Below are 53,783 nucleotides of genomic sequence, written 5' to 3' on the forward strand. Positions count from 1 at the left end.
GTTCGCCGTGAAACTCTCTTCGCGCTGCGCGCTACGTTCAAACATCACGGCGAGTCAGATCACGAAGCAGTCCTGTCCTTCGGCAGGACTGCAACCCCGCAACCACCACGCCGCAGGCGCTGACATACGGGGAGTTGGCTCGGGCCTTCGCTTCGCTCGGCCCCGGTTTGAAGCCGAGCGGAGCGACGGCGCCGGCTGTCGGCTGTCGGCTGTTGGCCGTTGGCCGTTGGCCGTTGGCTGTTGGCTGTTGGCTGTTGGCTGTTGGCTGTTCCCCAGCCTCCCGCCTTCTGCCCACGCCTGCGTTGGGCGGGATGCGGGGTGGCAGCCCTGCCGAAGGACAGGGCTGCTTCGTCATCTGACTCGCCGTGATGTTTGAGTGAAGCGCGCAGCGCGTAACGAGTTTCACGGCGCACCCCGCATCCCGCCCAACGCAGGTCGCCCCGTAGCGAAGCGAAGGGGTCGTGGGCAGTGCGGGGCGCGCTTCTTTGCCTACTTTCTTATGGCCGGCACTCCGGTCGCGCGATAAGAAAGTAGGTCGGCCGCCGGGCCGAGACCCGGCCTCGAAAAGAAACCGCCCGGCAGGGACAAAAAACGGAACCCAAAGACCTACTCAGCCACCTGCCTCAACGTATCCATCACAGGCCTCCTCAACACCTCCCGCAACGCCCACCACCCCGCCATCCAGGCCAGCAAGGCCCCGGCAACAGCCCCCGCCAGCGGAGCCCACCAGGGCACGGTCCAGTTGAACTCGAACACCCAGCGCGCCAGGGCCCAGCCCACGGCACCGGCCGCGCAGCTGGCCAGGAAACCCGCCAGCAGGCCCACGCCGGCCAGCTCGGCGCGCTGCACCTGCGCCAGCAGCCGGGCCTGGGCACCGACGGCGCGCATGATGGCGTACTCGCGGGCGCGCTCCTCGCGCGTGGCGGTGACGGCGGCGAAGAGCACGACCAGGCCGGCTGCCAGGGTGAAGCCGAAGAGGAATTCCACCGCGCGTATCACCTGGTCCAGCACGCGCTGCACCTGGGCCAGCGTGGTGCTCAGGTCCACGTTGGTGATGTTGGGAAACTCGCGCACCAGGGCGTTGTCGAAGCCCGCCACGTCCGGCGCGCGGTAGGCGGCCAGGTAGCTGACGGCCACGTCGTCCAGGTGGTCCACGGGATAGATGACGAAGAAGTTGGCCCGCATCGATCCCCAGTCCACCTTGCGCAGGCTGGTGATGCGCGCCTCGCTGGGCACGCCGCCCACGTCGAAGCCCAGCGTGTCGCCGAGCTTGAGGCCCAGGGTCTCGGCAATGCCGTCCTCCACGCTGATCTCGCCCTTGGCGCCAGGCGTCCAGGTGCCCGCCGTGATCAGGTTGTGTGCGGGCGCCTGCGCCGTGGTGGAGAGGTTGAACTCCCGGTCCACCAGGCGCTTGGCACGGTCTTCGCTGAAGTCGTCGGGGCTGACCGGCTTGCCGTTGACGGTGACCAGACGCCCCCGGATCATGGGGAACCAGTCATAGGAGGTGACGCCAGCCTTGTCCAGCGCCGCGCGGAAACCGTCGGCCTGCTCGGGCTGCACGTTGATGACGAAGCGGTTGGGCGCATTGGCCGGCGTGGCCTGGCGCCAGCTGCCGATGAGGTCGGTGCGCAGCAGCACCAGCAGCATGAGCGCCAGCAGCCCCACGGCCAGGCTGCTGATCTGCACCACGGCATAGGCGGGGCGCGCGGCGATCTGGCGCGTGGCCAGCACCAGCCAGCGCGGCGCCGTGCTCTCGTGTACCAGGCGGCGCAGCACCTGCACGGCCAGCCAGCCCAGGGCCGCGAACAGCAGCACGGCCACGGCAAAGCCGCCCACGGCGATCAGGCCCAGCTTGATGTCGCGGCTGGCCGCCAGCAGCAAGGCCGCAAAGCCTGCCACGCCCACGGCCAGCACCACCACCGAGGCAGGCTTGAGCGCGCCCAGGTCGCGGCGCATGACGCGCAGCGGCGGCACGCGCGCCAGCTGCAGCACGGGCGGCAGGCCAAAGGCCAGCAGCAGGGTCAGCCCCATGCCCACGCCAAAGGCGGCAGGCCACAGGCCCGGTGCGGGCAAGGCGGTTTCCACCAGCCCGGCCAGCAGCAGCACGAAGACATGGTGGATGGCCCAGCCCAGCAGCACGCCCGCGGCGCTGGAGGCCAGGCCGACCAGCACGAACTCCACCGTGTAGGCGCCCGCGATGCGCCGCTGGCTCTGGCCCAGCACGCGCAGCATGGCCGAGGCGTCGAGGTGGCTGTTGGCAAAGCCGCGCGCAGCCAGGGCCACGGCCACGGCCGACAGCAGCGCCGCCAGCAGGGCGACCAGGCTCAGGAATTTCTCGGCGCGGTCCAGCGTCTGGCGCATCTCGGGGCGGCCGCTGTCCAGCGACTCCACGCGCACGCCATGCACGCCGGGCGCCTTGGCCTGCTGCTCGGCCCAGACGCGGTAGCGCTGCACGGCCGGCTCGGAGCCATCACCCGCGCCGGCCACGGCCAGGCGGTAGGTGATGCGGCTGGCCGGCTGCACCAGGCCTGTGGCGGCAAGGTCGGCGGAGGCGATCATCACGCGCGGCGCAAAGTTCATGAAGCCCGCACCCCGGTCAGGCTCGATGGAGATGATGCGCGCCACGCGCAGTTGGGCGTCGCCCAGCAGCAGCATGTCCCCCACGCCTATGCCCAGCGACTCCAGCAGCGGCGCATCGACCCAGGCCTCGCCCCGCGCCGGTATCTCGCGCGTGGCCCGGTCGGCCGCGCCGGGGGCATCGGCCACGCGCAGGCTGCCGCGCAGCGGATAGCCTTCGGGCACGCTCTTGAGCGCCACCAGGCGGCTCATGCCGCCTTGCGCGTCGCTGGCGCGCGCCATGGTCGGGAAGCTGGATGTCTCCAGGGCCTGCAGCCCTTCGGAGCGTGCGCGCTCGGCAAAGGCCGGCGCCGTGGGGTTGTCGCCGACCACGACCACGTCGCCGCCCAGCAGCTGGCGCGCATCGCGCTGCAGCCCCGCCTGCAGCCGGTCGGCAAAAAAGCCCACCGAACTGAGCGCGGCCACGGCCAGCATCACGGCGACGATCAACAGGCGCAACTCGCCCGCGCGCAGGTCGCGCCACAGGGTGCGCCAACCCAAGGTCCATGCAGAAGATCCATTCATGCCGCGCAGATTAGCGCAGGCGAAGATGGGCACCCGGGCGCCACGGCTATTGGCACGGCCGTTCAGAACGATTGGCCCAGCCGTTCAGAACATCAGCCGCAGGCCCAGGTCCAGCCCGAGCGCGCCGGCCGGCTGCATGCCGCCCGTGGTCAGGTAGCCGGGCTGGGGCAGGATGGCCGGGTTGCTGACCACCAGCGGCGTCACGCCCATCACGCCCGGGTTGTTGCGCCCGTTGCCCACGCTGATGCGCGACACCGTGGCGTACAGCGCCGTGCGTTTGGACAGCGGGTGCACATAGCCCAGGGCGAGCTTGTTCACCGAGGAATCGCCGTCGGCCAGGCCCTGGCCATTCCTGAACTGCACACGTGCATAGGAGGCGCGCAGCGCCCCCTGGCCCACGGGGATGTTCACGCCGGCCAGCACGCCCAGGTAGCGGTCGTTGATGGCGGCCAGCGTGCCGGCGTCGCGCCGCTCGTTGCGCACGCCGGACCATTCACCAAACAGCTTGACCGGGCCGAAGTCATAGGAGCCGCCCAGGTTCAGCGAGCGGATCTTTTCCGCGCCGGCGCCCGAGGTGCCCAGGGTGTTCTCGCCATAGCCCAGCGCCACATCGGCCGCCCCCATGGCCCAGCCGATGCGGGCACCCGCGTAGCGCCCCCGCTTCGAGCTGTTCTCGGGGAAGGCGTACATGGCCTGCCCGTAGACGCCGCCCAGGCCCGGCGGCAGGAAGTAGCCGATGGAGTTGCCTGCGCGCAGATAGGTGTCCGTGCCCGCCGACAGCCCGCCGCCCAGCAGGCCGCCCGTGGCCAGCGCGCGGGCGATGGCCAGGTTGCTGTTGACCACGGCGATCAGGTTGGTGCCCACGCCGTTGACGGTGAAGGGGTCGAAGGCCCAGTCGTTCAGAAACGAAGGCGTGTGATCGCGCCCCATGCGCAGCTCGCCCAGGCGGCCGGACAGGCTGATGGTGGCGCGCCGCCCGAAGTTGAGCGCGCCGCCGCCCGTGTCATTGGCCACCGGCGCCTCCAGCCACAGGCCGGCCATGAGGCCGCCGCCCAGGTCCTCGCTGGCGCGTATGCCGATGCGGCTGGCCAGGTTGCCCGAAGGCGACAGCGCCCAGGTGCTTTGCCGCGCCGAGCGCGCGGGGCCCGCGTCCCAGGAATCGCTGCGCACGCTGTAGCGGCTGATGCCGGCGTCCATCACGCCGAACAGCGTGACCGAGGTGGGCGCCTGGGCGGCGGCCGCGCCTGCCAGACACAGCAGGCCCAGCGCGTGCAGGCCGCAGGGATGGGGGTGAAGTCGGGGCATGGGGGTCTCCTGTTCATCGTGGGGGCTGGCGCGGTCCTGCGCCACGAATCGACTCTAGGAACGCCATCGCGCCGCTTCTTGGCAGTTCATGCCAACGGCTTTGCAATTCACGACATGCGCGGGTTGCCCTGGTCAGGGTTGCCATGGATTTGTCCCAACAAGGCAAATGCCTGTCCCCCAATGGCAAGTCCCGGGAACGCGGGCTTTCGATACTGGATGCCAGAACACGGAACAAGGAGACACGGATATGAGACTGCCCCACGCCATCGCCACGCTGCTCGCGGGCTGCGCCATCACCATCGCCATCGCCGGTACGGCCTGGAGCCGCCAGCCGCTCAGGCTCATCGTGCCCGCACCGCCGGGCGGCACCATGGACATCGTGGCGCGCGTCGTGGGCCAGCAGCTCGCGTCTGAAACAGGCCAGGCCGTGGTGATAGACAACCGCCCGGGCGCAGGCGGCCTGCTGGGCATGCAGACCCTGCTGCAGGCGCCCGCCGACGGGCAGACGCTGCTGGTGGGCGCAAGCAATCTGCTGGCCGAGATCCCCCATGTGATCAAGATGCCGTTCGATCCGCTCAAGGACCTGGTGCCCCTGGCCTCGCTGGCCCGCTCGGGCGTGGTGCTGGTGGCCGGGGCCAGCCAGCCCGCCCAGGACATGCAGGAGCTGCTCGCGCAGCTCAAGGCACGCAAAGGCCAGACCAGCTTTGCCAGCTACAGCCCCGGCACCGTGTCGCACTACGCCGGCCTGATCCTCAGCGACAAGGCGGGCCTGGACCTGCAGCACGTGGGCTACGCGGGCTCGCCGCCGGCCGTGCAGGCCCTGCTGGGCGGCCAGGTGGACGTCATGTTCGACGGCATGCTGACCTCGGTGCCCCTGATCAGGGCCGGCAAGCTGCGTGCCTACGCGTTTTCCGGCCCCCGGCGTTCGCGCCACCTGCCCCAGGTGCCGACCACCGCCGAACTCGGCTACCCCGAGCTGCAGTTTCGCGGCTGGGTGGGCCTGATCGTGCCGGCCCGCCTGCCGCCCGAAACCATGGAACGCCTGCGCGCCGCCATCGGGAAAGCGGCCAGCGCGCCGGCCGTGCAGCAAAAACTCTCCGACGTGGGGCTGGAGCCCGAGGTGCTCACCGACACCGCCGCGCTGCAGCGCGAGACACGCCAGATGTCCGAGCGCAACGCCGGCATCGTGAAGAAATACCAGATCACCGCGAACTGACTTCCAGGGAAACACCGACCATGCAGATCCGACAGATCACCCCCGCCATCGGCGCCGAAATCTCCGGCGTCCATCTCGGCGATGCCGCACGCGACGCCGCACTGTTCGCGGACATCCGCGCCGCGCTGCTGACCCATCGCGTGCTGTTCTTCCGGGACCAGGACATCACGCGCGCCGAACATGTGGCCTTTGCCAGCCGCTTCGGCCCACTGGAGGACCATCCCGTGGCAGGCAGCGATCCCGAGCACCCTGGCCTGGTGCGCATCTACCGCAGCGACGATCCGCACAGCTACGAAAACACCTGGCACTGCGATGGCCTGTGGCGCCCCAACCCGGCCATGGGCGCGGTGCTGCGCTGCATAGAGTGCCCGCCGATCGGCGGCGACACCATCTGGGTCAACATGGTCAAGGCCTACGAGGAGCTGCCCGAGAGCATCAAGCGCAGCATCGACGGCCTGCGCGCCAAGGCCGGCATAGAGCACAACTTCGGTGCCGTGATGGCGCCCGAGGCGCGCGCGCGGCTGGCCGGCGAGCACCCGCCCGTGGAGCATCCCGTGGTGCGCACCCACCCCGAGACCGGCGAGAAGCTGCTGTTCGTGGGCGCGGGCTTCAGCACCCACTTCGTCAACTACAGCACGCCCGAGAACGTGCGCCACGGCATAGACAAGGCGCCCGGCGCCGCGCTGCTGATGAACTACCTGATCAGCCGCGCCACGATTCCCGAATACCAGGTGCGCTGGTCCTGGAAGCCCGGCGACGTGGCCGTCTGGGACAACCGCAGCACCCAGCACTACGCGCTCAACGACTACTACCCGGCGCCCCGCCGCATGGAGCGCGCGGGCATCGTCGGCGACATCCCGCGCTGAGGCCCTGCACAGACTCTTTCCACACCCCCCCTCACCCCCACCCACCGGAGCGTCCCATGAATTTTCTCGATGGCCACCTGTTCCCCGAAAACCAGCAGCCCCTGATCATCACGGCGGCCCCCTATGCGCCGGGCTGGCTGCCCGGCGATTTCCCCGAAGACATTCCCGTGACCATGGACGAGCAGATCCAGAAGGCCGTGGACTGCTACAACGCCGGCGCCACCGTGCTGCACCTGCATGTGCGCGAGCTGGACGGCAAAGGCAGCAAGCGTTTGTCGAAGTTCAACGAGCTGATCGCCGGCGTGCGTGCGCGCGTGCCCGAGATGATCATCCAGGTGGGCGGATCGATCAGCTTTGCTCCCGAGACGGACGGCGCGGCCGCCAAGTGGCTGTCCGACGACACGCGCCACATGCTGGCCGAGCTGGAGCCCGTGCCCGACCAGGTCACGGTGACCGTCAATACCTCGCAGATGAACGTGACGGAGCAGGCCGAGGACGCGGACTTCAGGGGCACCTCGCGCGAGAATCCCGCCATCTTCGACGCCTACAAGGAGATGACCGTGCCCGCCCAGCCCGGCTGGGCCGAGGAGCACATCCGGCGCCTGTCCGCCGCCGGCATCCAGAGCGCCTTCCAGTGCTACAACATCAACAGCTTCGAGTCGGTGGAGCGGCTCATGCGCCGCGGCATCTACAAGGGCCCCCTGGTGATGAACTGGGTGGCGATCGGCGGCGGCATGGACGCGCCCAGCATCTACAGCCTGGCCCACTTCGTGCGCGCCGTGCCCGACGGCGCCGTGCTCACCGTGGAAAGCAATGTGCGCAACGTGCTGCCCGTGAACATGATGGGCATCGCCATGGGCCTGCACGTGCGCTGCGGCACCGAGGACTGCCTGTGGAACCAGTCGCGCAGCGCCAAGGCCAGCACGGTCTCCCAGATCGAACAGCTGGTACGCATCGCGCGCGAGTTCGGCCGCCCCATCGCCACGGCGCAACAGGCGCGCGCCATCAGCAAGATTGGCGTGTTCTACGACACCCCCGAAGAGACATTGGCGGCCAACGGCTTCGCGCCCAACCGCAACGGCGGCAACCAGGGATTTCTGCGCAAGACCGCCTGACGCACTAGGCCTCGCCAACCCGTCCCTGCCCCCGCCTGCGCCAGTCCGAGACGCTGGCGCCGAAAGCGGCCCGGAACCAGTGGCAAAAGCCGCTGGGCGCGGCAAACCCCAGCAGGCCCGCCACCTCGCCCAGGGGCTGGCCACCGTCTTGCAGATGGCGCAGCACCAGTTCCCTGCGGAGGGTGTCGAGCAGTGCCGAGAAAGTCTGCCCCTCCGCAAGCAGGCGGCGGTGCAGCGTGCGGCGGTCCATTCCCAGGTGGCGCGCCACCTGCTGGGCCGTGCAGCGGCCGCCCGGCAGCAATGCAATGATCAGCTCCCTGCAGGCCGCCTGCATGCCTTCGCCCCGGCTGCGCAGCGCCTGCTCCAGATGGCTTCGCGCAAAGCGCGCAACGCCCGAGCCCTGCGCCTGGCCGCATTCGCGCAGCAGTTGCAGATCCGCCAGGCGGCAGACCATGCCGTTGAAAGGCTGGTCAAACAAAGGGGTCACGCCGAAGAAGGCACGGTGGGCCGATGCATCGGCCGGTGCGCGGTGTACGAAGCTGACCTGCTGCGGGCGCCACTGGGCGCCGATCAGCTCGCGCAGCACGCGAAACATCACGCCCACCGCCAGCTCCATGGACTGGCGCATGGCCATGCCCGCGATGGGCACCAGGTCCTGGCGCACCAGCACCCCGGAGCCCGCGTCCTCGATGCGTACGAACATGCCCGCACTCAGCAGCTTGAGGTAGCGGCACAGGGTGTCCAGCGCCTGGCGCGGCGTGGGCTCTTGCTGCAGCACAAGGCTGATGGGGCCCAGGTGGGACAGGCTGCGCCGCGCCGCCAGGCGCAGCGCGAAATCCTGCGTTCCCGTGGTGCGCGCGGCCACCTCCAGCAGCTCGCGCACGGCATGGATGGGAATCAGCGTTTCCGGGTCGTCGAGCAGGCGCGCCGACAGTCCCGCCGCGCGCACAAGGACGGCGGGATCATGGCCCAGGCTTTTCACCAGGTCGGCATAGCCATGCAGGCTGGCACTGCGGATAAGGCCGCAGGTGACGGGCCTGCGGCCTGCGGCCACGGTGCCGAAGGCATGGAGCGCAGGGGTCTGCATGGCAGGTCCATTTCAGGGAATCAGCACCGTCGCGCCCGTGGTGCGGCGCGACTCCAGCGCCTGGTGCGCCTGGGCCGCATCGGCCAGCGCAAAGCTTTGCTGGGGCTCGCTGGCGATGCGCCCGGCCAGCACATGGTCGAACAGCTCGCGCGCCATCTCCAGCATGTGGGCGCGCGGCTGGATGTAGTGCACCATCGCGGGCCGCGTCATCCAGATCGATCCCTTGGAGGCCAGCAACTGGGAGTCCACCACCACCGAGCCCGACGAGGTGCCGTTGCTGATCAGCCGGCCGCGCGGCTGCAGGCAGTCCAGCGAATCCATGAGCGTGTCCTTGCCCACCGAGTCATAGACCACGGGCACGCCCTTGCCGCCCGTGATCTCCATCACGCGAGCGACGGTGTTCTCGCGCGAGGTCACGATGACGTGGGCGCAACCGTTGGCGCGCGCGGCGGCGGCCTTCTCGTCGGTGCTCACCGTGCCGATCATGGTCACGCCCAGGGCACGCGCCCACTGGCAGGCGATCAGCCCCACGCCTCCGGCCGCCGCGTGGTAGAGGATGGTTTCGCCCCCCTGCAGCGGATGGACCTGGCGGAACAGGTACTGCGCCGTCATGCCCTTCATCATCAGCGTGGCCGCAGTGCGGTCGCTGATGCCGTCGGGCAGCGGGATCAGCACATCGGCCGGCATCACGCGCACATCGCTGTAGGCGCCCTGCGGGCCCATCAGGTAGCCCACGCGGTCGCCGGGCCGCACTTCGGTCACGCCCTCCCCCACGGCCTCGACCACGCCCACGGCGTCCGAGCCCAGGCCGTTGGGCAGGGCCAGCGGATAGCGGCCCGTGCGGAAATAGATGTCGATGAAGTTGACGGCGATGAAGCTGTGGCGCACGCGCGCCTGGCCGGGTCCCGGCGCACCGGCCTCGGCATGCTCCAGCCTGAGCACCTCGGGGCCGCCGGTGGTATGAAAGCGTATGGCCTTTGCCATGGAGTCTCCTTGTGTAGCGCCTGGGTGGGGCGCCCTGCATCAGTTGAGCCGGATGTCGAAGTTCCGGACGATCTCGGCATTGCGCTCGAACTCGGCGCGCAGGTCGGTGGACATCTGCTCCAGCGAGCGATCGCCTTCGACGGGCTCGAAGCCCGTGCCCGCATAGCGTTCGCGCACGGCCTTGCGGGCGTTGACCCGGGCCAGCGCGCCGTGGATCTTCTCCAGCAGCGGGCGCGGCGTCTGCGCCGAGGCGAACACGCCGCTCCAGTTGCTGAAATCCACCTCGGGGTAGCCCAGCTCGGCCAGCGTGGGCACCTGCGGGTAGTCGGGCAGCCGGCTCTTGTAGGCCACGGCCAGCAGCCTGACCTTGCCGCCCGCGATCAGCGGCTTGGAGGTGACCGATCCGTCGAACATCAGCGGGATCTGGTTGCCCATGACCTGGGCCAGCGCGGGCGCCGAGCCCGGGAAGGCCACATGCTCCATGTCCAGGTGGGCCCTTCTGTTGAGGATGGCGCCCGCGTACTGCGAGGCCGTGCCCTGGCTGTACGAGGCGAACGACAGCGTGCCCGGGTGGGCCTTCACGTAGGCGATGGCCTCGGCCCCGTCGCGCGCGGGAAACTGCGGCGAGGCGATGAACAGCATCACCGAGCGCGCCATCTGCGCCACGGGCCGCACGTCCCTCATGGGGTCGAAGCCGACCTTGAGCACATGGGGCACCTCGGTGAGGATGTTGGTCACCGTCACCAGCAGCGTGCTGCCGTCGGCCGGCTGGGACAGCATGTGCTTGACGGCGATGGCGCCACCGGCACCGGGCCGGTTCTCGACGATGACGGGCTGGCGTATCTCCTGCGCCAGCTGGTCGCTGATGATGCGCGCGAACACATCGATGGTGCCGCCGGGCGGCGCCGGCACGATGAGCCGGACCGGCTTGTCGCCGAAGGCGTGGGCGCCACCGGCCAGCAGCGAGGCGGCCAGGGCGATGGCCGTCCAGGGGGGCATGCGTTGCATCATGGGCTCCCGGTTCAGGCGGCCTTGCGCAGAAATCCCTGCTGGGCGCCGTTGCGGTTGGGCGCGAAGCCATTGGCCGCCAGCGTCTCGTCCACGGTGCCGTAGAACTGGCCGATCCGGCAGATCTCCCGCGCCTGCTGCGCCGTGGCGATGGGGCGGCCGAACTCGCCTGCGATGCGCACCAGCTGCTCGATCTGCGCCACCGTGCCCATCTTGGCCGTGCGGCGCTGGTTCCAGAGGTTGTCCTCGGTACCGCAGCGCACATGCAGCCCCATGGCGATGCCCATCATGTTCACGGGCAGCACGTTGAGCACCGAGCTTTCCACGGTGAGCACGGCGCCATCGGGCACGGCGCGCACGAAGTTGGCCAGGCTGTAGATGCTGGGCGCGTCCATGCCGCCGCCGATCGCCACCCAGTTCATCACCAGCGGGCCCTTGTAGATGCCGCGGCGCATGAGCCGCTCCACGGACTCGAAGCTGTTGATGTTGTAGCACTGGAAGGCGCTCTGGATGCCGGCGGCCGACAGGCGCCGGATGTGCTCCTCGGCCCAGCCGGGCTGGGCGGGCACGGTCATCTCCCTGTAGGCATTGAAGACGGCCGGGTCCTCCATGGAGGTGCCGCGTATGTCGCGCGCATCGAACTGCTCCAGGAAATTCATCTGCGAGGTATTGATGGTCACCGTGACCTGGTCGGGCACGGGCTCCAACTCGGCCAGCATGTGGCGCGTGTCGTCGGACAGCCACTTGGCGGCCGCGCCGTCCGTCTCGGGAGCAAAGCTGATCGATCCGCCCACCTGGATGATCATCTCGGGCACACGCGCACGCACGCCGGCGATCAGCTCGTTGAACTTCGACAAACGCTTGCTGCCTTTGCCATCGAGCTCGCGCACATGCAGGTGCAGCACGGTGGCGCCGGCGTTGTAGCAGTCCACGGCCTTCTGGATCTGCTCGTCCATGGTCACGGCGATCTCGCCGGGAAAGTCCGAGGGCAGCCACGAGGGCGCATAGGGCGCGGCCGTGATGATCAGGGGCTGCTGGTTTTCGGGGAACAGGTGGCCGTCGAGAAAGTTCATGGCGTGTCTCCTTGTGTCGTGATCGTGGTTCAGAAGGTCGGCGTGCCGACGATGCCCGCGCGCTCCATCTTCCGGTGGCTGGGCGGGTAGTCCATGGCCGCGTAGTGCTGGGTGGCGCGGTTGTCCCAGATCGCCACGCTGCCCGGCCGCCAGCGCCAGCGCACCTGGTACTCGGGGATGGCAGCCTGGCCGATCAGGTACTGCAGCAGGCCGGAGGCGCCCTGCGTGAAGTCCTGGCCCACGCGCACATTGGCGGGCGTATGGAAATTGGTGAAATGCGTGGTGAAGCCGTTCACGAACAGCACCTTCTCGCCGGTCTCGGGATGGGTGCGCACCACGGGATGCTCGGCATCGGGGTACTGGGCCTTGAGCGCCAGCCGCCTTTCGATGGGCATGGCCGCACCGAACGTGCATTCGATGCTGTGGCGCGCGCGCAGCGGCGCGATCAGCGCCTTGACGGCGTCCGGCAGGCGTTCGTAGGCCAGCGCCATGTTGGCCCACAGGGTGTCGCCGCCCACGGGCGGGCATTCCACGCAGTGCAGCACGCAGCCCATGGGCGGCGCCTCGCGCCAGGTGGCGTCGCAGTGCCAGGAATTCTCGTAGCGGTCGTTGGGCTGCTCGGGCGTCCTGTAGATGCGCACCAGGCCCGGATGCTCGGGGTCGCTGCCGGCCACCGGATGGTCCTCCAGCTCGCCGAAGCGCCGCGCAAAGGCCACGTGCTCGGCGCGCGCCAGGCCCTGGTCGCGCAGGAACAGCACCTTGTGGCGCAGCAGCGCTGCCCGGATCTCCGAGAAAAGCGCGTCGTCGCGCACCGCGTCGGCCAGCCGCACGCCGAGCAATTCGGCGCCGATGGCGCATGTCATGGGCTCTATGCGCATGCCTGTCTCCTGTCATTGTTGTGAAGGCCCGTGGCGGCACGGTCCGCCCGGCGTGGGGCCGGTCTCTGCAATGTAGGAAAACCCGGTTCCGCGGACTATGCAAGCCATGCCATCCTCTTTGCATTTCGTGCCACCAGGCCACGGACTGACAGGAGGGCAAGCATGGTCACCATGGTGCGCGCGGCGGCCTTGACCCATTTTTCGGACGTCATGCGCGAACTGGGCGGCGACCCCGACAAGGCACTGCGCCAGGCCGGCCTGCGGCCCGCGCTGCTGCGCGAGCAGGACCAGCTGATCGACGTGGCCATCGTCGCGCGCCTGCTGGAAGACGCGGCCCAGTCCACGGGCTGCGAGTCCCTGGGCCTGCGCATGGCCCGGCACCGCCAGCTGTCGAGCTTCGGCGCCGTGAGCCTGCTGCTGCAGCACCAGCCCACGCTGCGCCATGCGCTGGACACGCTGGTCGCGCACATGCACCTGGTCAACGAATCGCTGCTGATCCACCTGGAGGATGCAGGGGGCATCGTCATCCTGCGCGAGGACTTCGTCCTGCACGGCGCCATGCGCCAGTCCGTGGAACTGGCCATGGGCGTGCTGTGGCGCATGTGCGAGGCATTGCTGCGCGAGCGCTGGCGGCCGCAGGGCGTCAGCTTCAGCCACGCGCCACCGGCCGACCTGTCCGAGCACCGCCGCATGTTCCGCTGCCGCATCACGTTCGGCGCCGAGTTCAACGGCATCGCCTGCCGCGCCGCCGACCTGGACGAGCCCAACCCGCTCGCCGATCCCGCGCTGGCGCGCTATGCGCTGCGGCTGGTGGAGGCCATGCCGGCCCACCGTGCCGCCTCCGTGGGGCACCAGGCGCGCCGGGTCATCTACCTGCTGCTGCCCTCGGGCAACGCCACCTGCGCAGGCGTGGCGCAGGGCATGGGGCGCAGCCTGCGCACGCTGCAGCGTGAACTGGACCGCGAGGGCCTGAGCTTCAGCGAGCTGCTGACCGAAGTGCGCCACGAACTGGCCCTGCGCTACCTGGACCATCCCCACTACAGCGTGGGCCAGATCGCGTCCATGCTCGGCTATGCCAGCCACAGCGCCTTCACGCGCTGGTTCGCTGCGCAATTCGGTTGCGCGCCCGAGGCCTGGCGCAGCCGCGCGCAGGGACTGCCTCGCGCCTGAAGCACCGGGCGTTCCTGGCGGACCTGGCGCACTTGATCGCACTTGACGCACCACCACGGCGCACCCCGCCCCTGCGCGGTGCGGCGGGCGCATTGCGGTGCACGCTGTCTGCGCACCAGGCAGCGTGCACCACGGGCAGGCACCGCGCAGCGGTGCTGGCACGGCACTTGCATTGGCAGCCCTGACCCGCCGGCCCTGGCCTGCGGCCCGCAAAACACTGGATGCGCAACGCAGGACGCCAGATGAACATCGTTGTGATCGGCCACGGCATGGTGGGCCACAAATTTCTCGAGCAGCTGCATGCCCTGGGCGTGGCAGACGCGAACGTCACTGTGCTGTGCGAGGAGCCGCGCGCCGCCTACGACCGTGTTCACCTGTCGGAATTCTTCTCCGGCAAGAGCGCCGAGGACCTGAGCCTGGTGGCGCCCGGCTTCTTCGAGGCCAGCGGCTTCACGCTGCGCCTGGCGGCCAGGGCGGCAGCCGTGGAGCGGCGCGAGCGCACCGTGACCACGGCCGATGGCGAAGTCATCCCCTACGACAGGCTGGTGCTGGCCACGGGCTCGGCGCCCTTCGTGCCGCCCGTGCCGGGGCGCGACCGGCCGCACTGCTTTGTCTACCGCACCATCGAGGACCTGGAGGCCATGCAGGCATCGGCCGCGCGCTCCAGAACCGGCGTGGTGGTGGGCGGCGGCCTGCTGGGCCTGGAATGCGCCAAGGCCCTGCGCGACCTGGGCCTGGAGACCCATGTGGTGGAGTTCGCCCCGCGCCTGATGGCCGTGCAGGTGGACGACGGCGGCGGCCGCGTGCTGCGCAGCAAGATCGAGGACCTGGGCGTGCAGGTGCACACGGGCCGCAATACGCTGGAGATCACCGACGGCGCCACGGCGCGCCACCGCATGGTGTTTGCCGACGGCACGCACCTGGAAACCGACATGATCGTCTTCTCCGCCGGTATCCGCCCGCGCGACGAGATCGCCCGCCAATGCGCCCTGGCCATAGGCCCGCGCGGCGGCGTGGCCGTGGACGACCATTGCCGCACCAGCGACCGCAGCGTCTACGCCATTGGCGAATGCGCCTCCTGGCGCGAGCAGACCTTCGGCCTGGTGGCACCCGGCTACGACATGGCGCGCGTGGCGGCACGCCACATCGCGGGCGAGGCCGAGGCCGCCTTCGGTGGGGCCGATCTCAGCACCAAGCTCAAGCTCATGGGCGTGGATGTGGCCAGCATCGGCGACGCCCAGGGCAAGACGCCGCGCAGCCGCAATTACCAGTTCATCGACGAGCGCAAGCAGGTCTACAAGAAGATCGTGGTCAGCGAGGACGGCCGCCAGCTCCTGGGCGCCGTGCTGGTGGGCAATGCCGACGAATACGGCACGCTGCTGCAGATGACGCTCAACAGCATCGCGCTGCCCGAAGAGCCCGAGTTCCTCATCCTGCCCTCCAGCGACGGCAAGGCCAGGCCCGGCCTGGGCGTGGACGCCCTGCCCGGCACGGCGCAGATCTGCTCGTGCAACAACGTCACCAAGGCGCAGATCTGCGCGGCCGTGGGCGAAGGCGCCTGCACCATGGCCGAGCTCAAGGCCTGCACCCAGGCCGGCGCCACCTGCGGCGGCTGCGTGCCCCTGGCCACCCAGGTCATGAAGGCCGAGATGGCCCGGCGCGGCATGGCCGTCAACAACCATGTCTGCGAGCATTTCCCGCACTCTCGCCAGGAGCTGTACCACCTGGTGCGCGTGGGCGGCATCAAGACCTTCGACGAGCTGCTGCACCGCCACGGCAAGGGCCTGGGCTGCGATGTCTGCAAGCCGCTGGCGGCCAGCATCCTGGCCTCGTGCTGGAACGAGTTCGTGCTGCAGCCGCAGCTGGCCAGCCTGCAGGACAGCAACGACTACTACCTGGGCAACATCCAGAAGGACGGCAGCTACTCCGTGGTGCCGCGCATGCCCGGCGGCGAAGTCACGCCGGACGGCCTGATCGCCGTCGGCCAGGTGGCCAAGAAATACGGCCTGTACACCAAGCTCACGGGCGGCGCCCGCGTGGACCTGTTCGGCGCGCGCGTGGAGCAGTTGCCACTGATCTGGGAGGAGCTGATCGCGGCCGGCTTCGAGTCCGGCCATGCCTACGGCAAGTCGCTGCGCACCGTCAAAAGCTGCGTGGGCTCCACCTGGTGCCGCTACGGCGTGGACGACAGCGTGGGCCTGGCCGTGCAGCTGGAAAACCGCTACAAGGGCCTGCGCGCGCCGCACAAGATCAAGTTCGGCGTCTCGGGCTGCACGCGCGAATGCGCCGAGGCCCAGGGCAAGGACGTGGGCGTGATCGCCACCGACAAGGGCTGGAACCTCTACGTCTGCGGCAACGGCGGCATGAAGCCGCGCCATGCCGAACTGATCGCCTCCGACCTGTCCAAGGACAGGCTGCTGCAGCTCATCGACCGCTTCCTGATGTTCTACGTGCGCACGGCCGACCGCCTGCAGCGCACCAGCACCTGGCGCGAAAACCTGGAAGGCGGCCTGGACTACCTCAAGGACGTGGTGGTCAACGACAGCCTGGGCCTGGGCGCCGAACTCGAGGCCCAGATGCAGCATGTGGTGGACACCTACCAGTGCGAGTGGAAGACCGCCGTCACCACGCCCGAAGTGCGCCAGCGCTTTCGCAGCTTCATCAACAGCGACCAGCCCGACGAGCACATCGTCTTCGTGCAGGAGCGCGGCCAGATCCGCCCGGCGCGCGCCGAGGAGCGCAGCGAGGCCACGGCCTGATCCATGCCTGAACCCGGCCCGCACCCATACCACCGACAAGGCACCGCCATGACACACCCCGCCCAAGAACAGTGGATGCCCGTCTGCGCCGCCCGCGACATCGTCCCCGACACGGGGGTCTGCGCGCTGGTCGAAGGCCGGCATGTGGCGGTCTTTCGCCTTGGCGAAGACCGCTTCTACGCCATAGACAACGTGGACCCGCGCTGCGGCGCCAGCGTGCTCGCGCGCGGCCTGGTCGGCAGCCTGGGCGAGCGCGTCGTCGTCGCCTCGCCCATCTACAAGCACCACTTCGACCTGGCCACCGGCGAATGCCTGGAAGCGCCCGAGCACTCCGTACGCGTGCATGCGGTGCGCAATGAGAATGGGCAGTTGATGGTGGCGCTGCACTGAGGTCTCGGTCAGATCAGCGAAACTGGGCATGGCGCCGAGAGCTGGTTTGAGCAAGGTCTTCACGAAAGGCGATTCACGGCCTTCGAAGTTGGAAATTTCCAGCGTTGATATGGACGTCAGACCGGACTGCTTGACGCAGATCGAAAAGCGCGCCGTTCAACATACGCAAGCCATCAGGTTGCACTTCATCCAGAAGCCAGACTTCGGTCTCGCAAAAAGCAGGCTCCAAGCGCATTCACTTCGCACCTTCGAGGAGGCGAGCTACGGCGCCAAAGGTCACGCACGCAGCAAACAGAAAAGCCCGCTGGCTGTGTCAGCGGGCTTTCCGTCACAACCCCTTAGACAAGGGGTTCTGTCAACAGGTCATAGGTCATGTTGACGCTGCCGTTTCCATTGGCAACAGCCCAAATCCCCTGGCCAGGCGGCACATACAAAGAGTACTGCGCGCCGATCGTCGGAATGGGAGTGCCGATGAAGATCAAGCGCTTCGTACCATCGCCATATGCCGATGGGGCGGCTGTGTCAGCGTACACCTGCACACCGATCGTGCCAGCATAGGAATTGACGTACAGCGTGCGGATCACCAGGCCATGGAGATTGTTGCCAGGCGCGACCACCTGCACGACGGAGGTATTGACACCCAGGTTCGCGTACAGGGCGCCGATGGGGGTGGGCTTTGCAAGAGTTGTCATGGCGATTGCCTTTCATCTAAGTTGACAGGCGCTCGATGGCACTCATATTGGGGGCTCTCGACCCTCAAGGAATTCAGCGTCCCGCAGCGCGGGCACTTGATGCTCAGTTTCTGGAAGATGCCCATTGCAAGTTTGCGATTGCAGCTGGAACACCTCACCTCTTGCATTCCATACTCCATTTGGACGGTATCCGTTGATTGTTGCGATGGCTTCATTCTGCTGGACCGATTCCGCCAGTGCACGGCCCAGGCGACAGTACTTCTTGTGGCACATCGGCTCACATGTCCCCCGCCATGCAGCGGCTGCTGCGACAAGATGCGCGCGAGACCCGCAACGTGGGCGCAACGCTGTTCCCCAAGCCTGCTGCGTGCCGAGCTGCACGGCGTGCGCTGGATACGGTGCAAGCGCACTCCAACGCAGTCACCACGGCCAGCCTGGCCGAAGGCTCTGCCGTGGGCATCGGACAGACGCCTGCCTATGATGGCGCTCTGCCGATCCTCCGATATGCCCCTGGCGCCCTCACCATCCATGAACTACCGCATTGAAGACCACGTCCCCGCCGTCCAGGACTACATCCAGATCCGGCTGGCTGCCGGCCTGAGCCGCAAGTCGCCCGAGGCGGCCGCCATCGGCCTGAAAAACGGCCTGTTCAGCGTGGTCGTCTATGCCGATGCAACGCCGGTTGGCATAGGCCGCGTGATCGGAGACGGCGGGTGCTTCTTCGAAATCGTGGACATCGCTGTCATCCCCGAGCACCAGAAAAAGGGCCTGGGCCACCTCATCATGCAGCGCCTGATGCAGTACATCCACGGCAATGCCCTGCCCACGGCCTATGTCAGCCTCATGGCCGACCACGGCACGCCGGAGTTCTATCGCCGCTATGGGTTCGAACCCTCCCTGCTGCCCAGGAAGGCGGGCATGTCCTTGCGCATTGTTTGACTGCAGAGGCCCGATCTAGACAGAGATGAACAACAAACTGAGAGCAGCGGCAGTGATCGCCACAGCGTTTTTGGCCGTGGCCTTCCTTGTGCCTGCGCCGAAAAGTGTGCCGCTCACCGAGCGCTATCCCGGTCCGTGGAGAACTGATTTCAGCCGAGACATCGCCATCGCGCTGGGCAAGAACCAAGCTATCGGCTGCGTGCAATTCCAATACCGGGAGAGCCGCCTGGACCCAGGCGAGTACCTTGTGTACTGCAATGATCGGGGCATGTGGAGGTCCTATCTGGTCTGGATCCCGTCGCAGAAGATCACCGGGCCGCACATGATTGATGCATCGATTCCGCAGTGATCGAAGAATCCGCACTGGCATGCAAGATGGCGCTGCATTGAGTTCAGCCACGTCCCATGCCGGCGGCGCGGCACCATGAAATCCGCCCGACAGGGCGCCTGCCCGTGCCCGACCTGCGGGCTCAGGCGTACAAGGACAGCAACGCCAGGCACACGATGACCACGATGGCCGCCGTGATGACCATCACCCTGAAGCCGCCGTCGCTGCTGCGCAGCAACCGCAACTCCAGCAGGGCCGCACCCACCCGGGCCATCCAGAAACAAAGCAGTTCCACCATGGGCGCAGCATAAGCGGCCCGGCAGATCAGGTGCGGGGCGTGGAAAATGCCGGCGAGCGCCTTGGCATCGCAGGCCATCGAGATGTCGTGAAGCCCGTTACCCACAGGGAGGTTTATGGAACAGATTCGGGAACAGTCAGCTGACCACAGGCCAGCCACCAAGAGGAAAAGAATCCTCATGGTCTGCACAGGGAACATCTGCCGCAGCCCCACGGCCCACGGCGTGCTTGAAAAAATGGTGGCCGACGCGGGCCTGGCGGGCCGCATCGAAGTGGACTCTGCAGGCACGCACGGCTACCACGTGGGCGAGGCACCCGACCGCCGCTCCCAGGCCCATGCCGCGCGGCGCGGCTATGACCTCTCGCAGCAACGCGCGCGGCAACTGCGGGCCGAGGACTTCACGGCATTCGACCAGGTTCTGGTGATGGATGGCGCCAACGAATCCGCCGCGCGCAGGATCTGCCCCGAGTCCGAATGGCACCGCGTACAGCGGCTGACGGACTTCTGCACCGAGCACACCGCGCGCGAAGTGCCCGACCCCTACTACGGCGGCGACCGGGGTTTTGAGGACGTGCTGGACCTGGTGGAGGACGGCTGCAGGGGGCTGCTGGCCACGCTGGGCATGGCGCCGCAAAAGCGCTGACAAGCCACTGCACTGCGACGATATGCAGGCTCTCATCCTGGTTTTCGGCATCGTGGGCACGGTTCTGTTCGGATCGGCCTTCGTGCTCTCGTTTTCCTCGCCATTGCTGGTCGAGAGCCTGGGCAAGGAGATCATCCGCATCGAGATCGAGCACAGGCTGGGCACCCAGCTGGATGCGCTTTCAGGCTCGCGCATGGCGGGCCTGGCCCAGAAGGCGCTGGGCAGGACAGATAGCGAGATCGCCGCAGTGCGGCGCGAGATCGAGGCAGGCATCCCCGACAAGCTGGCTTCGGTCATGACCGACATGCGCCGCGCCGACTGCGAATGCCGCAAGCGCAATGCCGTCTACACGCAGCAGCGCCAAGCCACCCAGTTGGCATCGCTGATCCAGATGCGTGCCCGGCTGGTGGAATTCATCGAGTCGGCCTACCACCAGACCACGGCCAGCCTGGTGCGGGAGTTCAGGGTCTTCACTGCGTCCAATGCGCTGGTGTTTCTGGCTCTGGTGGGCGTGACGGCGCGACACAGGCGGGCGGGGCTGCAGCTGGCCCTGCCCGCCATCGTGCTGGTGACCGCCTCGGCGGTGACTGCCATGCTGTATCTGTTCGCACAGGACTGGCTGCACACCATTGTGTTTGGCAGTTACATCGGCCTGGCCTACATGGCCTATCTGGCCTTTGCCATCGCACTGCTGTGCGACATCGCACTCAACCGGGCACGCCTGTGCACACGGGCCATCAACGGCCTTGCGTCGTCTTTTGGTTCGGCATTCGAGGTCTTGCCTTGTTGAGCCCACGGCCCCACTTGCCCCGGCACCACGGCCTCCATAGCCCTCCCCACCCGCCACCACAATCCGCCCCTTGCCCGCACGCTTGGCCGCGTGGGCACCGAAGGTGTGCGCATGCTGCTGCAATGGATGCGCGCAGAGGCCGGGGAATCGCCAAGCCTGGATCTGCGTCATGAGCTGGTGGTGCGACAAAGCAATTGACTGGCTGATGCCTGGCTATCCATTCGGATATTGAGATAGAGTTCGGCGGCTTGGCCATTCCCGCCCAAGCCCTTCTTCTCCACTGCACCTGTGCAATGGAGATTTTTCATTTCAATCCATCTTCAAAGAGCATGAACACCATTGCATTGGGAGGACGCCTGCGGCCGCAAGGCGCAATCCGGACTCGCCGGATCATGGCTGCCTTGCTCGCTGCGAGCGCTGTACTGTGTGTGCCGAACGGAGTATCGGCGGCAGAGAACGATGCACTATCTGCCTCTCTGGCTGCATTCGGTGATGCCGCTGCGGCAAGACGCCTGGAGGACCAGATCGCGGATCTTGTGAAAAAGCGCAATCAGGCGGGCATGACCAAGCTGGTGGGGCAGATCGCGCAGAACGATGGGGCTTTCATGGAAAAGATGGACAGCCTGACGCAGGCCAAAAATCGCGTTCCTGATCCTGAAATGGCCAGGATTGCCATGGCCCTCGGCCCTTGCCACCATGCCGGTTTTCTTCTCAGGAAAATGGCCTTCGCCCTTGCCGATGGTCAGGCAAAGCCCATCATTCGCAATGGGGTGATCATGATTGACGGCACGCACATGGACGATATGTATGCCGAGCAAATGTCGCGCTGTGAAAGGCTGGCCAAGCAGCCCATGCGGAAAATCAAGATAGGCTCCATGTGCTCCGTCAATGGCTCGGGCTGCGACGAGGATCCGGATATGGATTGAAGAGGCCGAGCGCTGAAAAGCGAAAGCAAGAAAAGAAAAGGCCGGGTCTGCCGCCCGGCCTTTGGTGACCGCCCCGGCGGTGACTTTGGGTTCGGCATTCAAGGCCTTGCCTTGTTGAGCCCACGGCCTCCTCCGCCCAGACAACTGCCGCAATCACAACGGCGGCATAGCCGCCAAGTCCCTACCCGCCCGCCACCACCACCCTCCCCTTGCCCGCGCGCTTGGCCGCATACATGGCCTCGTCGGCGCGCTGCAGCAGCTGGGTGGTGTTTTCCCGGGCGGCATTGAGGGCGATGCCGATGCTGGCGCCGACCTGGACGGTGGCACCGTTTTCCAGGCGGATGGGCTGGCAGATGGAGGCCAGGCAGCGCTGCATGGCCTGAAGGGCGTCGTTGGCCGAGGCCAGTTCGCCCAGCAGCAGCACGAATTCGTCTCCACCCATGCGGGCCACGCAGTCGGTTTCGCGGGCCTGGGTGGTGAGGCGGCGGGCGACGATGCGCAGCACTTCGTCGCCGGCATCGTGGCCTTCGGTATCGTTGATCTGCTTGAAGCCGTCCAGGTCCATGAAGCAGACGGCCAGTTGCCCCGGTCCGCAGGCCTGGGCCAGTTCGCGCTGCAGCCGGGCCTGCAGTGCGCGGCGGTTGGCCAGGCCGGTCAGCACGTCGTGCAGCGCCTGGTGCTGTGCGGCTTGCTCGTCACGCTTGAGCGCGTCTATGTCCACGAAGACCCAGATCGATTCGCCGTCGGCCAGGCCTGCGCCGCTGACATCGACCCACAGCAGGCTGCCATCGCTGGTCTTCAGCTGCATCTGGGCATGGCATTTGCCGCTGGAGCGCAGTGCACCATAGGCCAGCTCGCCGGAGCGTTCATAGGTTTCCTCATCCGGGTAGAGGATGCGCGCCGAGGTGCCCTGCAGCTCGCCGGCCGGGCGCTTGAGCATGCGCTGCAGGGCCTGGTTGGTCCACAGCAGCCGGCGCTCGCGCAGGCGGGCGATGCCGATGAGGTCGTTGTCCATGAACAGTTCCTGCTGGCGCAGCAGCTCGGCAAGCCGGATGCGCGCCACGCGCTCGCGCTGCTGCAGCAGGTAGAGGCTGACCGAACCCAGCGCGATCAGTGCCATGCTGAGGCCCGTGAGTGCCCAGGCGCGCCAGGCCGATGCACGCCATGCGGCCAGGTAGCTTTGTGTGCCCAGGCCCGTGAAGACGGTCAGGGGATAGCCGGCCAGCCGCTGGTAGGCCGTGATGCGCTCCACGTCGTCCATCACCGTGGGCGTGATGTACCAGCCGCTGTCCCGGTTGCCGGCCAGGGCATGGTGGTACTCGCTGGAGACCGCAGAGCCGCCAATGCCGGCCACCGACCACGGATCGGCCGCCGAGTAGCGGGCCACCAGCAGGTCCTTGTCCGAGCGCAGCGCAATGGCGCTGTCGGGCCCGAAGGCCTGGCGACGAAACAGCGACTGGAAATGCGTGGCCGAGACCACGGCATAGACGATGCCCTTGAAATCCCCGTCCCCGGACTGCAGCCGGCGTGCCATCACGATGGCCCATTTGTTGAAGGAATGGCTGACCAGCGGATCGGAGATCACCATGCGGTCGGAGTGGCGCGCGCGCTCGAAGTAGCTGCGGTCGGCCACGGAAAACGGGGGCTCTTCCTCGTTGGCCGTCAGCAGCACCTGGCCCTTGGCGTCGGTCACGCGCAGCGCGGTGACGAAGGGCAGCAGGGCACGCTGCTCCTGCAGGATTTCATAGAGGGCGAGGGCCGCCACATCGTCGCCGTCCAGGCCCCGGCTGCGGTAGCGGCCTGCCACGGTGGCCAGTGCGTTGTCCACCAGCCGCATCTCAGCCGTCAGCTCCAGGCTCAGGCTGCGGGCCTGGTTCTGGGTGACAGCCACGCCCAGGTCCAGGTCGGCCTGGTGGTTGGCGCGCAGGCTCAGCCAGGTGGCCAGGCCCAGCAGGCCGGCGACCAGCAGGTTGCCAAGCACCAGGCGCCGCAGCACCTTGTCAGAAAGAAGCGTCTTCATGGCGCCGGGTGTCCCTTTCCGTCTGGCTTGATGAGCGTCCGGGTGGATGGAGCCGCACATTTTTAGCACAAGGACGGGACGATCCAGACAAGGTTTTGACCGATGGCAACGGCGCTCGCGCCGCTGGCGTACCTTCACCTCCGCAAGAATGGTCGCTGCCTGGGCCAGGGCGGGGGCCGCTGCGCAAAGGCCTGTTGCGCCGGCCACCTGAGAAAGTGCAGAGCCGTCATGCAGCCTGCAGGATCTGCCGCAGGTCGGCCGCGCAGTCCTGCGCGTCCTGCTCATGGCGGAACGCCACGCGCAGCCGGCCCTCGGGATCGAAGACATAGGTGATGGCCGAGTGGTCCATGGTGTAGGACGCACCCGTGGGCACCTTCTTGTAGAAGACCTTGAATTCCCTGGCGACCTCGGCCGTCTGCGCCTCATCACCGCGCAGCGCGGCAAAGCCGGGATCGAAGGCGCCCACATAGGCCTTGAGCACCTCGGGCGTATCGCGCTCGGGGTCGATAGTGATGAAGGCCACGGCCAGGCGCTGGCCATCGGGCCCCAGCAGCTGGCGTATTTCCAGGGCGCGCGTCAGCGCCGTGGGGCAGACATCGGGGCATTGGGTGAAGCCGAAAAAGACCATCAGGGCCTGGCCCTTGAAGTCGGCCAGCGTGCGCTCGCGGCCATCGGCATCGCGCAGGCGGAAGTCCCGGCCGTACTGGGCGCCGGTCAGGTCTATGCCCTTGAACGGTACGGCGGCGGGCTTGCAGCCGGCCAGCAGCGCCAGTGCGGCCAGGCCGCCGCCAAGGCAGGCACGGCGAGACAGGGCGACGCAAGCAACGGATGGGAGGGTCGAAGAAAAATCGGCGGCGCGCTGCGGCGCCGCATGGCAATCGAAACGGAACATGGCATCCCTGCGTGGAATCTTGGCGAAGCCGCACCGCCAAGGCTGCGCCCGGCCGGTGCGGCAATGTTCTGAGACAGGCCAGCGGCCAGACAGCGCAGGACAGCGCTGCAAGCAGCCAAGGGCTCAGGCGATCAACAGCAACAAGGGAGGCCCGCGCGGCGGCAGCGGCGCGCCGACCAGGGAGGCAATGCGGGCAGAGACGATGGGCTGCAGCGCGCGGCCCATCGGCTGCAGTTGCGCCCAGGAGGGAGGGACATGCGCCGGCGGCGGCGTCACCGCCAGGCACAGCGGGCAGTCCAGCGAATGCTGGGCAGACACCGCCTGTCCTTCTTCACCGTTGACCACGACCAGCCTGACGCTGCCGCCAGCCGTGCAGACCAGCTCCATGGCCTGGGGGTGCACCAGGGGCGATGCAATGGCCAGGCCCAGCGTCAGCGCGAACCACGCCATGACCAAGCGGGCCAGCGGGACGGAGTTGCGCAGGGCTTGCATGGCTGGGGATTATGGGGGCAGGCCGTCACAGGGCCACGCCGACCTCGTCGCAGGCGGCCCAAAACCGGGCCGGGTCGCGCACCTGAAAGCGCTGTCCGCCGCGACGCGCCTGCACGATGCGGTCCAGCCGGAAGGTGCGCACGCCCTCGCGCTCGCAGTCCCAGGCCAGCAGGTACCAGAACGGCCAGGCCAGCAGCAGACATTGCGGCTCCACCACACGCTCGCTGCGGCGCTGGCGTCCGTCCAGGTAGGTCAAGGCCAGCATCCATTGCTGTGCAAATGCCTGGTAGACGCTGGCGCGCGCCTCCACGCCCTGCGCACGCTCGCGCAGCGAAGCCTGGACTTCGACGGACACCGGCGAGGCCACGCGGATGCGCTGGCGCAGTTGCGCGATATCTGCGCGATCGGCCGGCGCAAAGCAGCGCGCGAACTGGCGGCGCAGTTCGCCATGACGCCCCGCCAGCGACAGGCCCAGGGCTTCCGACAGCGCCAGGGACATCAGCAGCTCCAGTGCGTCGTCACCCCGCAGGGTCACGCGGCCGGAGGGCCAGCGATGGACCACGCGGACACCGCCGCCCCTGCCCGAGGAGCTGTCCAGCTCCCAGCCCTGCTGCCTGAGCAACGACAGGTCGCGCGCCAGCGTGCGCTGGCTGACGGCCAGTTCCTCGGACAGCGCCGCCACGCCGTGCACGGCGCCATCGGACAGGCGCTGGGAAAGGGCGTCAAGCCGGGACAGACGGGCGGGCAGCGTGCGCGGTTTCATGGCCGGCATCATGGCGCAATTGACAGCCATTGAATGGCAGCGATGCAGGGACCATGGGCGGCATGTTCAATCCACGGAGAAATGCCATGCAAGTCATCGAATGGGCAGCGTTCAGCCTGCTGCCCGGTGTGACGGAAAACACCCTGCTGCAAGCCGCCAGCGCCATGCAGCACCAGTTCCTGGATGTGCAGGGCGGATGCCTGTCACGCCATCTGGTCCAGCTGGGCCAGGGGCGCTATGCGGATGTCGTCACCTGGCAATCACAGGAGGCTGCCCGTGCCGCCCTGGCGCAGGCCGGCCGGTCGGCTGCCTGCGCGGCCTACTTCGGGCTGATGCGCGTGGAGCATCCTCCCTTGCTGGGCGCCAGCGTGTTCAGCCACGGCGGGGAACATGGGCTGCCGCAGGGCATGGAGTTCTCGTTGTTCCGGCTGCGCCCCGGCGCCGATTCCCATGCCTTGGCCACCGCCGCGCACCGCATGGCCGATGGCCTGTACCGGAATGAGCCCGGCTTCACGGCCCATGGCGTGATGCGCAGCGCCCACGACCCCGGCCTGTATGCCGACGTGGTGCTGGCCGATAGCGCCGGCCGCGCCCACCAGCTGTGCAGCAAGTGGGGCCAGGGGCCGTTCGATCCGGCCTGCCAGGACTATCTGGAACTGATCGCGCCGGGGTCGGCACAGTTGCAGTTCTGGGACAGGGTGGCCTGAGCGCTGCCATCGCCGCGCCTTGGCCGGATGCCGGATATGCGTGGTATCCGTATCCGCCAGCCTGCACCGGCCATCCCATAATCGCCTTTTCCCCAAGCAGTGACCGCCATGTCGAAACTCCATGTTGTGCAGCAGGGCCAAGGCCCGGCCCTCGTTCTGAGCCACGCGCTCGGTTGTGACCTCCAGATGTGGGACGGCGTGGCCCAGGCGCTGGAAGACCGCTTCACCGTGGTGCGCTACGACCACCGGGGCCATGGCCGCTCGCCCGCCATCGGCGAGGCCTTCGACATGAACGACCTGGCAGACGACGCCGCTGGCGTGATCGAGGCGCTGGGCCAGGGGCCGGTGCACTTCGTGGGCCTGTCCATGGGCGGCATGACGGCCCAGGCCCTGGCCGCGCGCCATCCGGCGCTGGTGCGCAGCATCACCATCGCCAATTCGGCCAGCTACTACGACGAGGCCGCGCGCGCAGGCTGGCAGGCGCGCATTGCCACGGTGCGCGCCCAGGGCGTGGCCGCGATTGCCGATGGCGCCATGCAGCGCTGGTTCACGCCCGAATTCCGCGCCGGGCAGGCCGCCCGAGTGGCAGCCTTGCGCACCGGGCTGGAGGCCACGGCGGCCGCGCCCTATGCGGCGGCCTGTGCGGCCGTGGGCGGCATCGATCTGCGCGAGAGCAACCGGCGCATCGCCTGCCCCGCGCTGGTCATTGCAGGCAGCCGCGACGAGGCCACGCCACCTTCCCTGTCCGAAGACATGCAGGCGCAGATTCCGGGCGCGCAGCTGGTGTCGCTGCCCGCCGCGCATTTGAGTGCCGTGGAAATGCCCGCGGAGTTTGCGCAGTTGGTGAGCGACTTTGTCGCGCAGATCCGCTAGATCTGCCGTCCTGCCCGGACGAAATGGTCGCTGAGCGACGCCGCTAGCAGGCCGGCATCACGGCCGGCAGATCAACTCCGCCACGTCCATCAGCAAGGCCTCATCGATCTGCTCGCGCAGGTCCACGGCCAGCCTGCGCCGGTAGAACACGCCCAGGTCCAGGCCCACGCCCAGCGCGCGGATCTGAACATCGCCCGCGCGCTCGTGCCGGGCGATGACCTGGCGCAGGTGCTGGTCCAGGTAGTGCTCGTCGTTGGCCTGGTGCGTGGCCGTGTCCATGGGGCAGCCGTCCGAGATGACGAGCAGGATGCGGCGCTGCGCGGGCCGCGCCAGCAGCCGCTCGCAGGCCCATTCCACGGCCTCGCCGTCCACGCCCTCGCGAAAGAGGTCGGGCCTGCGCAATGCGGCAATGCCGTGGCGGGCGTGGCGCCAGGGTCTGGCGGCGTCCTTGAAGACGATGTGCAGCCGCTCGTTGAGCCGGCCCGGGATGTGGGGCTGGCCCGCGCGCTGCCAGTCGCGGCGGGCGCGGCCGCCGTTCCAGGCCTGGGTGGAAAAGCCCAGCACGTCCACCGGCACGCCGGCCATGGACAGCGCGCGGCCCAGCAGGTCCACCAGCAGGGACAGCGGGCGCGCATGCGCCTTCATCGAGCCCGAGCAGTCCAGCAGGATGGCCACGGCCGCATCGCTGACGGGGCGCGGCAGCTCGTTCCTGAAGATGGCGCGCTGCTGCGGATCGCTGACCAGTTGCGCCAGCCGGCTTGCATCCAGGTGCCCATCCTCCAGGCCGAACTGCCAGCCGTCGTGGCGCGGCACGGCCAGGCGCTGCTGCAGGTGGCGGGCCAGCCGGCCCGCATGCAAGCCGCTGCGCGCCAGTTCCTCATCCATCTGCTCGCGGAACTCGGCCAGTTGCGCGGCGCGGATCAGCTCGGCCGCCTGCGCCTCGCGGTCATAGGCGCGCGTGAACACGCGGTAGCTGTGGGCCGAGCCGGCCCAGGCGCGGCTGTCGCCGCTGAGCGCCACGGGCGGCGCATCCAGGCTTTGCGATTCAAAGTGCAGCGGCAGCGCGAAGCTGCCCCGCCGGCGCGGCCCGCCAGCGCCGCGCGGCGCCTCTTCCTGGGCTGACCGCACGGCCTGGCCCACCCAGCGGCTGATGGCCAGGGCCGGCGCAATGAAGGCCTGCTGGTCCTGCCGGTGGCGGCGCAGCAGGGCCCACTGCGCGCCCAGTTGCGCGGACAGGCCGGCGCGCGTGGCCTCGGCCAGGTCGGCCAGGGCATCGGGCGGCTCATGTCCGCCCAGGCGGCTCCAGGCGGTCAGCGCCACGGTGAACAGCAGGATGCCCAGGCTGCTTTCGGTCAGGCCCGAATCGGCAAAGGCCTGGCTCCAGTGCACAAAGCGCGCATGCAGGTTGGCGCGTGCGCCGGGCCATTCCTCGGGCGCCAGGCTTTCCACGCGCAACTGCTCCAGCAGCTCGAACACCAGCCGCTCCACCGGGTCGCCGGGCAGGTGGCGCGCGTGCAGCGCGGCATCGCTCAGGCGCAGGCGCAGGCTGGCACCGTCGAGCAGGCCGCGCTGGTCGGCCAATCGGGCCGGCACATCGGCCTGGTGGGCCGCTGCCAGCACCACGGGCGCCGTGCCCCGGTACAGCGTCTGCCCGCTCCATTGCAGCGAGGCATCGCCCGCCATGGCGCGCAGCAGCGCGCCGCCCCAGGCCTCCATGCGCGCCAGCGAGGGGGATGCCTCAGCAGGCATGGGCGGGCTCGTCGCGCAGCGCCAGTTCCTGGCCGAAGCAGCGCTGGAAGTACTCGGCCACGATGGCCCGCTCGGCCGGCTCGCACTTGTTGAGGAAGGACAGCTCGAAGGCCAGCCGCAGGTCATGGAAGATCTGCGCGTTCTCGGCCCAGGTGATGACGGTGCGCGGCGACATCAGCAGCGACAGGTCGCCCACCGCAAAGCCCTTGCGCGTGAGCGCGGCCAGCGCCACCATGGCGGCCACCTGCTCGCGCCCCTGCGGCGTGGCCAACTGCGGCACGCGCGCCAGCACGATGGCGGCTTCCTCGGCCGGTGCCAGGTAGTCCAGGCTGGTGACCAGGTTCCAGCGGTCGAGCTGGGCGTGGTTGAGCATCTGCGTGCCGTGGTACAGGCCGCTGAGGTTGCCCTGGCCCAGGGTGTTCATGGTGGCGAAGAGGCGGAACTGCGCATGCGGCTGGAGCACGCGCTTTTGGTCCAGCAGGGTGAAGCTGCCCTCGCGTTCGAGCACGCGCTGGATGACGAACATCACGTCGGGCCGGCCCGCGTCGTATTCATCGAAGACCAGGGCCACGGGCCGCTGCAGCGCCCAGGGCAGGATGCCTTCCTGGAACTGCGTGACCTGGCGCCCCTCCTGCAGCACGATGGCGTCCTTGCCCACCAGGTCCAGCCGGCTGATGTGGCCGTCGAGGTTGACGCGCACGCAGGGCCAGTTCAGCCGCGCCGCCACCTGCTCGATATGGGTGGACTTGCCCGTGCCGTGCAGCCCCTGGATGACCACGCGCCGGTTGTGCGCAAAGCCCGCCAGGATGGCCAGCGTGGCCTGCGGGTTGAAGCGGTAGGCCGGGTCCACGGCCGGCACATGCTCGCTGCGTTCGGCAAAGGCCGGCACCTGCATGTCGGTGTCCAGGCCGAAGGTCTCGCGCACGCCAAGCGTGCGCGTGGGATGCATCAGGGTCAGCTCAGTCATCGTCAGGGGCTCCCGGGGGGACTTCGTCGTTGATGCGCGCAATCGCCTCGGCCGCCGCGCGCAGTTGGGGAAGAAAGGACAGCGCCCGTTCGCGCGTGAAACGCAAGATGGGCGCCTGCACGGCCAGCCCCATGTTCGAGGGACCGCCCTGGATGGAGGGCACGAGCACGCCCAGGCACAGCAGGCCGGGAAGGAATTCCTCGTTGTCGAAGGCATGGCCCTGGGCGCGCACCTGGTCCAGCTCGGCGTCCAGCGCGTCAAAGGTCGTCAACGTATTGGCCGTGAAGCCTTCCAGCGGCACGGCCGACAGCAGCCGCCTGCGCTGCGCGGGCGCCATCTGGCTCAGGAACAGCTTGCCCGTGGCCGAGCAATGGGCCGGCACGCGCGAGCCCGGGTGCAGATAAAAGCGCAGCGGCGCGGGCGTTTCCACCCGGTCCAGGTAGAGCACCTCGCTGCCCGAGAAGGCGGTGATGTTGCAGCTCTCGCCGATGTCGCGCACCAGTTGCGCCAGCACCGCGTGGCGCGCGCCATGCGTGGTGTTGTTGAGCAGCACGCTTTCGGCCAGCCGCATCAGGCGCCGGCCCGTGCCGTAGTGCCGTCCGTTGCCCTCGCGCTGCAGGATGCCCGCGCCTTCGAGCTGCTGGAGCATGCGGTGCATGGTGGGCTTGGGCAGGCCTGTCTCCTCGACCATGGTCTGCAGCGTGAAGGGCTCGTTCTTCTGCGCAATGGCCTCCAGCAGCGCGAACAGCCGCAGGTTGGGGGTATCGCCATCGATACGGGCAGGGACAGGGTCTCGGGTGTTCATGGTGTTGGCCATCATATGTTTTTCAATTTTTCGAGTCAATTTGTTCCGAAAAAAGAAATTTGTTTGACATCCAGGCGAAATCACACCTAGACTTGCGCCGTAATTTCTTTTTTCGGAACTTAAAGTTCCATTTTCAAGGAGACAACATGACTGCAGCCAACAATCGTACGGTGGTCGAAGGCGTCCAGAAGATGACCCCTTCCGAAGCCTTTGTGGAGACCTGCGTGGCCAACGGCGTCACGGAGATGTTCGGCATCATGGGCTCGGCCTTCATGGATGCCATGGACATCTTCGCGCCCGCCGGCATTCGCCTGATCCCCGTGGTGCACGAGCAGGGCGCGGCCCACATGGCCGACGGCTATGCGCGCGTCTCGGGCCGCCACGGCGTGGTGATCGGCCAGAACGGCCCCGGCATCAGCAACTGCGTGACCGCCATTGCTGCCGCCTACTGGGCCCACAGCCCCGTGGTCATGATCACGCCCGAGACCGGCACCATGGGCATGGGCCTGGGGGGCTTCCAGGAAGCCAACCAGCTGCCCATGTTCCAGGAGTTCACCAAGTACCAGGGCCATGTCTGCAACCCCAAGCGCATGGCCGAGTTCACGGCCCGCTGCTTTGACCGCGCCATCTCCGAGATGGGTCCCACCCAGCTGAACATCCCGCGCGACTATTTCTACGGCGAAGTGCAGTGCGAAATCCCCAAGCCCATGCGCGTGGAACGCGGCTCGGGCGGCGAAAACAGCCTGCAGGCCGCCACGGAACTGCTGGCCACGGCCAAGTTCCCCGTGATCCTGGCCGGCGGCGGCGTGGTCATGGGCGATGCGGTCGAGGAGTGCAGGCAGCTGGCCGAGCGCCTGGGCGCCCCCGTGGTCACGGGCTATCTGCGCAATGACGCCTTCCCCGCCAAGCACCCGCTGTGGGCCGGCCCGCTGGGCTACCAGGGCTCCAAGGCCGCGATGAAGCTCATCGCCCAGGCCGACGTGGTGATCGCGCTGGGCTCGCGCATGGGCCCCTTCGGCACCCTGCCCCAGCACGGCATGGACTACTGGCCCAAGAACGCCAAGATCATCCAGGTCGAGGCCGACCACACCAACCTGGGCCTGGTCAAGAAGATCTCGGTGGGCATCCACGGCGACGCCAAGGCCGTGGCACGCGAGCTGGGCCGCCGCCTGCAGGGCCAGACCCTGGCCTGCGACGCCACCAAGGCCGCGCGCGCCGACACCATCGCCACCGAGAAGGCGGCCTGGGAAAAGGAGCTGGACGAGTGGACGCATGAGCGCGACCCCTACAGCCTGGACATGATCGAAGAGGCCAAGGGCGAGCGCACGCCCACGGGCGGCAAGTACCTGCACCCGCGCCAGGTGCTGCGCGAGCTGGAAAAGGCCATGCCGCCGCGCGTGATGGTCTCCACCGACATCGGCAACATCAACTCCGTGGCCAACAGCTACCTGCGCTTCGACGAGCCGCGCAGCTTCTTCGCGCCCATGAGCTTCGGCAACTGCGGCTATGCCCTGCCCACCATCATCGGTGCCAAGTGCGCGGCGCCCGACCGCCCGGCCATCGCCTACGCCGGCGACGGCGCCTGGGGCATGAGCATGGTGGAGATCATGACCGCCGTGCGCCATGACATTCCCGTCACGGCCGTGGTCTTCCACAACCGCCAGTGGGGCGCCGAGAAGAAGAACCAGGTGGACTTCTACAACCGCCGCTTCGTGGCCGGCGAGCTGGAAAGCGAGAGCTTCGCAGCCATTGCCAGCGCCATGGGCGCCGAGAGCATCGTGGTCGACCAGATCGAGGACGTGGGCCCGGCGCTGAAGAAGGCCATCGACCTGCAGATGAACCACGGCAAGACCTGCGTGATCGAGGTGATGTGCACGCGCGAACTGGGTGACCCGTTCCGCCGCGATGCGCTCTCCAAGCCCGTGCGCTTCCTCGAAAAGTACAAGGACTTTGTCTAACCCCCTGAGGCGCTGACGCGCCTTCCCCCTCTCTACCCGCTGCGCTGGGGAGGGGGACGACACCCTCGGTGCGGGGCGGCCCTTCCTCGGTGTCCCTGGGATGGGCCGCGCCGGTTTCATGCGCCTGGGTGAAGCGCAAGGCCCTCGAAAGCCGATTCCCAGATTCCCTGCGTTGCTCGCGCCGGGCCCTGTACTTTCCCGCAGGAGCTTTCATGGTCCCCCCACTTTCACTTGCCGTGGCCGCCGACGATGCGCCCGCCACGCCCCGTCCCCATCTCCAGCACTTGCTCGACCAGGCCAAGGCGCAAGGCCCCATTCCTGTGGCCGTGGCCTATCCCTGCGATGCAGGCTCGCTGCAGGCCGCCATGCAGGCCGCGCAGGCGGGCCTGATCACGCCGCTGCTGGTCGGCCCCGAGGCACGCATCCGGGCGGCGGCCCAGGCAGCCGGGCTGGACCTGGCGGGCGCGTCCATCCATTCCACCGCCGACGATCCACGCGCGGCGGCTGCCCAGGCGGCGGCGCTGTGCGGCAGCGGCCAGGCCCGCGCGCTGATGAAGGGCAGCCTGCACAGCGACGAGTTGCTGGGCGCTGCCGTGGCGCGCGAGGCCGGCCTGCGCGGCAGCCGCCGCGCCAGCCATGTGTTCGTGATGGACCTGCCGGGCTTCGAGCGCCCGCTGCTGATGACCGATTGCGTGGTCAACATCTTCCCCACGCTGATGGACAAGCGCGATATTGCGCAGAACGCCATCGACCTGGCCCGTGCCATCGGCATTGCCCGGCCGCGCGTGGCCGTGCTCTCGGCGGTGGAGACGGTCAACCCCGCCATTCCCGGCACCATCGACGCGGCCGCGCTGTGCAAGATGGCCGACCGGGGGCAGATCAGCGGCGCCATCCTCGACGGGCCGCTGGCCTATGACAACGCCATCTCGCTGCGCTCGGCGCATCACAAGGGCATCGTCTCCGATGTAGCCGGCCAGCCCGACGTGCTGCTGGTGCCCAGCCTGGAGGCCGGCAACATGATCTACAAGCAGCTGGTCTACATGGCCGACGCCGAATGCGCGGGCCTGGTGCTGGGCATGCGCGTGCCCATCGTGCTGACCAGCCGTTCGGACTCGGTGGCCAGCCGCATTGCGTCCTGCGCGCTGGCCGTGCTGGCCAGCGCGGCGGGCGGCAAGGAGCAGTCATGAGCCAGGTCCAAGCACAGGTGGCTGCGCAGGCGCCCGTGCCGCGCATGCTGCAGTGGCTCAGGCTCCTGCCCGGCACGGGCCTGTCGGGCGTGATCGCGCTGGCGGCGACCTTCGTCTCCACGCTGCATGGCGGGCCGCAGCTGCTGTTCGCGCTGTTCTTCGGCGTGGCCTTCCACTTCCTGAGCCAGGACGCGCGCGCCAAGCCGGGCATCGAGTTCTGCGCGCGCGGCGTGCTGCGCCTGGGCGTGGGCCTGCTGGGCGCGCGCATCACGGCCACGCAGATCGCGGGCCTGGGCTGGACCACGGCGCTGATCGTCATCGCGGCCGTGGTCACCACGCTGCTGTGCGGCACGCTGCTGGGCCGGCGCCTGGGCCTGACGCGGCCGCAGGGCGTGCTGTCGGGCGGCGCGGTGGCCATCTGCGGCGCCTCGGCGGCGCTGGCCATCTCGTCGGTGCTGCCGCGCGACAAGGACAGCGACCGCTTCACGCTCACCGTGGTGGTCACGGTCACCGTGCTGTCCACGGCCGCCATGGTGCTGTATCCGCTGGTGGCGCGCGCCTTGCATCTGCCGCCCGAGCTGGCGGGCCTGTTCATCGGCGGCACCATCCACGATGTGGCCCAGGTGGTGGGCGCGGGCTACACCATCGACCAGGCCACGGGCGACTACGCCACCATCGTCAAGCTGTTCCGCGTGTCCATGCTGGCCGTGGTGGTGGTCATGGTCTCGGCCCTGTTCAAGCGCCAGCGCGAGGCAGCGGCCGAGCAGCACCACGGCAAGAAGCCGGGCCTGGTGCCCTGGTTCCTGTGGGTGTTCGTGGCGCTGGTGGCCATCAACTCGCTGGGCTGGGTGCCGCCGGGCCTGCAGCACCAGTTGAGCGACCTGTCGCGCAACTGCCTGGTGCTGGCCATTGCGGCCCTGGGCCTGAAGACCTCGTTCCAGCAACTGGCCCAGGCCGGCTGGCGGCCTTTTGCACTGCTGGTGGTGGAGACGCTGTGGATGGCAGCCTTCGTGCTGATCGCCATCGAGATCGAGATGCGCTGACGCCTGCACAGGCATTGCCGCAAGAGGCCCGCCCTGCGCGGGCCTTTGTCATGGCGCCACACATCGCTTGATGGGCATGCACCAAGATGATACATTTGCACACAAATTTTTGATCCACATCAACGCCCTTCCGCGCCGTGAACGTTTTTCGCAAGCAAGCCGGCAGATTCCGCAGGCTGACCGCCACCCAAATCCTCACCCTGCTGCGCAATCAGCAACCCCGGCAAGCCGCCCTGCTGCGGCTGCTGCCCTGCCTGTCGATGCTGGCCGTGTGCGCGGTGCTGCTCGATTCCCTGCTGCCCATTCCGCTGTGGGCCATCGCCAGCCTGACCGTGGTCATGGCCGCCTACATCGCCCACAACTGCCAGTCCTTTGTCGCCACCCAGCGCAGAAAGTCCACGCTGCGCCATCTCGCGCGCTCCTGCCTGCTGCACGCCGGCTGAAGCACAAGTGCCCCTGGGTGCCGGGCGTCAGGCACCGCCTCTGGCATAGGCCGTCAGCGCCTGGGCCACGGCCTTGAAGACCACGGCGCAGCGCTCGCTCTTGCGCAGGTCCTCGTGCATGGCCACCCAGGTATCGAGCTTCCATGAAAACGCCTGGGGCAGCACCCGCACCAGGCCCGGCTCCCGGGCCGCCAATGCCGACTGGCACACGCCAATGCCAAAGCCCGCGCGGATGGCGCCCAACTGGGCCAGGTCGCTGTCCGAGCGCAGCGCCATGCCTTCGCGCGTGAGCATGGGAAACTGCTGCTGCATCTTTCGGATCAGGGCGCTTTCATGGTCGAAGCCGATGAGCGAATGCCCGGCCAGGTCCTCCAGCGATTCCGGCACGCCGCGTGCGGACAGATAGCTTTCATGGGCATGCAGCCCCAGCTCAATGGCGCCGATATGGCGTGCCACCAGCGCCTCCTGCTGCGGCCGGAACATGCGCACGGCCACGTCGGCCTCGCGGCGCAACAGGTCGTCCACCGCGTTGGACAGCACCAGCTCGATGCCCAGTTCAGGGTGTGCCGCGCGCAATTGCGCAAGCACAGGCGGCAGCACCTCCACGCCCACCACCTCGCTGGCCGTCAGCCGCACCGTGCCGCGCACGCCCGAGCCATGGCTGGCCGCCACGCGGCGCAGCGCGGCCGCCGTCGCGGCCATGCTGGCTGCATAGGGCTGAAGCTCGTAGGCCGCCTCCGTGGGCGCGAAGCCATCGGATGAGCGGGTGAACAGTTGCAGGCCCAGCGCCGACTCCAGCCCGTCGATGTGCCGGCCCACGGTCGGCTGCGCCACACCCATGGCCCGGCCCGCCGCTGACAGCGACCCGGACTCCAGCACCTGCAAAAAACTGCGATACCACTCCCAGTGGGGTTCCGACATCACTCATCCATTCATTTATGCATGGACACCAGAGAATTCTAGGCAATTTTCTTTTTGCAGCGGGTTGCTGACACTGAGGCTGTCACCACAGGACCCAGCCCATGCCATCCATTGCACTCTTCGGCGCCGCAGGCGCCATCGGCCAGAGCCTGGCCACCGCGCTCAGACAACAGGGCCGCGCCTACCGCGTAGTCGGCCGCAACGCAGCCAGCCTGCGCCAGACCTTCGGCGCCGACCCGCTGGCCGAGATCGTCCCCTGGAACCCGGACAGCACCGGCTCCGTCGAGGCTGCCGCCCACGGCGTGGACACGCTGGTCTACCTGGTGGGCGTGAACTACTGGCAGTTCGCATTGCATCCCGAGCTCATGCGCAGGACGCTGGACGGCGCCATTGCCGCCGGCGTGCGCCGCATCGTACTGATCGGCACCGTCTATCCCTATGGAAAGGCGCAGGCCCATGCCGTGAAGGAAGACCATCCACGCAACCCGCATACCTTCAAGGGACGCATGCGCAAGGCGCAGGAAGACCTGCTGCTGCAGGCCCACGCACAGGGCCGCATCGAGGCCGCCGTACTGCGCCTGCCCGACTTCTACGGCCCGGGCGTGCACAACAGCCTGCTGCACGGAGCCTTCGAGGCGGCGGCCCGTGGCGGCCGGGCCGACATGGTCGGCCCGCTGGACCGGCCGCATGAGTTTGTCTATGTGCCCGATGTGGGCCCCGTCGTGGCGCGCCTGATCGGCACGCCGCAGGCTTTCGGCAAGGTCTGGCACCTCGCCGGCGCGGGGGCGATCACGCAGCGCGACGTCGTCTCGGAGATCGAACGCCTGACCGGCAGGCCGTTGAAGCTGCGCGTTGCAGGAAAGACCGCGCTGCGCCTGGCCGGCCTGTTCAACCCCTTCATGCGCGAGCTGGCCGAGATGCACTACCTGCTGACCGATCCGCTGATCATGGAGGACTCCGCCCTGCACGCCCTGCTGGGCCCCATCGCCAAGACGCCCTATGCGCAGGGCATACGCGCAACGCTCAACGCCGCCATGGCAAGTGCCGACTCACACTTGGCTGCGGCCTGAGCCTGGCCTGCAGCCCGAAAACAAAAAAGCCCTGACAGCAAAACTGTCAGGGCCTTTGTCTATCTGGCAGGGGAGGAAGGACTCGAACCCTCGCATGCCGGAATCAAAATCCGGTGCCTTTACCAACTTGGCGACTCCCCTAGAAGACCTAAATTCTAATACGTTTTTTTGGCCCGAAATCCAAAATTCCAAAAATTTCGACACCGCCAAAGTTGTCTTCATGGCGCGGCCAGGGCTCCCTCAAGACAGCGGAGTATCGCCTCCCGCCCCATCGCCGTGAAACAGCCAATGAAGACAAACACGGACTCCGAGACCCTGGCCCCATGCAGGCTGGCAATGCGCAAGCGCCCACCCACCACGTGGACTTCCTGGACGCTGTCCTGCCCGCCCAACCGCACGATGCCCTTGGCCCGCAACAGGGGGACAGGCAGCGTACGCAGCGCCTGCCGCAACCGCTGCCGGTCAAAGCAGCGGCGCGTTGCGTAGGAAAAGCTGCCCACTTCGGCCATGCCGGCCATGTTCCCGGCCTGGCTTTTCCAGGAGCCGCCCGCTTGCAGCAGGCCTTGCGGGCGGCGTGGCGAGGCAGCCGCATCAATGAACACGGCCAGCGGTATCTCGCCATGTCGGGCAGCCAGCACCACGGCACCGGGCGCCATGCCGGCCACGCGCGCGGCCACCTTTTCGGTGGCACATGCGCCGGCCAGATCGGCCTTGGTCAGCACCAGCGCCGTCGCGCCCGAGATCTGGCGGCGGACCATGTCGCCGACCAGCGGGTCGCAAAGTTGCTCATCGACGTCCTGGACATCCACCGCCACCAGGATGGCGTTGAGCTGCAGTGCGGGGTCGAGCATGCCGACCTGGGCGATGCGCACGGGGTCGGAGACGCCGCTGGCCTCGATGACCAGCAGGTCCGGTCGGTCAGGCCGCGCGCCCACGGCGGCCAGGGCTTCGGCCAGCCGGCCGCCGATGGAGCAGCAGATGCAGCCGTTTTCCAGCTGCAGCACGTCGCTGCTGCGCGTGCGGATCAGGGCGGCGTCGATGTTGATCTCGCCGAAGTCGTTGACCAGCACGGCCACGCGCAGGCCATCGGCGCGCTCCAGCAGCCGGTTGAGCAAGGTGGTCTTGCCCGCGCCCAGGTAGCCGCCCACGACGACCATGGGAACGGGCGCCCGCTGCGCCGCGGCGGCCGGCGTGCTCATGGCGCTGACCCGGGCGCGGGGAAGATGCGGCCGCCCAGCACGGTGCCCCAGACCTTCACGTCCTTGAGGGCCGCTGGCGCCACCGCGCGGGGATCGTCCTCCAGCACGGCGAAGTCCGCCAGCTTGCCGGGCTCGATGCTGCCCACGCGCTGCTCCAGTTTCAGGGTGCGGGCCGCGCCCATGGTGATGGCATGCAGGGCGTCGTCCACCGACAGGCGCTCGGCCTCGCCCAGCACGCGGCCTGAAGCGGTTTCGCGCTGCACCGCGCACCAGGCGGTGAACAGGGGGTGGATAGGGGTGATGGGCGCATCGGAATGCATGGCGAAATCCATGCCCAGGCGCCGCGCCGTGCCCGCTGCATTCATGCGCGAGGCCCACTGCATGCCCACGGTCTGCTCGGCGTGGGCATCGCCCCAGTAATAGAGATGGTTGGAGAAGAAGTTGACACACATTCCCAGGCGCGCGGCGCGCTGCAGCTGGGCGCTGCTGGCCAGCTGGCAGTGCTGCAGGGTGTGGCGATGGTCGGCGCGCGGGTGCCTGGCCAGCAGGTCCTCGATCACATCCAGCACCACCTCGGTGGCCTCGTCTCCGTTGGTGTGGATGTGCAGTTGCAGACCGGCCAGGTGGAAGGGCTCGAACAGCGCGGGCAGCTGCGACGGAGGAATCAGCCACAGGCCGTTGGGCTGCCCGCCCGCATAGCCGGGAGCGCGCAGGCGCGCGGTGAAGCCCTGGATGGAGCCGTCCACGATGAACTTGACGGGGCCGAACTGCAGCTTGTCGCTGGCCGAGGACGCCGCTGCAGCATGCACGCGCGCGGCACCGCCTTCCGGGTTGCGCTGCGGCGCGAAGGCCGGGACGATGCGCAGCGGATAGGCCGCGTCGCCCGTGACTTCGCGCAGCGCGGCCAGGCCCTGGGGCGAGAGATCGCTGACCAGGTCGGTGGCCGTGGTCACGCCCGCGAGCTGGGCCACGCGGCCGAACTTCCAGATCGCCTCGCGCTGCTCGGCGGCGGCCAGCGACAGCGCGCTGCCGATCACCTTCTGCACGGGGTACATGGCGGCGAATTCCTGCAGCTCGCCCGTGGGCTGGCCCTCGGCGTCCTTGTGGATGCCGTCGATGTCGGTGTCCTCGTCAATGCTGGCCAGCGCCAGCATGGCCGAGTTCACGTTCATCAGGTGCACGCTGGCATGCAGGATGACGATGGGCCGTGTGGCGGAGACACGGTCCAGCTCGCGCACCGACAGCCGGCTGCTGCCGAAGAGGATGGGATCGAAGCCCCAGGCCAGCAGCGTGGCCTGCGCATCGGGCAGGGCACGCTCGGCCTCGGCCAGGCGCGCCAGCACGGCGTCCAGCGTGCGCAGGCCGGGCCACAGGCGGCCCTCGGGATCGCGTCGATCGAAGTAGCCCAGGTACACGGCCTCCCACATGGCGCCTTCCATCAGGTGGCTGTGCGCCTCGATCAGGCCGGGCATGAGGACCTTGTCGCACAGGCGGTCGATGCGCTCGGCCTCGGGCCAGGCAGCCATGTCGGCCTCCTGGCCAACGGCCAAGATGCGGCCGCCCTGCACGGCCACATGGGTGGCCTGCGGCTGGGCCGGGTTCATGGTGAGGATGGTGCGCGCCACAAAGACCTGCGTGCGCGCGTTCTCGTCGTGGTTCATGGTGGTGGTCTTTTTCAGGCGGCCTTGACGCGCGCGGCACCCGGCAGATAGTGGACGATGGCCGTGACCAGCAGGTTCAGCGCCAGGCTGATGAAGCCCAGGTTGATGCCGCCGAAATCCGGCTGCTGGATGTACAGCGCAATGGCCAGCGCCTGGCCGCAGGCAATGCCCAGGGCAACGGCCATGGGCCGGATGCGCCAGCCGAAGAGGATGGCCATCATTCCGGGGAAGAACTGCGTCACGCCGTAGTAGGTGGTGTTGATCAGCGTCAGCATCAGGTTGGGCGTGAGCAGCGTCATCACGATGGACAGCACCAGGTAGATGACGATCACCACCTTGGCGCCCTGCTTTTGCTTGGCCTCGGGCAGGCCGGGCAGCAGGTTGCGGGCCACGATGGGGCCGATGGCCAGGCAGATGCCCGCCAGCACCAGCAGGCCCGACAGCGCGGCGCCTGCGGCCACCAGGCCCAGCAGCCAGTCGGGCAGCAGTCGCACGGCAGCCGCGAAGAAGGCCTCGTTGGGCGATGCCAGCTGCAGGTTCTGGCTGATGGCGTAGTACGAGGCCAGCACCAGGAAGGGGTACATCAGCATGTACAGCGGCATGGCGATCTGGGTGCGGCGAATGGTGTGCGAACTCTTGGCCGTGAAGAAGTTCTGCACGGCGAACGGCATCATGTAGAAGCCCAGCGCCTGGAACAGCATGGTGCTCATGGAAAAGCGCAGCTGCGTATCGGTCATGTGGTTGCTGACCTTGGCGCTGGCGGCGGTGAACACATCGCCCACGCCCGCATGCCAGCCCACGGCCACGCCCGTGGCGATGATGGCCACCACCATCAGGATGTCCTTGAGGATGGCGATATAGGCCGAGGCGCGCACCCCCGAGATGGCGATGTAGGTGAAGGCCAGGCCCGCCGAGATCAGCAGCAGGTGCAGCGGCTGGAAATTCCATCCCAGGCCCTTGAGCGCGGCCACCAGCCCCGTGAACTGCAGCTGGCCCCAGGGCAGCAGGAACAGGATGGCCGAGCCGGCCACGATCAGCTCCAGCGCACGGCTGCCGAAGTGGCCCTTGAACAGGTCCGGCAGCGTGATGGCGTTGTGCCGCAGCCCCGCCTTCCAGATCATGGGGCCGAGGAAGTAGCCCAGCGGATAGGCCAGCAGGATGTAGCCCAGGAACCAGACGCCATAGGTCGGCCCCTTGGCGTAGATGCCGCCCGGAAAGCCGACCATGGTGCCGATGCTGTAGATCTCGCCGGCGGCCAGGAAGAACACCAGGTAGGCGCCGAACTGGCGGGAGGCGACGAAGAAGTCATGCACGCTCTGCGCACCCTTGCCCGTGCGCGAGCGGATGGCCAGGTACAGGGACAGCGCGATGAAGCCCAGAAAGACTGCGGTGGTCATGGCGGTGCTCCCTTCAGGCGGACTGCGCGTCGTCGGCTTCGTGGCGGTCGAACATCAGCCAGCACACGAGCATGCACAGCGACGTCAGCACGAACCACATGAAGATCCACAGGTAGATGAAGGGCACGCCCAACACGAAGCGATCGACGGACGCGACCCAGGGAAGCAGGCCGATCACCGCGATGTACGGGATGCCTATGCCGATGAACAGCTTGAGCATGGTTTGTCTCCTTTTGCTCCGATGAAAGAGTTGGCGGTTGTGGCCGCTCTATAGAACATTTCAATGTCCCTGGATGCGATCTTAGGAAGCGCCTACCTATAATTCAAATGAAAAATTTGCCAACAAACCATGAGGACTCCGCATGGATACACAGAAGCTGCGGCACCTGCTGGCCATCGTCGAGCACGGCACCTTTTCCGACGCGGCGCGCGCCGTGCACCTGACCCAGCCGGCGCTGAGCCGCAGCATCCGCGCGCTGGAAGATGAACTCAGGGCGCAGCTGTTCGACCGGGGCGCGCGGCGCGCCCGGCTGACGGTGTTTGGCGAGCTCGTGGCCGAGCGCGCACGCCGCATGCGGCTGGAGGAAACCCAGTTGCGGCGTGACCTGGAGCTGCTGCGCGGCGGCCAGGAAGGCGCGCTCGCCATTGGCGTGGCGCCCGCGCCCGCGGCGCTGCTGCTCAAGCCCTTTCTGATCCACATGGCGCAGGCGCATCCGCGCGTGAAGGTGCGCGCCGAAATGGGTGCCACCAGCGCATTGCTGCAGCTGCTGCGCAACGAATCCATCGATGCCATCGTCGGCGACGCCTACGTGCTGCGCGCCGCCGATGACGTGGAGATGGAACTGCTGGGCGAGCTGCCGGCCGGCCTGGTCTGCCGCGCGGGCCACCCCGTGCTGCAAAACCCCGGCATGGACGAGATCCGCCGCTACCCGCTGGCCACCACCACGTTGAGCACGGCCATGACACGGCAAATGGCCGAGCTGTGGGGCCAGGGCATCGAGCCCGACAAGCTGTTCACCCTGCACTGCAACGACCTGGACCTGCTGCGCGGCGTGACCCTGGCCACGGACACCTTGCTGTTCGGCGTGCTGTCCATCACCCGCAAGGAGCGCGCCAGCGGCGCCATGGCCGAAGTGCCCCTGCCCGCCGATCCCCGCCGATGCGGCCGCTACGGCATGGCGCGCATGGCCGCGCGCACCCTGTCACCGGCGCTGGACACGGCCTACGCCTTCACGCGCACGCACTGGCGCGAGCTGTCGGAGCACGATCAGGAGCCCGGTTGATCGACGCTCAGCCGGCCGCCGGGGCCTGTGCATGTGCCTGTGCATGCGCCAGGCCCAGCGGCAAGGTCTGCGCGCGCAGCCAGTCCAGCACCAGGGCGAAGCTGGCCTCGTCCTGCACCGGCCGGGGCGACATGAGCACGTAGTGCGAGCCATCGGCCACGAAGCCGCGCGGCGCGCACAGCGTGCCGCTGGCCAGGTCATCGGCCACCAGTGCCAGCGGGCCGATGGCGACGCCGGCCCCGGCCACGGCGGCCTGCAGGCTCAGGTAGAAATGCTCGAAGCGCACCTCGCGACCGGCCCGCAGCGGCACGCCGGTCAGTTCGCTCCAATGCCGCCATGCGTCCGGCCGCGACTGCGTATGCAGCAGCACCCCGCCCAGCGGCCCTGAGCGTGCCAGCGCCTTGGCAAGCGCGGGCTTGCAGACGGGCCCCACGCGCTCTTGCACAAAGGGCTCGGCCACCACATCGGCGCCCATGTCGAAATCCGCGCGGCGTATGGCCAGATCAATGCCCTCGCGCGCAAAGGGCACGGAGCCGCCGGCCGATACCAGGCGCAGCTCGCGCTGCGTGCCGATCGCTTCCTGCAAACCACCCAGACGCGGAATCAGCCAGCGCATCAAAAACGTGGGCTCGCACGACAGCACCAGCGGCCGGTCCGGCCCTGCCGCCTGCCGCGCGCGGCCCAGCGCGCCGCGCAGGCGCTCCAGCGCCAGGGCCACCTCCTCGGCCAGCACGCGGGCCGTGGGCGTGGCAATGATGCTGCGGTTGCTGCGCTGGAACAGCGCAAAGCCCAGCGCCTCCTCCATGTCGCGCACGGCACGGCTCACGGCGCCATCGGTCAGGTGCAGCTCGCGCGCGGCCTTGGAGACACTGCCATGGCGCACCGTGGCCTCGAAGGCGCGCAAGGCAGACAGCGGCGGCATGTGGACGGGTGCGGGCATGGCAATGGCGGCTCTAGACAGGTGGAACAGCGGACTTTCAGTTGAACATTGCTCAATTGAATGATGAGTCTATATCGATTTATTACTGGAGCATCTTCATGCAAAGTAAGCCCATCGATTGAGGTTTCAGCAAGAACCATGAAGCACTCCAGCCTCAACTCCGCCAACCCCTCGGCCAGCACCCCGGCCAGCGCGCCCCTGGCCATCACCATGGGCGATCCATTGGGCATCGGGCCCGAGATCATCGTCAAGCTGGCAATGGATCCTGCGCGGCCCTGCACGCCGTTTCTCGTCATCGGCGACATCGCCCGGCTGCAGCGGGCGGCCGATGGGCTGGGCGTCCATCCGCAGATCCGGGCCATCGAGACACCGGCCCAGGTCCCTGCCCTGGTGCCGCCCGCCACGCTCTTCGTGCTGCAGGCCGGCGAGGACCTGCCGCCGGACCTGCCCTGGGGCTGCGTCGATGCACGCGCCGGCGCGGCCTGCCATGCCTATATCCAGCGCGGCATCGACCTGGCCCTGGCTGGCGACGTCTCGGGCCTGGTGACCGCCCCCATCCACAAGGAAGCGCTGCGCGCGGCAGGCTGCCCGCATCCGGGCCATACCGAGATGCTGGCCGAGCGTTCCGGCACACGCGACTTCGCCATGATGCTCGCCAATGATGAGCTGCGGGTGCTGCTGGTCTCCATCCATGTGCCGCTGCAGCAGGCCATCGCCTCCGTGACCATGGACAACGAGCTGCGCGCCATTCGCCTCGCGCACCAGGCCTGCCGCGCGTTCGGCATCACCCGGCCCCGGGTGGCCGTGGCAGGGCTCAATCCGCATGCCGGTGAAAACGGTCTGTTCGGGGACGAGGACCGCTCGGTGATCATCCCCGCCATTGCCGCCGCGCGCGCCGAAGGCATCGACGCCAGCGGCCCCTGGCCCGGCGACACGGTCTTCATGCGGGCGCGCCGGGGCGAGTTCGACGTGGTGGTCGCCCAGTTCCATGACCAGGGGCTGATTCCCGTGAAATACCTGGGTGTGGAGCAAGGCGTGAACATCACCGTGGGCCTGCCCTTTGTGCGCACCTCGGTGGACCATGGCACGGCCTTCGACATCGCGGGCACGGGCCGCGCCGACCACGCCAGCCTGGCCTGCGCGCTGCGCCAGGCGGCAGCCATGGTGCAGGCCACCCGTACCGGTGCCAGCGCACGAACGCAGCGCCCGGACTTCATCTTCATGCTCACACAGCAGGACAGGACCATTGCCGATGCGCGCGAGCGGCTGCGCGAGGTGCTGGCCCAGGGCGTTCGCCATGTGGGCTTCAAGGACATCGGCCTGCCCCTGCCCGAGCTGCATGCCCTGGCCCGGGACATCCGGGCGGGCGGCGCCAGGGTCTATCTGGAGGTTGTCAGCCTGGACGAGGCCAGCGAAGTGGCCTCGGCCCGCGCGGCGGTCGACATCGGGGTGGACGTGCTCATGGGTGGCACACGGCCCGAGGCGGTGCTGCCCGTGCTGCGCGGCAGCGGCATTGCGTACTACCCGTTTCCCGGCAAGGTGAGCGGGCATCCGAGCGTGCTTTCAGGCCCGGTACAGGACATCGTGGCCAGCGCCCGCCGCATGGCGGGGCTGGACGGCGTGCATGGCCTGGATCTGCTGGCCTACCGCTTCCACGGCGATGTGCCGGCCCTGATCAAGGCCGTCTGCGATGCGGTGGACAAACCCGTGGTCGTAGCCGGCTCCATTGATCGCAGTGAACGCATCGCGGCCGTGCTGGCCGGCGGCGCAGCGGGCTTCACGATAGGCACTGCCGCCTTCGAGGAGACTTTTCCGGCCGCGCGGCCCGGGCTGGCGGCGCAATTGCAGGCCATACAGGCGCTGGTGGACTGACCATGTCGGCTATGCCGGCCCGCGCCTCGCACGCCGGGGCCACGGTCCAGCAGCAGCTGCAGCGGTTTCGCCCACCGGTGCCCGGGCGTTCTCACAGCCCCAGGTACAGGGCCAGCAGCGAAACGGCGGCCGGCACGGCCTGCACCCAGAGGATCTTGCGGCTGGCCGTGGCGGCGCCATACAGGCCTGCCACCAGCACGCACAGGAGAAAAAAGTACTTGAACGCCAGGCCGTCGGCGCCCTGCGCCAGCCCCCAGATCAGCCCTGCGGCGAGAAAGCCGTTGTAAAGCCCCTGGTTGGCGGCCAGCGTCCTGGTCTGCTGCGCAAATTCCTGCGTCAGCCCAAAGGCCTTCCTGCCAGCCGGCCGGTCCCAGAGAAACATCTCCAGCACGAGGATGTAGACATGGATTGCGGCGACGATGCCTATGAGAACGTTGGCCATCTGGGTGGATAGGAAAGTGGACAGGCCCCTGTATACGGGATGCATCCGCCGCCGTCCATGCCCGCCGCGCCACACATGGCCTGCAACGGCCTGCCCGTGTCACCCGGAAGACTTGCTGCCGGGTGGCACGGGCTTTTCCACTGGCTTTTGCGCACTCTCTGCCGGCGCCACGGCACCTGCGGCCGCACCGCCCAGCGCACCGGCCACGCTGCCTACCGTGCCGCCCACCACCACACCCACCGGGCCTGCAATGACCGCACCGGCGGCAGCGCCGGCAGCGGCTCCGGCCAGTACGCCGCCGCCGATGAACACCGAGCGTGACTCGCGCTGCGCATCCTGCGGCGACAGCTGGTACTGGGCAGCTGCCTCGGGGTCCTGGGAAGGTACGCCGTGGCCCGGTCGTGCCTGTTCGGCCAGGTCTTCGTCCTCCACCGCATCTGCAGACACCGGCGGGATGGATGGCTTGTTGCTTGCATTCATGGGAATCTCCTTCGGGGATGGACCGTGGACGCGGGACTGCATCCGCAGCATCCCTCTTGCAGTTTTCGTTGTACGCCTGTGCCCGCCAGGCCGACGCCGGCCCAGGCTTCACTGCCGCGTCAGCAAAGGGCCGCAGCTGCGCAGACCATGACTACAAGGGCTCGTAGGACCTGGCCTCCGGCGCCCAAGGACCCTCCTACGCCGGTCGCGGCGCACCGACTACCCGGAGCACTTCATTGCGGTCCTAAGCTGGAACCCAGAAGCACACAGGCTTCGACTTCGCCAGGCGATGCACGGGCTTTGAAGGGGCCGCCTCCCGCGCCTTTTCCCATGCCGCATCGCCCAGCCGCCAGATGCACAGCGTCGGCGTGCCAGCACCAACCCACTCAATGGAGAGCCTCATGGTCACACCCAACACCGTATCGAGCGTCATTTCTTCCGAAACCGTCAGCGGCACCAATGTCTACAACCCCGCAGGCGACAAGCTGGGCAGCATAGACACGCTGATGATCGACAAGCTGTCCGGCAAGGTGCGCTACGCCGTGATGGAATTCGGCGGCTTCCTGGGCATCGGCACGGACCGCTATCCGCTGCCCTGGGAATCCCTCAAGTACGAGCCCGACATGAACGGCTACGTGGTGTCGCTCACGCGCGAGCAGCTGGACAACGCGCCCCGCTATGAGCGCGACACGGCACCGGCCTACACCGATGAATATGGACGCCGCGTGAACGATTACTACGGCGTGCCCTACCTGTAAATCCCGACCCTTGCGGTCTTTGACACAGCCCCGTTCGCGGGGCGTTTTCTTTGGTGCGGATAGCTGGCCAAGGAAGAACGCCCTGCGCGACTTCACTCCCTCATTCCAGGAGAACTCCCATGAATACCACCCCACCGGCCATCGACCACAAGGCCTGCATGGATGCCTGCCAGGCCTGCATCATTGCCTGCAATACCTGTGCTGCCGCCTGCCTGAAGGAAACAGACGTCCAGATGATGGCCGCCTGCATTGCCCAGGATCTTGAATGCGCGCAGGTCTGCGAACTGGCCGTGGCCTCAATGGCGCGCCAAAGTCCGCATGTCTCAGACATCTGCCGCCTGTGCGCCCGCATCTGCCAGGCCTGCGCCGACGAATGCGGCAAGCATTCCCACGACCATTGCCAGACCTGCGCGGCAGCCTGCCAGCAATGCGCCATGTCCTGCAATCTCATGGGCATGCAATCGCATTGACGCCGCTGGCCTTTGTCACGACAGCCGGCCAGGCGCCCATCCTGCAAACCGGCAGGAAAAAAAGCCACCGGCGCTGTCGTCATCCGCCCTATATCGGCAGCCTTCGACGCTGCCTACACTTTGATGCATATCCACGCACAAAGGAGATGGGCATGGCACTGAACATCAGCATAGAACAGCGGTTCCTTACCCTCCTGGGCCAGTTGAAGCACATGCCTCCCTGCTCATCCCGCCAGGAAGCGCACGACATGCTCCTGCTGCTGTGGATGCGCATCTGCGAAGGCGCAGGCGCGCGCAGGCAATTGCTCAACAGCATGCGCCAGCGCACGCTGTGCGCAGAGCACGGCTGGAAAAACCTCGACAAAAGCCCCTGCTACTGGGATTCGGAGACCACGCCGGGCATCCGAATCTATCTGCATGCCAATGGCACCATCGTCATTCAAAGACAGGGCGGAGCGCAGGATTCCGAAATCCTGCACTTCAGCAGCCACCGGGAGTTTGTCGAGGCGTAGACAAAGGCCTCGCGCTCAATCCCGAACAATGGCGGAATATTGAAAAACCTAGGTGCAAACACCGACGATGTCCCACATGCGACATCGACCCTGTCTCCATAAAATGCGTCATTGTGTAGCACACTATCCATGAGGAACATATGACAGCAGATTACAAAACCCTGCTCAGGCAAAAGAGCGAGCTTGAGGCACGGATTGCCGAAACGCTGAAGGCGGAGAAAGGCGGAGTCATCGCCAAGGTCCGAGAACTCGTCCATGAGTTCGGATTGACCCACGACGACATCTTCAGCGCCCGCAAATCCAAGTCCGCCAACATTGGCGTGCCGAAATACCGGGACCCCGCCACCGGAGCCACCTGGACGGGACGGGGCAAGCCGCCGCGCTGGATCGAAGGCAAGGACCGCAAGGCCCTCGAGATCTGAGCATGGCCCGCCAACGCGGGCATTTTTTATGGCGGCCCCAATCGCCCGGACTCTCGCCAAGCAATGCCGGAAACAGAAAAACCCAGTGCTATTCACATAGCACTGGGTTTCATGTTTTTGGCGGAGAGGGAGGGATTCGAACCCTCGGTACGTTCGCACGTACGCCTGATTTCGAGTCAGGTACAATCGACCACTCTGCCACCTCTCCGCAGCGTCGAAGCTGAAATTATAGCCTAAAAATTCAGGCCTTCAGCAAAGTCTGTCCACCCATATACGGGCGCAGCGCCTCGGGGATGGTCACCGAGCCGTCGGCGTTCTGGTAGTTCTCCAGCACCGCCACCAGCGTGCGGCCCACGGCCAGGCCGGAACCGTTGAGGGTGTGCACCAGCTCGTTCTTGCCCTGGGCATTCTTGAAGCGCGCCTGCAGGCGGCGCGCCTGGAAGGCCTCGCAGTTGGAGACCGAGCTGATCTCGCGGTAAGTGTTCTGCGCAGGCAGCCAGACTTCCAGGTCATAGGTCTTGGCCGAGCCAAAGCCCATGTCGCCCGTGCACAGGCTCATCACGCGGTAGGGCAGGCCCAGCTTCTGCAGCACGGCCTCGGCGTGGCCGGTCATCTCTTCCAGCGCCTCGTAGCTCTTTTCCGGATGCACGATCTGCACCATCTCGACCTTGTCGAACTGGTGCTGGCGGATCATGCCGCGCGTGTCGCGGCCGTAGCTGCCTGCCTCCGAGCGGAAGCAGGGGCTGTGGGCCGTGAGCTTGATGGGCAGCTGGTCCTCGGCCACGACCACGTCGCGCACGAAGTTGGTCAGCGGCACCTCGGCCGTGGGAATCAGGTAGAGCGCCGCGTTGTCGGGCACGGGCTCGCCGTCCTGGCCGCCCTTCTTGGCGGCGAACAGGTCGCCCTCGAACTTGGGCAACTGGCCCGTGCCGCGCAGCGAGTCGGCATTGACGGCGTAGGGCACATAGCACTCGGTGTAGCCATGCGAGTCGGTCTGCAGGTCGATCATGAACTGCGCCAGGGCGCGGTGCAGGCGGGCGATGGGGCCCTTCATCACGGTGAAGCGCGAGCCCGACAGCTTGACGCCCATGTCGAAATCCAGGCCCAGCGGCTGGCCCACGTCCACATGGTCCTTGACCTCGAAATCAAAGGTCTTGGGCGTGCCCCAGCGGCGCGCCTCCACATTGCCGCTTTCGTCCGCACCGACGGGCACGCTTTCGTGCGGAAGGTTGGGCACGGCCAGCAGCATGGCGTGCAGCTCGCCCTGGATCTGCTCCAGGCGCGTGGCCGACTGGTCCAGCTCGGTCTTGAGGCTGCCGACTTCGGCCTTGGCGGCCTCGGCAGCGTCCTTCTCGCCCTTGCCCATCAGCATGCCGATCTGCTTGGACAGCTGGTTGCGCTTGGACTGCAGCTCCTCGGTCCGTGTCTGCAGGGACTTGCGCTCTGCTTCCAGGGACTGGAAGGCCTCCACGTTCAGGAAGGCCTGGGGCTTTTTGCGGGTCTCCAGCCGTGCGACGGCCGAGTCAAGGTCTTTGCGAAGAAGAAGGATATCGAGCATAGCCGGCAATTTTAGGCGGTATCGCCATGGCAGCGCCCGCCCCTGGGCGTTGGGGGTCTTGCCGCTACAGAAATCCCGCGCCGGCGCCGATACTTCCAATATGCCGCCCACAGCGGTTTGCGCACCCGGGAGCACCCATGTTTTTTGTCTTCGGTCCCAACGGACAGATGTTTCGCGGTCCCGCCGAGCGGCTGGGCCAGGTGGCGCCCGTGCGCCGCGTACAACGCCCGCAGGCCCTGCGCACGCGCTCGGCCGATGTGATGGCCGACGATGCAGCCGCCTCGTTCCCCGCCATCCTGGCCGACCTCGCGGGCCAGCCTGCCGGCGCGCCGGAGCCCGCTCCGCGCAGCCGTGGCGCGGTCGATGCCTACCTTTCCACGGAAAAAGGCCCCAGCCAGCCACGCCAGCCCCTGCAGACCGTGGCCGACGTGATGAGCCACGAGGCCGTGACGGTGTCGCCCGAGGCCGGTGTCAACGACGCCTGGCGCGTGCTGGCCGAGCACGGCGTGGCCCAGGCCCCCGTGCTGGATGCCGGTGGCCGCGTGGTCGGGCTGCTGCTGCGTGCCGACATGGCGCCGCTGGACCTGCTGCCCGAGCCCGGTGCGATCAAGGACGCCATTGCCCTGGCGCGCCGGCCCGTGAACGAGGTCATGATCTCCCCCATACCCACGGTGGCCACCACCACCGACCTGCGCCGCGTGGCCGGCGTGCTGCTGGAGACCGGCCTGCCGGGCCTGCCCGTGACCGATGAGCAGGGCCTGCTGGCCGGCTTCATCAGCCGCACCGACATCCTGCGCGCCGTGGCCTCCGATCCGCCGCTGGATCTGTGGAGCTGAGGCTTTCGGCCCCACCATGCAAAACGGGCGCCAGGCGCCCGTTTGCTTTTTGGCCAATGTCCGCTGCGCCTGCGGTTCAGCCGCCCGTCTCGGGCTGCTTGCCCACGGAGATCTCCAGGCCCGTGGCCACGTCGATCTTCAGGCCCTTGGGCAGCGGGAACTTCACGGTCTCCTCGATGCCATCCATCTTGCGCACCGACAGCGCGCCCAGCTGGCGCAGGCGCTGGATGACCTCGTCCACCAGCACCTCGGGGGCGGAGGCGCCGGCCGTCAGGCCCACGCGCCCGGCATTGGCAAACCATTCCTCGCACAGCTCGCCCGCGTTGTCCACCATGTAGGCGGGCGTTCCCAGGCGCGCGGCCAGCTCGCGCAGGCGGTTGCTGTTGGAACTGGTGGGGCTGCCCACGACGATGAGCACATCCACCTGCGGCGCCAGCACCTTGACGGCGTCCTGGCGGTTTTGCGTGGCGTAGCAGATGTCCTGCTGCTTGGGCTCGCGCACCTGCGGAAAGCGCGCGCGGATGGCCGCCGTGATGCCGGCGGCATCGTCCACCGACAGCGTGGTCTGCGTGACCACGGCCAGCTTCTCGGTCTGGCGGGGAGTGACACGTGCCACATCGGCCTCGTCCTCGACCAGGTGGATGCCCTCGGACAGCTGGCCCATGGTGCCCTCGACCTCGGGATGCCCCTTGTGGCCGATCATCAGGAACTCGTAGCCTTCCTTGGCCAGCTTGGCCACTTCCACATGCACCTTGGTCACCAGCGGGCAGGTGGCGTCGAAGATGGAGAAACCGCGCCGCCGCGCCTCTTCCTGCACTGCCCGGCTCACGCCGTGGGCGCTGAACACCAGGGTGGCGCCGGGCGGCACGTCATCCAGCTCCTCGATGAAGATCGCTCCCTTGGCCTTGAGATCGTTGACCACGAAGGTGTTGTGCACGATCTCGTGGCGCACGTAGATGGGCGCGCCGAACTTGGCCAGCGCACGCTCCACGATCTCGATGGCGCGGTCCACGCCGGCACAGAAGCCCCGGGGCTCGGCCAGCAGGATTTCCTGGGGCGAGGTCGTATCCGGCACCTCAGAGCACCCCGATGATCTGCACTTCGAAGGTCACCGGCTGGCCGGCCAGCGGGTGGTTGAAGTCGAACAGCACGGCGCCGTCCTCGCGCACCTGCACCACGGCACCCGCGTAGCTGCCCAGGCCGTCGGGCGTGGGGAACTGCACCACGTCGCCGGGCGCGTACTGCTCGTGCGGGTCGCCCAGCTCGTTCATCAGCTTGCGCGCCACCCACTGCATCATGTCGCCGTTGCGCTCGCCGAAGGCTTCGCCGGCCGGCATCTCGAACGTGGTGCGCGTGCCTTCGGCCAGGCCCAGCAGGCGCTGCTCGACGGCGGGCGACAGCTCGCCCGCGCCCAGGGACAGCGTGGCGGGCTTGTCGTTGAAGGTGTTGATCACATCGCCTGCAGGCCCGGACAGGCGGTAGTGCAGCGTAAGGAACGAGCCGGCCTGGACCGTGGGGTGGGCCGGGGAAGAAGCGCTAGAGGTCATGGAAGTCCCGATAAACTGGCCCGTATTGTAGAAAAACATCCATGTCCCCACGCCCCGTGCAACGGTGCCCCTGCGGCGCCCCTCACCTGGCTGAACCATGGCTCTCAAAGACCTGCCCGCCCAGGCCCAGCCGCGCGAAAGGCTCGCGGCACACGGCCCCTCGGCGCTTTCCGACATCGAACTGCTGGCCATCGTGCTGCGCACCGGCATGGCCGGCAAGGGCGTGCTGCAGCTGGCCCAGGAACTGCTGCAGCTGCCCGGCCGGCCCGGCCTGTCCGGGCTGCTGCAGGCCGGACACGCCGACCTGAAGGCCATCAAGGGGCTGGGGCCTTCCAAGAGCGCACAACTCCTGGCCGTGCTCGAACTGGCGCGCCGCGCCACGGCCGAGCAACTGCGCGAGCGCCCTGCCCTGGCCTCGCCCGAGGCCGTGGCGCGCTACCTGCAGCTGCACCTGGCAGCACGCCAGCACGAGGTGTTCGCCGTGCTGTTCCTGGACAGCCAGCACCGGCTGATCGCGCTGGAGGAGATGTTCCGCGGCACGCTCACGCGCACCAGCGTCTACCCCCGGGAAGTGGTGCTGCGCGCCCTGCACCACCACGCGGGTGCCGTCATCCTGGCCCACAACCACCCCAGCGGCCATGTCCAGGCCAGCGCTGCGGACAGGGCCGTCACGCAGAGCCTGCAGGCTGCCCTGGGCCTGATGGACATCCAGGTGCTGGACCATGTGATCGTCGCGCCGGGCGCCGCGCTGTCCATGGCGGGCCAGGGGATGCTGTAGGACCCCGGCTGGGCCCGCCATGGCCGCCGGGGTGCCGAAATTGCGGTACAACCGGCGTCACCATGACTTTGAAAGCCACCAGCCTGCAGGATCTCGCGCCAGTGCGCCGCGCACTGGCCGAAGCCGCCGC

Annotated in this window: 55 protein-coding genes and 2 tRNA genes (1 of these 57 running past the window's edge); 27 read left to right on the plus strand and 30 right to left on the minus strand. The window is 67.9% G+C overall.

What is annotated here, in order from left to right:
• Window positions 1–606: 606 nt before the first annotated feature.
• Both ACF8NF_RS21465 and ACF8NF_RS21470 read right to left on the minus strand, forming a co-directional pair.
• Window positions 607–3,141 (minus strand): ABC transporter permease, encoded by a 2,535-nt coding sequence (locus tag ACF8NF_RS21465; RefSeq protein WP_133072775.1) that lies wholly within the window; start codon window positions 3,139–3,141, stop codon window positions 607–609.
• Window positions 3,142–3,225: 84 nt separating this feature from the next.
• Window positions 3,226–4,446: a porin gene (locus ACF8NF_RS21470; protein WP_043781105.1), complete on the minus strand. Its 1,221-nt coding sequence runs from the start codon at window positions 4,444–4,446 to the stop codon at window positions 3,226–3,228.
• A 247-nt stretch (window positions 4,447–4,693) separates the two neighbouring features.
• Here ACF8NF_RS21470 and ACF8NF_RS21475 point away from each other — a divergent pair, with 247 nt between their 5' ends.
• The 3 genes from ACF8NF_RS21475 to ACF8NF_RS21485 are packed head-to-tail and all read left to right on the plus strand — an operon-like array spanning window position 4,694 to window position 7,643.
• Window positions 4,694–5,662, plus strand: a complete 969-nt coding sequence (locus tag ACF8NF_RS21475; protein ID WP_046240894.1) for a tripartite tricarboxylate transporter substrate binding protein — start codon at window positions 4,694–4,696, stop codon at window positions 5,660–5,662.
• 20 nt (window positions 5,663–5,682) lie between these two features.
• Window positions 5,683–6,528 (plus strand): TauD/TfdA dioxygenase family protein, encoded by an 846-nt coding sequence (locus tag ACF8NF_RS21480; RefSeq protein WP_392451244.1) that lies wholly within the window; start codon window positions 5,683–5,685, stop codon window positions 6,526–6,528.
• Window positions 6,529–6,584: 56 nt separating this feature from the next.
• Window positions 6,585–7,643, plus strand: a complete 1,059-nt coding sequence (locus ACF8NF_RS21485; protein WP_252653118.1) for a 3-keto-5-aminohexanoate cleavage protein — start codon at window positions 6,585–6,587, stop codon at window positions 7,641–7,643.
• A gap of 4 nt (window positions 7,644–7,647) precedes the next feature.
• On the opposite strand, the gene ACF8NF_RS21490 is transcribed toward ACF8NF_RS21485, so the two are convergent.
• From ACF8NF_RS21490 to ACF8NF_RS21510, 5 genes are read right to left on the minus strand one after another with little or no spacing between them, the layout of a single operon-like run.
• Window positions 7,648–8,730, minus strand: coding sequence for an AraC family transcriptional regulator (locus tag ACF8NF_RS21490; protein ID WP_151019813.1), 1,083 nt, complete (start codon window positions 8,728–8,730; stop codon window positions 7,648–7,650).
• A gap of 12 nt (window positions 8,731–8,742) precedes the next feature.
• On the minus strand, window positions 8,743–9,714 hold the full coding sequence (locus ACF8NF_RS21495) for a quinone oxidoreductase (RefSeq protein WP_046240897.1): 972 nt from the start codon (window positions 9,712–9,714) through the stop codon (window positions 8,743–8,745).
• 39 nt (window positions 9,715–9,753) lie between these two features.
• A complete protein-coding gene (locus ACF8NF_RS21500) occupies window positions 9,754–10,722 on the minus strand; it encodes a tripartite tricarboxylate transporter substrate binding protein (protein WP_046240910.1) in 969 nt (322 codons plus the stop codon).
• 14 nt (window positions 10,723–10,736) lie between these two features.
• Window positions 10,737–11,795, minus strand: coding sequence for a 3-keto-5-aminohexanoate cleavage protein (locus ACF8NF_RS21505; protein WP_012203932.1), 1,059 nt, complete (start codon window positions 11,793–11,795; stop codon window positions 10,737–10,739).
• A 29-nt stretch (window positions 11,796–11,824) separates the two neighbouring features.
• Window positions 11,825–12,673, minus strand: coding sequence for a TauD/TfdA family dioxygenase (locus ACF8NF_RS21510; RefSeq protein WP_016450062.1), 849 nt, complete (start codon window positions 12,671–12,673; stop codon window positions 11,825–11,827).
• 162 nt (window positions 12,674–12,835) lie between these two features.
• Here ACF8NF_RS21510 and ACF8NF_RS21515 point away from each other — a divergent pair, with 162 nt between their 5' ends.
• The 3 genes from ACF8NF_RS21515 (at window position 12,836) to nirD (ending at window position 16,992) form a co-directional block, all read left to right on the plus strand.
• On the plus strand, window positions 12,836–13,843 hold the full coding sequence (locus ACF8NF_RS21515) for an AraC family transcriptional regulator (protein ID WP_047325970.1): 1,008 nt from the start codon (window positions 12,836–12,838) through the stop codon (window positions 13,841–13,843).
• Between the two features lie 242 nt (window positions 13,844–14,085).
• The gene (gene nirB / locus ACF8NF_RS21520) at window positions 14,086–16,602 is read left to right on the plus strand and encodes a nitrite reductase large subunit NirB (RefSeq protein ID WP_392451245.1); all 2,517 of its coding nucleotides are present in this window, start codon (window positions 14,086–14,088) and stop codon (window positions 16,600–16,602) included.
• A 48-nt stretch (window positions 16,603–16,650) separates the two neighbouring features.
• The gene (gene nirD / locus ACF8NF_RS21525; protein WP_392451246.1) at window positions 16,651–16,992 is read left to right on the plus strand and encodes a nitrite reductase small subunit NirD; all 342 of its coding nucleotides are present in this window, start codon (window positions 16,651–16,653) and stop codon (window positions 16,990–16,992) included.
• Window positions 16,993–17,330: 338 nt separating this feature from the next.
• Here nirD and ACF8NF_RS21530 read toward each other — a convergent pair whose 3' ends face one another.
• Complete coding sequence (locus tag ACF8NF_RS21530) at window positions 17,331–17,684, minus strand: hypothetical protein (RefSeq protein ID WP_392451247.1); 354 nt, start codon at window positions 17,682–17,684, stop codon at window positions 17,331–17,333.
• A complete protein-coding gene (locus ACF8NF_RS21535) occupies window positions 17,681–18,214 on the minus strand; it encodes a Com family DNA-binding transcriptional regulator (protein WP_392451248.1) in 534 nt (177 codons plus the stop codon). The genes ACF8NF_RS21530 and ACF8NF_RS21535 overlap by 4 nt, the downstream gene beginning before the upstream one ends.
• Here ACF8NF_RS21535 and ACF8NF_RS21540 point away from each other — a divergent pair.
• Together ACF8NF_RS21540 and ACF8NF_RS21545 are read left to right on the plus strand one after the other, a co-directional pair.
• On the plus strand, window positions 18,213–18,623 hold the full coding sequence (locus ACF8NF_RS21540) for a GNAT family N-acetyltransferase (protein WP_013803816.1): 411 nt from the start codon (window positions 18,213–18,215) through the stop codon (window positions 18,621–18,623). The genes ACF8NF_RS21535 and ACF8NF_RS21540 overlap by 2 nt on opposite strands.
• A 25-nt stretch (window positions 18,624–18,648) precedes the next feature.
• Window positions 18,649–18,972: a hypothetical protein gene (locus tag ACF8NF_RS21545; protein ID WP_392451249.1), complete on the plus strand. Its 324-nt coding sequence runs from the start codon at window positions 18,649–18,651 to the stop codon at window positions 18,970–18,972.
• A 121-nt stretch (window positions 18,973–19,093) separates the two neighbouring features.
• Here the strand turns inward: ACF8NF_RS21545 and ACF8NF_RS21550 are convergent, their stop codons facing one another.
• A complete protein-coding gene (locus tag ACF8NF_RS21550; RefSeq protein WP_392451250.1) occupies window positions 19,094–19,327 on the minus strand; it encodes a hypothetical protein in 234 nt (77 codons plus the stop codon).
• 100 nt (window positions 19,328–19,427) lie between these two features.
• Here ACF8NF_RS21550 and ACF8NF_RS21555 point away from each other — a divergent pair, with 100 nt between their 5' ends.
• The 3 genes from ACF8NF_RS21555 to ACF8NF_RS21565 all read left to right on the plus strand — a co-directional run bounded on the left by ACF8NF_RS21555 (window position 19,428) and on the right by ACF8NF_RS21565 (window position 21,608).
• Window positions 19,428–19,892, plus strand: a complete 465-nt coding sequence (locus ACF8NF_RS21555; protein ID WP_126312793.1) for a low molecular weight protein-tyrosine-phosphatase — start codon at window positions 19,428–19,430, stop codon at window positions 19,890–19,892.
• 22 nt (window positions 19,893–19,914) lie between these two features.
• Entirely contained in the window at window positions 19,915–20,682 is a 768-nt protein-coding gene (locus ACF8NF_RS21560; protein WP_392451251.1) for a hypothetical protein, read from the plus strand.
• 329 nt (window positions 20,683–21,011) lie between these two features.
• The gene (locus ACF8NF_RS21565) at window positions 21,012–21,608 is read left to right on the plus strand and encodes a hypothetical protein (RefSeq protein WP_392451252.1); all 597 of its coding nucleotides are present in this window, start codon (window positions 21,012–21,014) and stop codon (window positions 21,606–21,608) included.
• Window positions 21,609–21,789: 181 nt separating this feature from the next.
• On the opposite strand, the gene ACF8NF_RS21570 is transcribed toward ACF8NF_RS21565, so the two are convergent.
• The 4 genes from ACF8NF_RS21570 to ACF8NF_RS21585 all read right to left on the minus strand — a co-directional run bounded on the left by ACF8NF_RS21570 (window position 21,790) and on the right by ACF8NF_RS21585 (window position 25,775).
• On the minus strand, window positions 21,790–23,628 hold the full coding sequence (locus ACF8NF_RS21570) for a diguanylate cyclase domain-containing protein (protein ID WP_313284357.1): 1,839 nt from the start codon (window positions 23,626–23,628) through the stop codon (window positions 21,790–21,792).
• Window positions 23,629–23,854: 226 nt separating this feature from the next.
• Window positions 23,855–24,520 carry an SCO family protein gene (locus tag ACF8NF_RS21575; protein ID WP_392451253.1) on the minus strand — a complete coding sequence of 222 codons (666 nt, stop codon included), beginning with the start codon at window positions 24,518–24,520 and terminating at the stop codon, window positions 23,855–23,857.
• Between the two features lie 123 nt (window positions 24,521–24,643).
• Window positions 24,644–25,012 (minus strand): DUF2946 family protein, encoded by a 369-nt coding sequence (locus ACF8NF_RS21580; RefSeq protein WP_016450071.1) that lies wholly within the window; start codon window positions 25,010–25,012, stop codon window positions 24,644–24,646.
• A 25-nt stretch (window positions 25,013–25,037) separates the two neighbouring features.
• Window positions 25,038–25,775 carry a helix-turn-helix transcriptional regulator gene (locus ACF8NF_RS21585; protein WP_392451254.1) on the minus strand — a complete coding sequence of 246 codons (738 nt, stop codon included), beginning with the start codon at window positions 25,773–25,775 and terminating at the stop codon, window positions 25,038–25,040.
• Window positions 25,776–25,861: 86 nt separating this feature from the next.
• On the opposite strand from ACF8NF_RS21585, the gene ACF8NF_RS21590 reads away from it, so the two are divergent.
• A complete protein-coding gene (locus tag ACF8NF_RS21590; RefSeq protein WP_034367819.1) occupies window positions 25,862–26,482 on the plus strand; it encodes a hypothetical protein in 621 nt (206 codons plus the stop codon).
• A gap of 108 nt (window positions 26,483–26,590) precedes the next feature.
• Window positions 26,591–27,355, plus strand: coding sequence for a 3-oxoadipate enol-lactonase (gene pcaD, locus ACF8NF_RS21595; protein ID WP_392451255.1), 765 nt, complete (start codon window positions 26,591–26,593; stop codon window positions 27,353–27,355).
• Window positions 27,356–27,412: 57 nt separating this feature from the next.
• Here pcaD and ACF8NF_RS21600 read toward each other — a convergent pair whose 3' ends face one another.
• From ACF8NF_RS21600 to ACF8NF_RS21610, 3 genes are read right to left on the minus strand one after another with little or no spacing between them, the layout of a single operon-like run.
• On the minus strand, window positions 27,413–29,104 hold the full coding sequence (locus tag ACF8NF_RS21600) for a cobalt chelatase (protein ID WP_392451256.1): 1,692 nt from the start codon (window positions 29,102–29,104) through the stop codon (window positions 27,413–27,415).
• Window positions 29,094–30,071, minus strand: coding sequence for an AAA family ATPase (locus ACF8NF_RS21605; protein ID WP_013803829.1), 978 nt, complete (start codon window positions 30,069–30,071; stop codon window positions 29,094–29,096). The genes ACF8NF_RS21600 and ACF8NF_RS21605 overlap by 11 nt, the downstream gene beginning before the upstream one ends.
• On the minus strand, window positions 30,064–30,891 hold the full coding sequence (locus ACF8NF_RS21610; protein ID WP_392451257.1) for an IclR family transcriptional regulator: 828 nt from the start codon (window positions 30,889–30,891) through the stop codon (window positions 30,064–30,066). The genes ACF8NF_RS21605 and ACF8NF_RS21610 overlap by 8 nt, the downstream gene beginning before the upstream one ends.
• A 131-nt stretch (window positions 30,892–31,022) precedes the next feature.
• Here ACF8NF_RS21610 and xsc point away from each other — a divergent pair, with 131 nt between their 5' ends.
• From xsc to ACF8NF_RS21630, 4 genes are all read left to right on the plus strand, one after another.
• On the plus strand, window positions 31,023–32,834 hold the full coding sequence (xsc, locus tag ACF8NF_RS21615) for a sulfoacetaldehyde acetyltransferase (protein ID WP_209672567.1): 1,812 nt from the start codon (window positions 31,023–31,025) through the stop codon (window positions 32,832–32,834).
• Between the two features lie 212 nt (window positions 32,835–33,046).
• Window positions 33,047–34,021, plus strand: a complete 975-nt coding sequence (locus tag ACF8NF_RS21620) for a bifunctional enoyl-CoA hydratase/phosphate acetyltransferase (RefSeq protein WP_016450078.1) — start codon at window positions 33,047–33,049, stop codon at window positions 34,019–34,021.
• The gene (locus tag ACF8NF_RS21625; RefSeq protein WP_016450079.1) at window positions 34,018–35,064 is read left to right on the plus strand and encodes a YeiH family protein; all 1,047 of its coding nucleotides are present in this window, start codon (window positions 34,018–34,020) and stop codon (window positions 35,062–35,064) included. Before ACF8NF_RS21620 ends, ACF8NF_RS21625 begins: the two co-directional genes overlap by 4 nt.
• 137 nt (window positions 35,065–35,201) lie before the next feature.
• Window positions 35,202–35,507, plus strand: a complete 306-nt coding sequence (locus tag ACF8NF_RS21630; protein WP_061289345.1) for a hypothetical protein — start codon at window positions 35,202–35,204, stop codon at window positions 35,505–35,507.
• 27 nt (window positions 35,508–35,534) lie between these two features.
• On the opposite strand, the gene ACF8NF_RS21635 is transcribed toward ACF8NF_RS21630, so the two are convergent.
• Window positions 35,535–36,428 (minus strand): LysR family transcriptional regulator, encoded by an 894-nt coding sequence (locus ACF8NF_RS21635; protein ID WP_016450081.1) that lies wholly within the window; start codon window positions 36,426–36,428, stop codon window positions 35,535–35,537.
• Window positions 36,429–36,529: 101 nt separating this feature from the next.
• Between ACF8NF_RS21635 and ACF8NF_RS21640 the strand changes: the two genes are divergently transcribed.
• Window positions 36,530–37,498: an NAD-dependent epimerase/dehydratase family protein gene (locus tag ACF8NF_RS21640; protein ID WP_392451258.1), complete on the plus strand. Its 969-nt coding sequence runs from the start codon at window positions 36,530–36,532 to the stop codon at window positions 37,496–37,498.
• A gap of 64 nt (window positions 37,499–37,562) precedes the next feature.
• On the opposite strand, the gene ACF8NF_RS21645 is transcribed toward ACF8NF_RS21640, so the two are convergent.
• The 5 genes from ACF8NF_RS21645 to ACF8NF_RS21665 form a co-directional block, all read right to left on the minus strand.
• A tRNA-Gln gene (locus tag ACF8NF_RS21645) sits at window positions 37,563–37,639 on the minus strand.
• Between the two features lie 77 nt (window positions 37,640–37,716).
• A complete protein-coding gene (locus ACF8NF_RS21650) occupies window positions 37,717–38,697 on the minus strand; it encodes a GTP-binding protein (protein WP_061289351.1) in 981 nt (326 codons plus the stop codon).
• Window positions 38,694–40,358: an amidohydrolase gene (locus ACF8NF_RS21655; protein ID WP_392451259.1), complete on the minus strand. Its 1,665-nt coding sequence runs from the start codon at window positions 40,356–40,358 to the stop codon at window positions 38,694–38,696. The genes ACF8NF_RS21650 and ACF8NF_RS21655 overlap by 4 nt, the downstream gene beginning before the upstream one ends.
• Window positions 40,359–40,372: 14 nt before the next feature.
• Window positions 40,373–41,755 carry a sodium:solute symporter gene (locus tag ACF8NF_RS21660; protein WP_016450085.1) on the minus strand — a complete coding sequence of 461 codons (1,383 nt, stop codon included), beginning with the start codon at window positions 41,753–41,755 and terminating at the stop codon, window positions 40,373–40,375.
• A gap of 13 nt (window positions 41,756–41,768) precedes the next feature.
• Window positions 41,769–41,975, minus strand: a complete 207-nt coding sequence (locus ACF8NF_RS21665) for a DUF3311 domain-containing protein (protein WP_046240982.1) — start codon at window positions 41,973–41,975, stop codon at window positions 41,769–41,771.
• A gap of 142 nt (window positions 41,976–42,117) precedes the next feature.
• Here ACF8NF_RS21665 and ACF8NF_RS21670 point away from each other — a divergent pair, with 142 nt between their 5' ends.
• Window positions 42,118–43,038, plus strand: coding sequence for a LysR family transcriptional regulator (locus ACF8NF_RS21670; protein WP_070080616.1), 921 nt, complete (start codon window positions 42,118–42,120; stop codon window positions 43,036–43,038).
• Between the two features lie 7 nt (window positions 43,039–43,045).
• Here the strand turns inward: ACF8NF_RS21670 and ACF8NF_RS21675 are convergent, their stop codons facing one another.
• Window positions 43,046–43,978: a LysR family transcriptional regulator gene (locus ACF8NF_RS21675; RefSeq protein ID WP_074923659.1), complete on the minus strand. Its 933-nt coding sequence runs from the start codon at window positions 43,976–43,978 to the stop codon at window positions 43,046–43,048.
• Between the two features lie 138 nt (window positions 43,979–44,116).
• Between ACF8NF_RS21675 and pdxA the strand changes: the two genes are divergently transcribed.
• Window positions 44,117–45,850: a 4-hydroxythreonine-4-phosphate dehydrogenase PdxA gene (gene pdxA, locus ACF8NF_RS21680; protein WP_392451260.1), complete on the plus strand. Its 1,734-nt coding sequence runs from the start codon at window positions 44,117–44,119 to the stop codon at window positions 45,848–45,850.
• Between the two features lie 91 nt (window positions 45,851–45,941).
• On the opposite strand, the gene ACF8NF_RS21685 is transcribed toward pdxA, so the two are convergent.
• A complete protein-coding gene (locus tag ACF8NF_RS21685; protein WP_279495500.1) occupies window positions 45,942–46,292 on the minus strand; it encodes a DUF1304 domain-containing protein in 351 nt (116 codons plus the stop codon).
• Window positions 46,293–46,391: 99 nt separating this feature from the next.
• Window positions 46,392–46,772 (minus strand): hypothetical protein, encoded by a 381-nt coding sequence (locus tag ACF8NF_RS21690; RefSeq protein WP_016450091.1) that lies wholly within the window; start codon window positions 46,770–46,772, stop codon window positions 46,392–46,394.
• A 401-nt stretch (window positions 46,773–47,173) separates the two neighbouring features.
• Here ACF8NF_RS21690 and ACF8NF_RS21695 point away from each other — a divergent pair, with 401 nt between their 5' ends.
• The 4 genes from ACF8NF_RS21695 (at window position 47,174) to ACF8NF_RS21710 (ending at window position 48,934) form a co-directional block, all read left to right on the plus strand.
• Window positions 47,174–47,530, plus strand: a complete 357-nt coding sequence (locus ACF8NF_RS21695) for a PRC-barrel domain-containing protein (RefSeq protein ID WP_016450092.1) — start codon at window positions 47,174–47,176, stop codon at window positions 47,528–47,530.
• Window positions 47,531–47,649: 119 nt separating this feature from the next.
• The gene (locus ACF8NF_RS21700) at window positions 47,650–48,000 is read left to right on the plus strand and encodes a four-helix bundle copper-binding protein (RefSeq protein WP_392451261.1); all 351 of its coding nucleotides are present in this window, start codon (window positions 47,650–47,652) and stop codon (window positions 47,998–48,000) included.
• Window positions 47,997–48,512 (plus strand): hypothetical protein, encoded by a 516-nt coding sequence (locus ACF8NF_RS21705; RefSeq protein WP_392451262.1) that lies wholly within the window; start codon window positions 47,997–47,999, stop codon window positions 48,510–48,512. Before ACF8NF_RS21700 ends, ACF8NF_RS21705 begins: the two co-directional genes overlap by 4 nt.
• Window positions 48,513–48,652: 140 nt before the next feature.
• On the plus strand, window positions 48,653–48,934 hold the full coding sequence (locus ACF8NF_RS21710; RefSeq protein ID WP_151019920.1) for an H-NS family nucleoid-associated regulatory protein: 282 nt from the start codon (window positions 48,653–48,655) through the stop codon (window positions 48,932–48,934).
• Window positions 48,935–49,052: 118 nt separating this feature from the next.
• Here ACF8NF_RS21710 and ACF8NF_RS21715 read toward each other — a convergent pair.
• Both ACF8NF_RS21715 and serS read right to left on the minus strand, forming a co-directional pair.
• Window positions 49,053–49,142, minus strand: a tRNA-Ser gene (locus ACF8NF_RS21715).
• A gap of 33 nt (window positions 49,143–49,175) precedes the next feature.
• Window positions 49,176–50,492, minus strand: a complete 1,317-nt coding sequence (gene serS / locus ACF8NF_RS21720) for a serine--tRNA ligase (RefSeq protein ID WP_034367782.1) — start codon at window positions 50,490–50,492, stop codon at window positions 49,176–49,178.
• A gap of 137 nt (window positions 50,493–50,629) precedes the next feature.
• Here serS and ACF8NF_RS21725 point away from each other — a divergent pair, with 137 nt between their 5' ends.
• Window positions 50,630–51,328 (plus strand): HPP family protein, encoded by a 699-nt coding sequence (locus ACF8NF_RS21725; RefSeq protein ID WP_017406743.1) that lies wholly within the window; start codon window positions 50,630–50,632, stop codon window positions 51,326–51,328.
• Window positions 51,329–51,404: 76 nt separating this feature from the next.
• Here ACF8NF_RS21725 and ispH read toward each other — a convergent pair whose 3' ends face one another.
• Both ispH and ACF8NF_RS21735 read right to left on the minus strand, forming a co-directional pair.
• Window positions 51,405–52,403 carry a 4-hydroxy-3-methylbut-2-enyl diphosphate reductase gene (gene ispH, locus ACF8NF_RS21730; protein WP_392451264.1) on the minus strand — a complete coding sequence of 333 codons (999 nt, stop codon included), beginning with the start codon at window positions 52,401–52,403 and terminating at the stop codon, window positions 51,405–51,407.
• Between the two features lies 1 nt (window position 52,404).
• Entirely contained in the window at window positions 52,405–52,875 is a 471-nt protein-coding gene (locus tag ACF8NF_RS21735; protein WP_016450099.1) for a peptidylprolyl isomerase, read from the minus strand.
• A 97-nt stretch (window positions 52,876–52,972) separates the two neighbouring features.
• On the opposite strand from ACF8NF_RS21735, the gene radC reads away from it, so the two are divergent.
• Together radC and ACF8NF_RS21745 are read left to right on the plus strand one after the other, a co-directional pair.
• Entirely contained in the window at window positions 52,973–53,653 is a 681-nt protein-coding gene (gene radC, locus ACF8NF_RS21740; protein WP_160853355.1) for a DNA repair protein RadC, read from the plus strand.
• A 62-nt stretch (window positions 53,654–53,715) separates the two neighbouring features.
• Window positions 53,716–53,783, plus strand: partial view of a Smr/MutS family protein gene (locus ACF8NF_RS21745; RefSeq protein WP_013803859.1) — the 5' portion only. The gene runs 592 nt beyond the window's last position; only the first 68 of its 660 coding nucleotides appear in the window; it begins with the start codon at window positions 53,716–53,718; the stop codon falls past the right edge of the window.

Origin of the sequence: Delftia sp. WSY_22, from assembly GCF_043104185.1 — a bacterium.
Taxonomy (GTDB): domain Bacteria; phylum Pseudomonadota; class Gammaproteobacteria; order Burkholderiales; family Burkholderiaceae_C; genus Comamonas; species Comamonas tsuruhatensis.

Bases quoted from the DNA above. Each gene is read 5' to 3' on its own strand.
- ACF8NF_RS21480 (WP_392451244.1), top strand. From the start codon at position 5,683: ATGCAGATCCGACAGATCACCCCCGCCATCGGCGCCGAAATCTCCGGC.
- ACF8NF_RS21690 (WP_016450091.1), bottom strand. From the start codon at position 46,772: ATGAATGCAAGCAACAAGCCATCCATCCCGCCGGTGTCTGCAGATGCG.
- ACF8NF_RS21710 (WP_151019920.1), top strand. From the start codon at position 48,653: ATGACAGCAGATTACAAAACCCTGCTCAGGCAAAAGAGCGAGCTTGAG.
- serS (WP_034367782.1), bottom strand. From the start codon at position 50,492: ATGCTCGATATCCTTCTTCTTCGCAAAGACCTTGACTCGGCCGTCGCA.
- ACF8NF_RS21530 (WP_392451247.1), bottom strand. From the start codon at position 17,684: ATGACAACTCTTGCAAAGCCCACCCCCATCGGCGCCCTGTACGCGAAC.
- ACF8NF_RS21505 (WP_012203932.1), bottom strand. From the start codon at position 11,795: ATGAACTTTCTCGACGGCCACCTGTTCCCCGAAAACCAGCAGCCCCTG.
- pdxA (WP_392451260.1), top strand. From the start codon at position 44,117: ATGAAGCACTCCAGCCTCAACTCCGCCAACCCCTCGGCCAGCACCCCG.
- nirD (WP_392451246.1), top strand. From the start codon at position 16,651: ATGACACACCCCGCCCAAGAACAGTGGATGCCCGTCTGCGCCGCCCGC.
- ACF8NF_RS21545 (WP_392451249.1), top strand. From the start codon at position 18,649: ATGAACAACAAACTGAGAGCAGCGGCAGTGATCGCCACAGCGTTTTTG.
- ACF8NF_RS21580 (WP_016450071.1), bottom strand. From the start codon at position 25,012: ATGCAAGCCCTGCGCAACTCCGTCCCGCTGGCCCGCTTGGTCATGGCG.
- xsc (WP_209672567.1), top strand. From the start codon at position 31,023: ATGACTGCAGCCAACAATCGTACGGTGGTCGAAGGCGTCCAGAAGATG.
- ACF8NF_RS21465 (WP_133072775.1), bottom strand. From the start codon at position 3,141: ATGAATGGATCTTCTGCATGGACCTTGGGTTGGCGCACCCTGTGGCGC.
- ACF8NF_RS21490 (WP_151019813.1), bottom strand. From the start codon at position 8,730: ATGCAGACCCCTGCGCTCCATGCCTTCGGCACCGTGGCCGCAGGCCGC.
- ACF8NF_RS21725 (WP_017406743.1), top strand. From the start codon at position 50,630: ATGTTTTTTGTCTTCGGTCCCAACGGACAGATGTTTCGCGGTCCCGCC.
- ACF8NF_RS21475 (WP_046240894.1), top strand. From the start codon at position 4,694: ATGAGACTGCCCCACGCCATCGCCACGCTGCTCGCGGGCTGCGCCATC.
- ACF8NF_RS21540 (WP_013803816.1), top strand. From the start codon at position 18,213: ATGAACTACCGCATTGAAGACCACGTCCCCGCCGTCCAGGACTACATC.
- ACF8NF_RS21565 (WP_392451252.1), top strand. From the start codon at position 21,012: ATGAACACCATTGCATTGGGAGGACGCCTGCGGCCGCAAGGCGCAATC.
- nirB (WP_392451245.1), top strand. From the start codon at position 14,086: ATGAACATCGTTGTGATCGGCCACGGCATGGTGGGCCACAAATTTCTC.
- ACF8NF_RS21735 (WP_016450099.1), bottom strand. From the start codon at position 52,875: ATGACCTCTAGCGCTTCTTCCCCGGCCCACCCCACGGTCCAGGCCGGC.
- ACF8NF_RS21495 (WP_046240897.1), bottom strand. From the start codon at position 9,714: ATGGCAAAGGCCATACGCTTTCATACCACCGGCGGCCCCGAGGTGCTC.
- pcaD (WP_392451255.1), top strand. From the start codon at position 26,591: ATGTCGAAACTCCATGTTGTGCAGCAGGGCCAAGGCCCGGCCCTCGTT.
- ACF8NF_RS21650 (WP_061289351.1), bottom strand. From the start codon at position 38,697: ATGAGCACGCCGGCCGCCGCGGCGCAGCGGGCGCCCGTTCCCATGGTC.
- ACF8NF_RS21635 (WP_016450081.1), bottom strand. From the start codon at position 36,428: ATGTCGGAACCCCACTGGGAGTGGTATCGCAGTTTTTTGCAGGTGCTG.
- ACF8NF_RS21600 (WP_392451256.1), bottom strand. From the start codon at position 29,104: ATGCCTGCTGAGGCATCCCCCTCGCTGGCGCGCATGGAGGCCTGGGGC.
- ACF8NF_RS21640 (WP_392451258.1), top strand. From the start codon at position 36,530: ATGCCATCCATTGCACTCTTCGGCGCCGCAGGCGCCATCGGCCAGAGC.
- ACF8NF_RS21675 (WP_074923659.1), bottom strand. From the start codon at position 43,978: ATGCCCGCACCCGTCCACATGCCGCCGCTGTCTGCCTTGCGCGCCTTC.
- ACF8NF_RS21665 (WP_046240982.1), bottom strand. From the start codon at position 41,975: ATGCTCAAGCTGTTCATCGGCATAGGCATCCCGTACATCGCGGTGATC.
- ACF8NF_RS21535 (WP_392451248.1), bottom strand. From the start codon at position 18,214: ATGGATGGTGAGGGCGCCAGGGGCATATCGGAGGATCGGCAGAGCGCC.
- ACF8NF_RS21655 (WP_392451259.1), bottom strand. From the start codon at position 40,358: ATGAACCACGACGAGAACGCGCGCACGCAGGTCTTTGTGGCGCGCACC.
- ACF8NF_RS21670 (WP_070080616.1), top strand. From the start codon at position 42,118: ATGGATACACAGAAGCTGCGGCACCTGCTGGCCATCGTCGAGCACGGC.
- ACF8NF_RS21685 (WP_279495500.1), bottom strand. From the start codon at position 46,292: ATGGCCAACGTTCTCATAGGCATCGTCGCCGCAATCCATGTCTACATC.
- ACF8NF_RS21590 (WP_034367819.1), top strand. From the start codon at position 25,862: ATGCAAGTCATCGAATGGGCAGCGTTCAGCCTGCTGCCCGGTGTGACG.
- ACF8NF_RS21620 (WP_016450078.1), top strand. From the start codon at position 33,047: ATGGTCCCCCCACTTTCACTTGCCGTGGCCGCCGACGATGCGCCCGCC.
- ACF8NF_RS21510 (WP_016450062.1), bottom strand. From the start codon at position 12,673: ATGCGCATAGAGCCCATGACATGCGCCATCGGCGCCGAATTGCTCGGC.
- ACF8NF_RS21575 (WP_392451253.1), bottom strand. From the start codon at position 24,520: ATGTTCCGTTTCGATTGCCATGCGGCGCCGCAGCGCGCCGCCGATTTT.
- ACF8NF_RS21500 (WP_046240910.1), bottom strand. From the start codon at position 10,722: ATGCAACGCATGCCCCCCTGGACGGCCATCGCCCTGGCCGCCTCGCTG.
- ACF8NF_RS21660 (WP_016450085.1), bottom strand. From the start codon at position 41,755: ATGACCACCGCAGTCTTTCTGGGCTTCATCGCGCTGTCCCTGTACCTG.
- radC (WP_160853355.1), top strand. From the start codon at position 52,973: ATGGCTCTCAAAGACCTGCCCGCCCAGGCCCAGCCGCGCGAAAGGCTC.
- ACF8NF_RS21560 (WP_392451251.1), top strand. From the start codon at position 19,915: ATGCAGGCTCTCATCCTGGTTTTCGGCATCGTGGGCACGGTTCTGTTC.
- ACF8NF_RS21555 (WP_126312793.1), top strand. From the start codon at position 19,428: ATGGTCTGCACAGGGAACATCTGCCGCAGCCCCACGGCCCACGGCGTG.
- ACF8NF_RS21550 (WP_392451250.1), bottom strand. From the start codon at position 19,327: ATGGCCTGCGATGCCAAGGCGCTCGCCGGCATTTTCCACGCCCCGCAC.
- ACF8NF_RS21695 (WP_016450092.1), top strand. From the start codon at position 47,174: ATGGTCACACCCAACACCGTATCGAGCGTCATTTCTTCCGAAACCGTC.
- ACF8NF_RS21605 (WP_013803829.1), bottom strand. From the start codon at position 30,071: ATGACTGAGCTGACCCTGATGCATCCCACGCGCACGCTTGGCGTGCGC.
- ACF8NF_RS21515 (WP_047325970.1), top strand. From the start codon at position 12,836: ATGGTCACCATGGTGCGCGCGGCGGCCTTGACCCATTTTTCGGACGTC.
- ACF8NF_RS21610 (WP_392451257.1), bottom strand. From the start codon at position 30,891: ATGATGGCCAACACCATGAACACCCGAGACCCTGTCCCTGCCCGTATC.
- ACF8NF_RS21625 (WP_016450079.1), top strand. From the start codon at position 34,018: ATGAGCCAGGTCCAAGCACAGGTGGCTGCGCAGGCGCCCGTGCCGCGC.
- ACF8NF_RS21700 (WP_392451261.1), top strand. From the start codon at position 47,650: ATGAATACCACCCCACCGGCCATCGACCACAAGGCCTGCATGGATGCC.
- ACF8NF_RS21470 (WP_043781105.1), bottom strand. From the start codon at position 4,446: ATGCCCCGACTTCACCCCCATCCCTGCGGCCTGCACGCGCTGGGCCTG.
- ACF8NF_RS21485 (WP_252653118.1), top strand. From the start codon at position 6,585: ATGAATTTTCTCGATGGCCACCTGTTCCCCGAAAACCAGCAGCCCCTG.
- ACF8NF_RS21570 (WP_313284357.1), bottom strand. From the start codon at position 23,628: ATGAAGACGCTTCTTTCTGACAAGGTGCTGCGGCGCCTGGTGCTTGGC.
- ACF8NF_RS21585 (WP_392451254.1), bottom strand. From the start codon at position 25,775: ATGAAACCGCGCACGCTGCCCGCCCGTCTGTCCCGGCTTGACGCCCTT.